Below are 57,671 nucleotides of genomic sequence, written 5' to 3'. Positions count from 1 at the left end.
GTAAACGCGTCAATCGAGCTGGTGCTTTATCCGCTGCAAACAATTCCAGTGGTTGCGGTTCAAATATCATGACCATAACGGGCAGCCCCAAACGCTGACCTTCGCGCTTTAACTGCTCCAATAAGGCTTGATGTCCGCGATGGACACCATCAAAGTTACCGATAGTTAGCACGCAACCATGGTGGCGTGCCCGGATATTATGTATACCGCGAATTAGCTCCATAGCTGGCTCAAAACAGTGGAAATCGCCGGATTATACCTTGTACAGCGGTTAAGGTTAACCCGCGATTGGTACCTTTAACCGAAAGTCATACCATTTTGCGAAAATTACGCAGGTAAAATCCCTTTTACTGACTTTATCCTGTAGAATACGCACGCCGTTGAATACAGAAGCAGGCTGAGATCTTTACAAGAACCACCGTCGAATCCCTTCAAGGCAGTGAACTGTGGAATTTTCTTTCGAAAGACTGTATTCCACAGCGCGAAGCTGGTAAAATCCCGCTCCATCACAACGTAGCAAGTGCCGCCCGTACAAACGGCGCTTATTTGCACAAATCCATTGACAAACGAAGGCTAAAAGGGCATATTCCTTGGCCTTTGAATTGTCCTCAATAGAATATATTTGGGAGTTGGACCTTGGCTAATATCAAATCAGCTAAGAAACGCGCCGTACAGTCTGAGAAACGCCGCAAGCATAACGCTAGCCGTCGCTCAATGGTGCGTACCTTCATTAAGAAGGTGTATGCGGCAATCGCAGCTGGCGATAAAGACACAGCGCAAAAAGCATTTAATGAGATGCAACCAATCGTGGATCGTCAGTCCAGTAAAGGTCTGATCCACAAAAACAAAGCAGCGCGCCATAAGTCAAACTTGGCAGCGCAAATCAACGCAATGCAGTAATGCATTACGTTGGCTGCTTCGTAAAAAGACCGGCCTAGGCCGGTTTTTTTATATCTAAAATTTGTCTGACTCATCAAATCGCAAAACTTATCTTGGCTACGAGTAACCGGTAGCGGTGCAATTTGCGACTTGAACCAATCTGCCTAACCGCTAAAAAGTGCGGAAAAATCTTTGTTACATACCCGCTGCACTGCTGGATGTTGAATCATTCGCTCGGCGAAAATAACGTAATACTCTTCCTGTACATTGTCTAAACGACCAATCTCGACAATTTCATCATCTTTGCCATAGGTATCTGCTGCGTACAGTGTCGGAGCAACAAAAATAGCGTTGTTATAGATAGCAAACGCTTTCATTAACGCCGCATCATCAAATTCCCCCAAGATTTCCACCTGTAGCCCTTTGCTGTTAATCCAATTTAATAATTTACGCCCCAACATCGAGCGACGACCAGGGATTAATAACTTCTTTTGCTGCAAACAAGCGGGGAAAGGCAAATCAGGAATTGGCTGGCGACAGTAAAAACTGACACTGCATTCGCCAAGTTTTACTGAAAACAACCCTTCTTGCTGACTGGAATCAACTGGGCAGTCCGATAAAATCATATCCAGCTTATGCTGACTCAATTGTTCCAGTAACATTTCATGAGTAGATTCAAAACAGCGTAAATGAATTTTTTCATGATCCACCACGGCAGTTTCCAATACCTGGCTCACTAAGCGCTTGGATAATGCATCAGCTACGCCGACATCAAATAACAAGTTGGATTCTTTGCGATAGTTAACGATATCCAGCATTTCATGGCTGAGCATGAACATCTTATCAGCATAGCGAAAGACCAATTGCCCCAATTCTGATGGCACCAACCCACGTCCCTGGCGTTTAAATAATTTCCCGCCCAGACGCTCCTCTAATGCTTTAATTTGCCCAGTAATAGTTTGTGGCGTTAGAAATAAAGCCTCAGCCGCCCCGACGACAGAGCCTTCCTTACAAACTTGCCAAAAATAATAAAGATGATTGAAATTGATGTGCGACATTCGCATGTTGTTATCCCCTTAACATATCGGTGAGCCAGCTAGCCCCATGCACGACTAAACGTTCCCTGTTCTGAGACTTCACAAACGGTAAGCCTGGAAATCCATCAGGTAGAATGCCAGTGCCATTCGTAGAGGCACTGGTCATTCAAATATTGATCAATGCGTTATTTTTCTCTTCGCCGGCAAAACCAAGCGCAACAAGCTATAACCTACAACTGCTGCAGTAGTAGACCCCAGTAATATGCCCAATTTGGAATAGGTCGTCAGAGCAATATCAGCGCCATCAAATGCCAGTGAAGCAATAAATATCGACATAGTAAAACCGATACCGCATAACACTGATACAGCAAAAATCTGCTTAAAATTGATTGCATCAGGCAGCTTAGCAACGCCTAACTTAACCGCGAGCCAACTAAAGAGGAAAATCCCCAGTGGCTTACCAATAAATAGCCCACTCGCAATCCCCAGAGGCAGTAACGATGTTAATCCTGAGATTGAAACGCCTTGTAACGAAACGCCCGCATTGGCAAATGCAAATAACGGCAGAATCAAATAGGCCACCCACGGGTGCAGGCCATGTTCCAGTGACTCAGATGGCGAACGCTTATCTTGAGTGTGCAGCGGTATCATAAAACCAACAATTACACCAGCTAAGGTCGCGTGTACTCCGGATTTAAGAATGCAGACCCACAGCACCAACCCAACCAGCAGATAGGCAGATGTCTTCCCCACTCCACGCCAGTTCATATAACCCAACAGCGCAATAGCCGCCGCCGCAATCCCCAAAGCTTGTAGTGAGACTTCGTGGGTATAGAACAACGCAATAATAATGATGACACCCAAGTCATCAATGATGGCCAGTGCCAGTAAAAAGACTTTCAGGCTGGTTGGAACCCGGTTCCCCAGTAATGCCATGACACCCAGTGCAAAAGCAATGTCAGTTGCAGCCGGAATTGCCCACCCTTGGCGGGTAACTTCATCAGCCCCATTAAACAGTAAATAAATCAGGGCCGGAGCCAACATACCGCCTAAGGCAGCAATTGCTGGGAAAATAGCTTTATCACGCCCAGCCAGTGAGCCTTCCATCAATTCACGCTTAACTTCTAAGCCGACGACCAGGAAGAATATCGCCATTAGGCCATCATTGATCCATAGCAACAGCGGCTTACTGATATCCAGTGAGGCTATTTTTACTGATACCGGTACATCAAGAAATGACTGATAAAAACCTTGCAGTGGGCTGTTGGCCATAAATAAAGCCACAACAGCAGCAAAAATCAAAATCAGACCACCCGCGGCCTCTTGGCGTAAAAATTGACGAATCATGTTTGTCACAATGAATGGCTCCCTTACATCGGACAGTGAGCTTGTGCTCAACAAATTAATTCATAGATTTTAGGATAATCATCAATTCGAAAAAAGTCGTTTTTATTGCAGTTAATGCTCGAATAAACCGAGCAATTAGTGATTTAAATCACATCACTTGATAGGACTCAGATGAAAAAAATCCCCGAACTTCATCGAGGATTTTTATTTTTCTTTTTTATTAGCCAGTTAGCTAATAATTAACGGGTCAAGTCATCAAAGAATTTCTTAACGCCGTCTAAGAAGCTTTTAGAACGAGGACTATTTTTCTCGCCCGCTGCGCCCACAAAACTTTCTTCCAGTTCACGCAGCAATTGCTTCTGTTTTTCACTCAGATGCACTGGTGTTTCAACCACAACGCGGCAGAGCAAGTCACCTTGACTACCACCACGTACTGATTTAACCCCTTTACCGCGCATCCGGAACAGTTTGCCGGTTTGTGTTTCCGCAGGTACTTTCAGCTTAACGCGGCCATCCAACGTCGGGACTTCAATCTCGCCGCCCAAGGCTGCCATAGCGAAGTTAATCGGCACTTCACAATACAGGTTATTGCCTTCACGTTCGAAGATTGGGTGTGCTTTGACTTGCACCTGAACGTACAGATCACCTGCTGGTGCGCCATGCTCGCCGGCTTCACCTTCACCGCTTAAACGAATACGATCACCGGTATCAACGCCTGCTGGGATTTTAACCGACAGCGTTTTTGACTTCTCAACCCGGCCATGTCCATGACATTTGTTGCATGGATCTTTAATGATTTGACCGCTGCCATGACAAGTAGGACACGCCTGCTGCACAGTGAAGAACCCCTGGCGCATATGTACCTGACCTGCACCACGGCAAGTCGAACACGTCACCGGAGAACTGCCCGGTTTAGCACCGCTACCATGGCAAACATCACATTCATTTAGCGTTGGGATGCGGATTTCTTTAGTCACACCGCGTACCGCTTCTTCCAGTGTCAGATCCATGTTATAGCGCAGATCTGAACCACGGGAAGCTCGCTGACGACGGCCACCACCAAAGATATCACCGAAAACATCACCAAAAATGTCAGTAAAATCAGCACCGCCACCGCCAAAACCGCCGCCGCCCATACCACCTTGTTCAAAGGCAGCATGACCATACTGATCGTAGGCTGCACGCTTTTGTGGATCGGTCAGAATTTCGTAGGCTTCTTTAACTTCTTTGAAATTTTCGCCGGTATCGTTCTCGTCCTGATTACGGTCCGGGTGATACTTTACCGCCAGGCGTTTATAGGCCTTTTTGATCTCACGTTCATCGGCGTCCTTTTTAACGCCTAAAACCTCGTAATAATCTCTCTTCGCCATTCTCTTTTTTCCTACCCTTAACATGCGTGCACGGGCGTAGAGTTTCCTCGACGCCCGTGCTGGTTTCCAGCAACAGTAAGGCCTACCACTGCTGTGCCCGCTTAAGGGCAATTATTTTTTATCTTTCACTTCTTCGAATTCGGCGTCTACCACGTCGTCTTCTTTCTTAGCACTGGTATCACCAGCATCACCACCTGCGGCTGCTTGCTGCTGCTGAGCCATTTCCAGCAATTTGCCAGAAACTTGTACCAGAGCCTGAGTTTTGGCTTCGATTTCAGCTTTATCTTCGCTTTTCAGCGCCGCTTCGAGTGCTTTCACTGCATCTTCGATAGCAGTTTTATCTTCTGCTGGCAGCTTGTCACCGGCTTCTTCCAACTGTTTACGAGTACCGTGAATCAGGTGGTCAGCTTGGTTACGGGTCTGAACCAGCTCTTCAAATTTACGGTCTGCTTCAGCGTTAGCTTCAGCATCGCGAACCATTTTCTGGATCTCTTCCTCGTTCAAACCAGAAGATGCCTTGATGGTAATCTTCTGCTCACGACCGGTATTTTTGTCTTTAGCAGACACATGCAAAATACCGTCGGCGTCAATATCGAAGGTGACTTCGATTTGCGCCATGCCGCGAGGTGCCGGCTGGATACCGTCCAGATTGAACTGACCCAGAGACTTGTTATCCTGAGCACGTTTACGCTCACCCTGAAGCACATGGATGGTTACCGCAGACTGGTTATCTTCCGCAGTAGAGAACACCTGGCTGTGCTTGGTTGGGATAGTGGTATTTTTAGTGATAAGCGGAGTCATCACACCACCCATGGTTTCAATACCCAGTGACAGTGGGGTAACGTCCAACAACAGAACGTCTTTCACTTCACCAGACAGAACACCACCCTGTACTGCCGCACCAATCGCTACAGCTTCATCTGGGTTAACGTCTTTACGTGGTTCTTTACCGAAGAAATCAGCAACTTTCTTCTGAACCATTGGCATACGAGTCTGACCACCTACCAGGATAACGTCCTGGATGTCGGAAACAGACAAGCCAGCATCCTGCAGAGCCACTTTCAGTGGTTCAATAGAACGGTTGACCAAATCTTCTACCAGTGACTCCAACTTAGCGCGGGTCACTTTGATGTTCATGTGTTTTGGACCGCTGCCATCCGCCGTGATGTACGGCAGGTTAACGTCGGTCTGCTGAGCAGAAGACAACTCAATTTTCGCTTTTTCAGCTGCTTCTTTCAGACGTTGCATTGCCAGTGGATCGGTACGCAGATCCATACCCTGGTCTTTCTTGAATTCTTCAACCAGATAGTTGATCAAGCGGCTATCGAAGTCTTCACCACCCAGGTGGGTATCACCATTGGTTGCCAGAACTTCAAAGGTTTTTTCGCCATCAACTTCGTCGATTTCGATAATAGAGATATCGAAAGTACCACCACCGAGGTCATAAACCGCGATAGTACGGTTACCGACTTCTTTATCCAGACCGTAAGCCAATGCAGCAGCGGTTGGTTCGTTGATGATACGTTTTACTTCCAGACCTGCGATACGGCCAGCATCTTTAGTTGCCTGACGCTGAGCATCGTTGAAGTATGCAGGTACAGTGATAACCGCTTCAGTTACTGGTTCGCCCAGATAATCTTCAGCCGTTTTCTTCATTTTCTTCAGCACTTCAGCAGAGATCTGCGGTGGTGCAATTTTCTGGCCTTTAACTTCTAACCAAGCGTCACCATTATCTGCTGCGATAATTTTGTACGGCATGATGTCTTTATCACGCTGCGCTTCTTCGTCCTGGAAACGACGACCAATCAAACGCTTGATGGCAAATAGTGTATTTTGTGGGTTAGTGACAGCCTGACGTTTAGCCGGTTGACCAACCAGAGTTTCACCATCTTGGGTATAAGCGATGATAGAAGGCGTGGTGCGATCGCCTTCGCTGTTTTCCAGCACGCGTGCTTTAGTACCATCCATAATTGCTACACAAGAGTTGGTAGTACCCAAGTCGATACCAATAATTTTACCCATCTAAAACGCCTCCACTAAAAAGTCATATTCGGTCAAGTTACTAATCTATATGTGGGCGAATTGTTTCTTTTCAACTGCCCGTATTTTCATAATCAATGTTTTCATACCCAGCATTCTACTGATGTATGCCTCCGCTGATTCGTGATTAGTCCCTGCGGTTGGGAATAAGATGGGGCCATGAAACGCAGCATCAAGGGGGGAGATGAAAAAAAATTACTTTTTATCACCCTCGAGATCATTGTTTCCAACCGCGCAGATCATTATGATGCCGCGCGCACTGAGGGAATAGACGACTTTTTAGTCATTCAGGCGCTTTATACTTATTCGGATATTTATCCATTATTTTTAGCAATCTGTTATTGCAGAGGACTTATGAACACCACCAAGTTGGCGAATCCTGGCCCATTAGGCCTGATGGGTTTTGGGATGACCACCGTCTTGCTTAACCTGCACAACGCAGGCTTCTTCCCCCTGACCTCTGTTATTTTGAGTATGGGGATTTTTTATGGCGGTCTGGCACAAATTCTGGCAGGTATGCTGGAATATAAGAAGGGTAATACCTTTGCTGCCACTGCATTTACCTCTTATGGCGCATTTTGGCTGAGTTTGGTTGGTTTGTTGATGCTGCCTAAAATGGGTATGGCAGAAGCAACTGATGCACAATTCCTCGGCGTTTATTTAGGTTTATGGGGCATCTTCACACTGTTTATGTTCTTCGGTACTTTGCCAGCTAACCGTGCTTTGCAGTTTGTTTTCGGTAGCCTGACGCTACTGTTTGCTCTGCTGGCCGTCGGTAACTTCACCGGTAACCATTCACTGCTGGTTTTCGCCGGCTTCGAAGGTATCATTTGTGGCGCTAGCGCAATTTATCTGGCCATGGCGGAAGTATTGAACGAACAATACGGTCGCACCGTATTACCTATCGGTGAACCAAGCCCGACTTTACGCGTACAACCTGTAGTTTAATTACAGTTCACTCCTAAATTTACATTTAAGGGCCCGCTGAATATTCGTATTCAGGGGCTTTTTATGTTTATTTCTCACTCTCAAAATAAAATTAATTATCTATTTAAATTAGCATTACAAAATAATTAAATAGAATAATGAAAATAGATAAAGTAAATAAAAAACGCATCATATAACATCAAGATTCCGTAGGTAATATGAAATATTAAAATTAAATATATTGAAGGACTAGCTTATGAAAATAGCCAGAGAACTATTAATAATCGCTACATTAATAATATCGCCCCCCACCTATTCGGAAAAGGGGGAGGTTTGTTTTTATGAGTTAGATGACTTTAGAGGGGAATCATTTTGCTCTAATGAGGGTGAAATAAAATCCACTTACCATGATGGTTTTAATAATAAAATAGAATCAATTTCTGTACCGCCAGGTATGGTTGTTACCCTTTATGATGATATTGATCTTTCTGGCAATAAATTAAAGCTAAAGAATGATATCAATCTACCGGGGTTAAAAAAATCAGGGTTTTATAATAAAGTCAATTCATACAAAATAGCACCTGCAATCTGTTTTTACACCGAAGATGAGTTTCAAGGGAGCAGTACTTGTTTAGCATCGAATCAACAAATAGATTTTTATCATGATACAGAAGCCATCATTGAGTCTGACAGACAAGCACTACCTATTTATAATGATAGTATTCAATCCATCACAATACCCCCAGGCATGATTGCGACAATCTACAAGAATGACAATTTCACCCCCCCTTTTTTCAAGTTAACAGAAAGCATCACTGATAATAATTTAAAAGCACTGGAAATGAGCGATGCAATCACTGGTATCAAGGTATCAAAAATTAAAGGGCTGAACTGCGATCAACAATGTGTCATTGTAAACAGCCATAAAATAAAACTTGCAGATGTATTTGGTGAATATTGGAATGATGAACGACTGAAAAACAAACAAGTTTTATTGGTATTTAATAGCCAAGATATCGGCGAAAATGATATTTACGATATCAAGTTCTTTAGTAGCCCGGCCATTAGTATAAATAAGAGATTCATAACATTCTCCGATCATCGTATGGTCGATAAATTTTATTTTGAACGTTATCGTAAAAATGACAATTTATCATTTATTATTCAAATACAAGAAGATTCCGTGGAAGTGCAATATATCCAGACATTGAATCATGATTTGGTGGATGTTTCACCTATTATCTCTTTTGAGAGAGACACTGAGATTACCACCCCTCAAGAAATAACAATAACCAACTACAATAAAAATAATCCTTTAGTGCTTGCGAAATCTATACTTACCGCTGATACCGGAGAACAAGATTGGGAAAAAAGAGATTTAACACAGACAAGTAAAATAATATGTGCTTTTACGCCTTTTTTAAATATCTATAATTATCTGATACAAGGTAAATGCCAACAATTAGATGGCCTCGTATTTAGTGCAGATTCTTTTTTCAACAGTAATACCAAAGGAAAAACATTACATATTGCCGGAAACAGCAGCCCACTTAAACCAAAGTCAGCCCCCAAAGCAGAGCCACAAATTCCTGAACGTATTGATAATCATATGACATTGACTTATATCGACAATAATAAACATCGTCATTCTCTGAGCCTCCCTGCTGTCGCTAAAACCTGCATGGTTCCCCTCCACTCTTTGCTTAACTCTCGGCCAATACGTCAAATAAGGCCTCAATGTATTGATTGGACACTGGAAATCATGACTGATTTTACCTTTTTATTCGGTCATAGCTTAGAAACCTGGAATACAGCATTTTTTGGTCGAGTAATAGACTCTATCGTTCGTACCGGAAGCACCGGCACAGTGGTAGAAGATCAAGAGGTGGAAAACAGGTTAATCCAAGCTGTAAAAGAAAAAGTAACCGATAGAACAACCAATAATGCTCTTGCCGATATTAAGACTGCTTTTGATTATGCCCAGCTTGGTTATCTATCCTATAGTTTCTATTCCTCATCTGATGAACCTCCAGCACGGGTGGAACGCTTACCGTTAGGTATCTATGAGTTGTTATTAGAGAATTTCATCTATACACATACCACGCCAATAATCATTTCGCAGGGTCTGCCCGTTGAACAACCTGATTTAGAATTCGAAATAGAAATACTCCCAACACTGACATATATGGAAGAAGCAAAGCTTTCAGATGCCGAGGTTAGGGATGCCAAAGCTATGCGAAGAAAGCTGAATGAAACCATGACGCACTGGGAGCATCAGTATGAACAAGGCTACCCCGCTCAAGGTACAAGTGCCAGTGCCGGTACGAGTGCGGATGCCATGACAGATGAAAATAGTGACGCCTTAACCAGACTACTTAATGCCGGAAATATTGTGACGGGTATTATCAAGCGAAGACTCAGGCTTCATCGCGCCGGAGAGGTCTATGTGGTCGTCAAACTGCAAGGAAGAATTATTGCGATTATTCTTGCCGACCGATTTAACCGAGAAGATGAAGTTGAGCTGGTTGCATCAGCGACACAACCTGACTTTGTATTACATCCTGATCGTGAAGGTACAGTCAGAGGCGCGGGCACAGCCGCCGTCCGAGCACTAGGGCGATATTTGCAACAACAAGGTGCCAAAACATTATACTCTGAAGTCATTTCTCAGCCCTCAGCTCGCGTCAAGCAGAAGGTCGGCTTTAATTTTAAAGGTGAGTTTTAAATTATAATAGACGAAAATAGCCCAAGTTTTATGGGCTATTTTGTGATGATATTTATTTTATACTGCTTTTATTCAGCCAACACTTTCTTTGGCAAATGCACTTTCACTTCACTATTAATATCATTGCGTAGATAAATTCCTAACAGGAATCCCACCAGCGATAACAACAGCATGTAGTACGCAGGAGCCATAGGCGTCACTTTCATCAATAGCGTCACCAGAATAGGTGTCAACCCACCAAAAATGGCATATGCCACATTGTAAGAGAAAGAAATGCCAGTAAAGCGAACCTCTGCCGGGAATGCACGCACCATGACATAAGGCACCGCGCCAACAATCCCGACACAGAATCCTGCCAACATATAATGGGTAAATAACTGACTCGGATCCGTCAAATTGGTGTGATAAAACGACCATGTCGACACCGCCAACATCAGGCTGCCAACAATAAAGGTTTTACTGGCACCAAAACGATCAATGGCCAAGCCCGCGATCACACAGCCAAATACTAATGCTACAATCGCCAGACTATTGGCCTGTAATGCCAGAGCAGGCAAGACACCGAACTGTTTCTGTAAATAAGTCGGGGTCATGAGAATCACCACCACAATACCGGCAGACAGCAGCCAGGTCAGTAGCATCGAGACGAACACTTCTTTCTTATGATTCACCACGACAGATTTAAGTGGTAATTCATCAGCCAGAGTTTTGCGAGCCTGCATCTCTTTAAAGATAGGAGTTTCTTGCAACCAACGGCGTAAGTACATGGCGAACAAGCCAAAAATCCCGCCAAGGAAGAATGGTACACGCCAGCCACCATCTAAAATGGCCTGAGGGCTTAAGGTAGTATTCATCGCGGTAGCCACCAGTGACCCCAGTAAGATCCCCGCCGTCAAACCAGCAGTAAGTGTTCCGCAAGCAATACCGATGCGCCGACGTGGTACATGTTCTGCGACAAAGACCCATGCGCCGGGCACTTCGCCACCAATTGCCGCACCTTGTAATACACGCATTAACAGTAATAGTAATGGCGCTGCAATACCAATCGAGGCATAAGTCGGCAGCATACCAATCGCCAATGTTGGTAATGCCATTAACAAAATACTTAGAGTAAACATCTTCTTACGCCCAACCAGATCACCAAAATGCGCCATGATAATGCCGCCAAGTGGACGCGCCAGATAACCCGCGGCAAAAATACCGAATGTCTGCACCTGACGCAGCCACTCTGGCATATCAACTGGGAAGAAAAGATCACCAATAACCGCAGCAAAGAAAACGAAAATAATGAAATCATAAAACTCAAGTGCTCCGCCTAAAGCGGCCAGAGTGAGTGTTTTATAATCTTGCTTATTCAGCCGACGGTTATGATTATGTTGTTGGGCAACATGAGGTTGCGATAAGTCGACTTGAGATGAATTGTGTTCTTGGGGCATATGACACCGTAATAAACCAGAGTAGGGGAAGAAAAATATTTTCAGCTTTTTGTAAAGTAAATATGACTATACCGTACAAAATTCCCCACACTGTCACAATGGTGTCTTATGTTGCAAAAAGTTTTAATTTAGTTTTTTATATCGATAACTGCACTCTTAGGACGAAAAGCCGCTACCACTTCAGCATTGGTCTCTATATAAGGCCCATCCAGCAGTTGAATGCAATAAGGCACACTGGCAAAAATCCCCGCAACCACCACCTTCGATTCAGCATCTTTCACCCCTTCCAGGGTTTCTTTGATCGATTTAGGTTGCCCCGGTAAGTTGATGATCAATGCCTGCTTACGGATAACGCCAACCTGACGGGATAATATCGCGGTAGGAACGAAATGGAGGCTGATTTGACGCATTTGCTCGCCAAAACCAGGCATTTGCCGATCTGCTATTGCCAACGTGGCGTCAGGGGTGACATCGCGTCTTGCCGGGCCGGTTCCACCGGTGGTCAACACTAAATGGCAGCCCATCTCGTCGACTAACTCACACAGGGTTTGTTCAATCAGAGTTTGTTCATCGGGGATAAGGCGGGTTTCTATTGTAAAAGGAGTTGTTAGCGCGCTTGCCAACCACTCTTCCAGGGCTGGAATACCTTTATCCTGATATACCCCGCTCGATGCGCGATCAGAAACGGAAACTAAACCTATACGTAATGTATTCATATGACTACCTCGACGAAAAGCCCTTTATCTGTGGCGAATAATAGCATACCCCGTGTTATTGGAACTGCCCTCAGCCCCAGATAACAGGCAATAAAAAAGGCAGCTTGCGCCACCTTTTCGTCAAATAACCGCGGAGAATCAATTACCGCCAGTCAAATTACAGCAGGTCTGAGATCATTTTCTCAAGTTTGCCCTGGTCGATAGCAAACTTGCGAATGCCATCAGCCAGTTTATCAATCGCCATTGGGTCCTGATTGTGCTGCCAGTAGAATTCAGCTTCAGTCAGTGGCGTTGGTTTAGCTTGAACTTCACCGGTATAAGCCAGTTTACGCTCAACTGGGCCTTCACTTTCTGCCAACTCTTTTAACAGAGATGGAGCAATAGTCAGGCGGTCACAGCCAGCCAGTTCGATGATCTCACCCAGATTACGGAAGCTTGCGCCCATAACCACAGTTTTATAACCGTGTTTTTTGTAATACTGGTAAATCTCAGTCACGGAAACCACACCTGGATCTTCGTGTGGTGCGAACTCTTTCTTATCACCATTGGCTTTGTACCAGTCAAGAATACGGCCAACAAACGGTGAAATCAGGAACACACCCGCTTCAGCACAAGCACGTGCCTGAGCGAAGGAGAACAGCAGAGTCAGGTTACAGTTGATACCTTCTTTTTCCAGCTGTTCCGCAGCACGGATACCCTGCCAGGTAGAAGCCAGTTTGATCAGAATACGGTCATTGCTGATACCGGCTTCGTTGTACAGTTTGATCAAACGTTTCGCTTTTGCCACGCTAGCAACGGTGTCGTAGGACAGGCGAGCATCAACTTCGGTAGAAATACGGCCAGGAATCAGTTTCAGAATTTCCAAACCGATATTGACGGCCAGTTTGTCAGTTGCATCAACGATTTGCTGAGCATGATCACTGCTTTGTTCGCGAGCCCAGGCAATGGCTTCATCGATCAGCTTGCGGTATTCAGGAATTTGGGCAGCATTCAGAATCAGTGATGGGTTCGTGGTTGCATCTTGCGGCTGATACAGCTTCATTGCCGCGATATCCCCAGTATCTGCTACTACAGTGGTGATTTGACGTAGGGAAGTAAGTTTATCGGTCATGTTGTCGTTTCTCATCGTTTGTGCATGAACTTTTGGCATGTCGCAACTTTTATCTCGGTAGAAATGGCGCTTCATCTCATGCGGAATGTTAGCGGTTTCGCAATATTAGCTATTTCGACGTCTGCCTTGTCTTGATAATAACATGCGTAAGCCTTGGTGCAAGGCAGTTAAACTGATTAAAAAAAGCGCAAACAGGCAGTATTTGGTTCGCAACCGTTTTCGCCTTTTAAAACAGCCAGAAACCGGCAGGTTAATAGCAATTTCATCCATTCTTATCGTGCTGAGACGATTTAGCTAAACTATATCATCTCTGACAACTCAATCTATCTATCCTAGCAATCGTCCAATCTTCTTTTTGCTACACTACGCTTTTTGCTACAGTGTCTTATTTAAATATACCCTAAATAATTCGAGTGACAGGAAGGCGGCAAGTGAGTGAATCCTCAGGAGCTTACATAAGTAAGTGACTGAGGTGAACGAAAGTAGCCAACGCACATGCCGCTTGAAGTATGCTGGGTATTAATAGGATGTCATCATGCTTATTGTTATCTCCCCGGCTAAAACCCTTGATTATCAAAGTCCGCTTGCGACCAAAAAGTTTACTCAGCCAGAGATGTTGGATAAATCACAACAGCTTATCGAGATCTGCCGTGAGCTGACACCAGCCCAAATCAGCAGTCTGATGGGAATTAGCGACAAACTGGCCGGTTTAAATGCCGCCCGTTTCAGCGAATGGCAGCCTGATTTCACACCAGACAATGCGCGTCAGGCGATTCTGGCTTTTAAAGGCGATGTTTATACCGGCATGCAGGCGCAGGATTTCAGCGCTGCTGACTTTGACTTTGCCCAACAGCATTTACGCATGCTTTCCGGACTCTACGGCGTATTGCGCCCGCTAGATTTGATGCAACCGTATCGTCTGGAGATGGGGATCAAACTGGCTAACCCAGGTGGCAAAGATCTCTATTCCTTCTGGGGCGACCAGATAACAGAGAAACTGAATCAGGCGCTGGAGCAGCAAGGTGATAACGTGCTGATAAATCTCGCCTCAGATGAATACTTTAAGGCCGTGAAACCCACCAAATTAGCCGGTTCACTGATTAAGCCGGTCTTTTTGGATGAAAAGAACGGCAAATATAAAATTATCAGTTTCTATGCCAAAAAGGCCCGCGGCTTGATGAGCCGATTTATTATTCAGAATAAACTCACCAAACCAGAACAACTGGTTGATTTTAATCTGGAAGGTTATGAATTTGATGCCGGGCTGTCGGCGAAAAATGAATTAGTCTTTAAGCGGGCTGAACAGCACTAGAAAGGCAAAAGGGCCGTTTCTGGGCCCTTTTATCTTTTTTGTCAAATAACAATTTATTTTGGCAAAGCCATCAAGAAAGTACGTAATTGCGCAAAGTCTGCTGGCAAATCATGAGATAGCAGCGGTAATTGTGCTCGCACTGCCAGTGGTTTTGGCAGCGGCAATTCTTGCCCCAGAATCTCTTCCACACTTTCTTTGAATTTTGCCGGATGAGCGGTACCGATAAACAACCCAAACTCACCGTCTTGCAATTGATCACGTAGCACGCGGTAGGCAATGGCAGCATGAGGTTCTGAGATATAACCCAAACCCGCAAGCTCGCGCATCGTCTCTTTGGTGACATCATCACTAACTGCGCCGTGGCCCAATTCTTTCAACTGCCAGATTTTACGACGATAAAGCTCCTCAACACGCGGCCAGTTATTCGGCTGGCTGACATCCATAGCATTCGATAACGTCGCCACCGTCGGCTTCGGCTGCCATTGGCCGTTAACCAGGAAGCGCGGTACGGTGTCGTTGGCATTGGTGGCAGCGATAAATCGTTTTACCGGCAAACCTAACGATTTTGCCAGCAAACCGGCGGTCAAATCACCGAAGTTGCCGCTTGGTACGGAGATAACCAATTGGTTACGCGCTTCTTGCGGTAACTGGGCTACAGCTTCAAAGTAATAGCAAATCTGAGCCAGCAAGCGGCTGATATTAATAGAGTTAGCAGAGTTAAGGCTCAGCGCCTGCTTCAACTCTTCATCATCAAAGGCTTGTTTGACCAGCGCCTGACAAGCATCAAAATCGCCCTCAATAGCCACCGTGTGGATATTGCCACCTAACGTACAGAACAGCTTCTCTTGCAGCGGGCTGATTTTGCCGCGTGGATAGAGGATAACCACGCGAACATTTTTCAAGCCATAGAAAGCATGGGCGACCGCCGCCCCAGTATCACCAGAGGTTGCGGTTAAGATAGTCACTGGCTGGTCGCCAGCCACTTCGGCCAGCATTTGTGCCATAAAACGTGCGCCGAAGTCCTTAAAGGCCAATGTCGGGCCGTGGAACAACTCCAGTGCGGCGATATCATTCTCAACCTGAGCGACTGGAGCCGGAAACTCAAACGCCGCCTGAACGCGTTTGGTTAACACCTCTGGTGCGATTTCATTACCAATAAAAGCAGAAAGAATACGGCTGCTGCGAGTGACAAAATCCAGATCCAGCAGTTTATCAATTTCTGTCAGTTCAAACTCTGGCAACTCCAGCGGGAAGAACAACCCTTGCTGCTTGCCCAGGCCCTGTTTGATCGCTTGCGCGAAGCTGACCTGCTCGTTGTGATCTTTAAGGTTATACAGTTTCATGCGTTATCCCAGTAGTCGTGCGCCTGCGGTATCCAGACGGCAAATATGAACAAAACCTTCGTCGTTTTGCAGGTAATGATTTTGTAGCCAGCTCGCCATACGCTGTGCGGTCTCGCTATTATCGCAGACGGCAAACAACGTGGGGCCAGAACCGGAAATACCACAGGCCAGCGCGCCAATATCCTGCGCGGCTTGTCTGGCCGCAGCAAAGCCCGGCAGTAATTGGGTGCGATAAGGTTCGGCAATAACGTCTTTCATCATTTTAGCCGCCAAATCTGGCTGCTGAGTGTGGCAGGCGTGAATGAACCCGGCGACATTGCGCCCATGGGTGATGCAGTCCTGACGGCGATACTGCGCCGGTAAAATCGCCCGCGCTTCAGCGGTTGAGACTTTAATACCCGGATATGCCATCACCCACAGCCAGTCATCGAAGCCGGGCACGTCTTGGCTAATATAGCCATCTTGTTCAAGAATCAGCTGCATCCCGCCCAAATAGCACGGCGCAACATTATCAAAATGCACACTGCCGGATACCCGCCCTTCCAGTTCACCCATCAGGCCAAGCAAGGTAACTTTGTCCAGCGGCTTGCCGCAGAATTCGTTCATTGCCATCAAGCCAGCAACAACAGAACAAGCACTGGAGCCCAGCCCTGAGCCAATCGGCATGTTCTTTTCCAGCACCATGGCTACCGGGATCTCTTTGCCCATTTCCTGACAAAAACGCTCCCAGCATTGATAAACGATATTTTCTTTTGGATCATCAGGTAATTTGCTGACAAAGCGGCCTTCGTTTCGCAGACTAAAACTGTTTGCTGCGGTCACACTGACACAATCGCCCAGCAAAGTGCCGTCTACTGGTGAAACCGCAGCACCCAGCACATCGAAGCCAACGCTGACATTGCCAATCGATGCCGGAGCATAGATCTTAACCATATTTAAACTCCCAACTTCCATGATAATGTGCGTAAAAGATCAGCGAACACCCCAGCAGCAGTCACGTCATTACCCGCACCATACCCGCGAAGCACCAACGGGATCGGCTGATAATAGTGGGTATAGAAGGCCAACGCATTCTCACCATTTTTTACTTTATACAGCGGATCGTTACTATCAACCGCATCCATCCGAACGATACAACGCCCCTCTTCAATCACCCCGACATAACGCAGCACTTTGCCCTGTTCTGCGGCATTTGCCACCAGGCGGGTAAACTCGGCATCCAGTGATGGCAGGCGAGCGAGGAAGCTGTCTACATCACCGCTTGCATCGAAACTTGCTGGTAGAACAGACTCAACTTCGATATCAGCCAATTCAAGTTTGTACCCTGCTTCACGGGCCAGGATCAACAATTTCCGAGCGACATCCATGCCGGAAAGATCATCGCGTGGGTCTGGCTCGGTATAACCCAGCGCCTTCGCCTGCAATGTGGCCTCTGACAAGGTCATCCCTTCGTCAAGCTTACCGAAGATGAAAGAGAGTGAGCCTGACAGAATGCCAGAAAAACGCATCAACTCGTCACCCGCATTAAGTAAATTCTGTAAATTTTCGATAACCGGCAGGCCCGCACCGACGTTGGTGTCATACAAGAATTTGCGGCATGACTTCGCTGCCGCCGCGCGCATCTGACGGTAGTAATTCATCGATGAGGTATTGGCTTTCTTGTTTGGTGTCACAACATGGAAGCCATCTGCCAGAAAATCTGCATATTGATCCGCAACAGCCTGACTGGATGTACAGTCAACAATCACCGGATTGAGCAAGTGATACTCTTTCACCAGACGAATTAAGCGACTTAAGTTAAAAGGCTCTTGCACTTCGGCCAGTTCATGACGCCAGTTATCCAGCGAAATACCGTGCACATTGGTTAGCATGGCTTTGGAATTAGCGATACCACAGACGCGCAAATCAATGTGGCGCTGCTTCAACCAAGGTTGTTGACGATAGATTTGCTCGATTAATGCCCCACCGACGCCACCAACACCAATGACAAACACTTCAATGACCTGATCGGTATTGAACAGCATCTGATGGCAAACACGTACCCCGGTGGTGACGGCATCATTGCTAACCACCACGGAGATGGAACGCTCGGACGAACCTTGCGCAATCGCAATAATATTGATATTGGCACGGGCCAGTGCTGAGAAGAAACGAGCCGAGATGCCACGTAAAGTGCGCATGCCATCGCCAACCACTGAGATAATCGCCAGATGTTCCATCACATCCAATGGTTCTAACAGACCATCTTTCAACTCCAGATAAAACTCTTCTTCCAATGCTTTGCGAGCGCGGATTAACTCACCTTGCGGCACACAGAAGCTGATGCTGTACTCAGAAGAAGATTGAGTAATAAGGACTACTGAAATACCGCTGCGCGACATCACCGCAAAGACGCGGGCAGCCATACCGACCATGCCTTTCATACCTGGGCCAGATACGTTAATCATCGCCATGTTATTCAGATTGGTGATGCCTTTCACTGGGAAGCCATCATCACTGCTTTCACCACCAATCAAGGTACCGGGGGCTTGTGGGTTAGAAGTGTTTTTAATCAGGCAAGGAATTTGGAACTGGGCGATAGGAGCGATAGTGCGGGGGTGGAGAACCGAAGCGCCAAAATAAGACAGCTCCATCGCTTCCTGATATGACATCGATTTCAATAATCGCGCATCAGGCACAACGCGGGGGTCACAGGTATAAACCCCGTCCACGTCAGTCCAGATCTCACAACAATCAGCGCGTAAACACGCGGCCAACACTGCAGCTGAATAGTCTGACCCATTGCGCCCCAGTACCACCAACTCCCCTTTGTCATTACCGGCAGTGAAACCAGCCATCAGGATGATATGGTCAGCAGGAATACTGCTGGAGCCGATGCGGCGGGTAGATTCAGTGATATCGACGGTGGATTCGAGATAATGGCCTTGCGCCAACAATTTCTCGACCGGATTAATCACGCTAACTTTATAACCTTTCGCCTGGAACAATGCTTCCATAATAGCAATGGACAATTTCTCGCCGCGACAGATGATGGCGGCATTAATACTATCCGGGCATTGACCGAGCAACGAAATACCGTGCAGGACGTGTTTGAGTTGCGCAAACTCATGGGCCACCAGCGCTTTTAAACGTTCATATTCAAAGCCCGGTTGCGCATCAGCCAAGCCACGCAATAGCTCGGAAAAAATCCGTTCCGCATCACTGATGTTCGGCGAGATATCTTGCCCAGCCACCATTTTGTCGATCATCGCCACCAGATGGTTGGTAATCTTAGCGGGTGCAGACAATACCGTCGCCACTTGCCCCTGACGCGCATTACTTTCAATGATATCGGCAACACGCATAAAGCGTTCTGCATTTGCTACTGATGTCCCGCCAAATTTCAGCACTCGCATTTCTGATTCTCTCCCGCTTTCGCGCTTTTTTTATCGCAAACTTTTTTGCAAAGATTTGATTGAAAAAAAAAGCCCGCACTGTTTAGGTGCGGGCTTTTTTCTGTTGTTTCCTGTACGCGTCAGCCCGCCCCGTAACCTGTGGTTTCGGTGGTGGTAATAATTGTTGTGTTCAGGCTGATGTATCGCATGTCGTCTGTCTGTCTCATAAATAATGTGGCTCTACCTCTATTGGTTAAAGCAATCGTCCCCTCAAGTCAAATTTTTTCAGTCGCCACCCTGAGGAAATGACCACTTCACTGCTGAGCTATTGTCTTATTTGGCGAGCTTTTTTAGGCGAAATAAATAAAACAACCTTCTTGAATCCAGATAATAAAACTGGAATGAAAGCTTTTGTCACTACGATATACTTTGTGTTTTTTTTCTCTTAATAAGAAGAAATAGGGTCATAAGCGATAGATACGATCTTTAAATGATAAGAGCATACCTGGTGGCAGAGACGCACTTGATTAAAGAATAAAGCGGTCTTTTAGACGTGGGTTTTTCGCTCAAATGATTTAAAAGGCAACAAAAATGAAAACTTTGTCACTTCACTTTACATTTAACTAACATTGATGATAATTCTTCTAATGCTTTTAGGCGAAACAGAGCACTAATAAGAAAAGTGGGTCAATTGCCATAATGACAAAATAATATTGATTTTAAACAATAAAAATCAACAGATTAGATAAATCATTTTTGGGTTACCTCGAATGTTCAATTTTTAATATTAATAACACTGAATCGGTAACATAATTTAACCAACTATCGCTTAAGCTGGTATTCTTGTAAGTCTTTTTCACAAAAGTGTTAACGTGCTACAATTGAATTTGATATATGTCAACAAAGCGTAGTTTTGTTGGGTGGTAAATTCGGCTCACACTGTTATATTGCTGTTAATAGGGTTAGGATATGCGCCGCTTTTGTCACCTTTGGGGCTGTAGGGAGTAACACCCCGACCAAGCTAGTGATGTTGTTGACGTTGATGGAAAGTGCATCAAGAACGCGTTTACGTACTTTAGTCATGTGATGAACGGGATGACGAGTAACTAGTCAATAAAAATCCTAATATAACAAAGACTTCTGTACTTCCTATTTCTATTTTGTTGGCAATTTTAGGTAGCAAACATGCAGACCCCGCACATTCTGATCGTAGAAGACGAGATAGTTACTCGTAACACCCTGAAGAGCATTTTCGAGGCGGAAGGCTATGTTGTTCATGAGGCTAATGATGGCGCAGAAATGCACCACATTCTGTCTGAGAATGATATCAACTTAGTTATCATGGACATCAATCTGCCGGGCAAAAATGGCCTGTTGCTGGCACGGGAACTTCGTGAACAAGCAAGTGTTGCCCTAATGTTCCTGACCGGCCGTGACAACGAAGTTGATAAGATCCTCGGCCTGGAAATTGGCGCTGATGATTACATCACCAAACCTTTCAATCCGCGCGAATTAACCATTCGGGCACGCAATTTGCTGTCACGTACCATGAATTTGGGTAGCGTAGGCGAAGAGCGCCGCTTAGTAGAAAGCTATAAATTTAATGGCTGGGAACTGGATATCAATAGCCGCTCATTGATAAGCCCTGCTGGGGAGCATTATAAGCTGCCACGTAGTGAGTTCCGCGCCATGCTGCACTTCTGTGAAAACCCGGGTAAAATCCAATCTCGCGGCGAATTACTGAAGAAAATGACCGGTCGCGAGCTGAAACCGCATGACCGTACTGTTGACGTGACCATCCGCCGTATTCGTAAGCATTTCGAATCGACGCCGGACACTCCAGAAATCATCGCCACTATCCACGGTGAAGGTTATCGTTTCTGTGGTGACCTGGAAGAGTAACCCTCTGACTTGCCTACGAAAAAGCCAGCATTCAAATGCTGGCTTTTTTACCCGTCATACTTCAAGCTGCATGTGTGTTGGCTGCCTTCGCTCACCCGAATCATTGACTGGCGTCAACTCATCGGGATTTACTCAGTTGCCGCCTTCCTGCAACTCGAATTATTTAGGGTATATATTCCCTATTTCTTATCTTACCACGGCATAATTGGCACTGCGCTTATCGCGTTTTTCGGCGAACCGTCGACAACTCTATCTGAGTAAGTCAGGTAGATTAAGGCATTACGTTTCGGATCGTAGAAACGCACCACCTGCAGTTTTTTAAATACCAATGAAGTTCGCTTCTGGAAAACCACGGCCCCATCAGATTTTCTATTCTTAATTTTGTCACTTAACTCAATCGGCCCCACTTGCTGGCAGGAAATGGCCGCATCGGAAGTATCCTCCGCCAACCCTAATCCACCTTTGATACCACCGGTTTTTGCCCGACTGATATAACAAGTTACATTTTTAACATCAGGGTCATCGAAGGCTTCAACCACAATTTTATGGTCAGGCCCTAAGAGTTTAAATACCGTGTCAACAGAGCCAATTTCTTCCGCATGGGCCGTTATTGCCCCGAAAGAAAGTATACAACCAAGGAATATCCAACTTTTTTTCATACACTTACTCCATACCGTTGAATAACGTTATCCAACGTTAAATATTTTCACTAATAATAAAATACTGGTTAAAAAGTTATTTTATCAATCTTAGATACTTTTTTAGCACACAACGCCAGTAAATTCTTAAGCAGTCGGGAGCATAAAAAGTTGCTACTATGCGCCAGAGCTATTCTTTCATATCACTAATACCCTAAATTTAGGCCGCTTTACGAGGAAGATCTATGGATCAAGCCAGTATCATTCGTGATTTGCTTAGCTGGCTAGAAAGTCATTTAGACCAGCCTTTAGCATTGGACAATGTCGCTGCCAAAGCAGGCTATTCAAAATGGCATTTGCAGCGAATGTTCAAGGATGTCACCGGGAATGCCATCGGTGCGTATATCCGCGCCAGAAGGTTATCAAAAGCCGCTGTCGCATTACGATTAACCAGCCGCCCTATTCTGGATATTGCATTGCAATATCGCTTTGATTCGCAACAAACTTTTACCCGCGCGTTTAAGAAACAATTTGCGCAAACACCAGCCTTATACCGTCGCGCAGAAGATTGGCATTCAGCAGGTATATGTCCGCCGATTCGGTTAGGTGACTATACACTGCCTCAGCCTGAATTTATTACCTTACCAGAGCAGCATTTGGTGGGGCTGACACAGAGCTATTCTTGTACGCTTGAGCAAATAATGACTCATCGTTCTGAATTGCGAGTGCACTTCTGGCAGCAGTATCTGGGTGACGCGGACCATTTGCCGCCGGTGCTTTATGGCTTACATCACTCCCGCCCCAATCAGGAGAAAGATGATGAGCAAGAGATTTTCTACACCACAGCCATCGAACCACAGCATGTGCCGGGTAATGTGCAGGAAGGACAACCGGTTATTTTACAAGGTGGTGAGTATGTGCAGTTTAGCTATGACGGGCCACCAGATGGGTTGCAGGACTTCATTCTGACTCTGTATGGCACCTGTTTGCCACAGTTAGCGCTAACCCGCCGATGTGGATACGATATCGAACGATTCTTCCCTCAGGGAAGGCCGAAAGATGGGCCTCCGGCCTCGCTGAAGTGCGAATATCTCATTCCTATCCGGCGTTAACGCTGTAGTTCATCCAGTGCTGGCATATCCAGGTGAGCGGTATCGCCAGCACTTTCAATCACCCAACCAGAAGCCAGCCACGGGCTTTCCTGATAATCAACTCGTGATAGCGAACAGTTACGCAAACGCAGGCGCCGCTCCGCGTGGGGAGGCAAGCCCAGCAGCGTGCTCAACAAACACCCCAGCGCCATACCGTGACTCACTAACAACGGCTTGCTGCCCGCGGGCAGTTCCAAACAGCTATCCAGTGCCGCACGCATTCTCCGCCCTAGCTCTGCCATCGACTCCCCTTCAGGAATTCGACCACCTTCAGTGCCATTGATCATCTGTTTACGCCACTGTTCTTCTTCTGGCGTTAAGCTCTCAATCGGACGGGTTTCCAGTACCCCCATATTCAGTTCACGCAGGCGCGGATCTGTCACCACTTTTAGCCCACAAGCATCGGCGATAATTTTTGCCGTCTGCTGCGTACGCCCAAGGTCACTGGTAATAATATGCGTGATACCTTGACTGCGAACTCGTTGCGCAACCAAGTGTGCCTGACGTTCACCAACCGCGGTCAGCGGGCTGTCCGATTGGCCCTGAATCTGGCGCGATGCGTTCCATACGGTTTCGCCGTGGCGCACGAGAAATACCTGTAGCATGTCATTTTTCCGTTATACTGCGTGAAATAAACATTTAAGAATTATTGAGATTTACTATGTACCATGTTGTTGCCGCAACTACCAACCCCGCAAAGATTAAGGCTATTAGCCTCGCTTTCGATGATGTTTATGGCCCCGGTCAGTATCGCATTGAAGGTATCAATGTCGACAGTGGCGTTCCCTTGCAACCGATAGGCAGCGCTGAGACACGCACAGGTGCCAGACAACGAGTGAGCAATGCACGTCAGATGCGCCCTGAGGCAGATTTTTGGGTCGGGGTTGAAGCTGGTATTGAAGATAATATGACCTTTGCATGGATGGTAATTGAACACTTGCAGTGGCGAGGAGAATCCCGCTCTGCCAGTTTGATGCTACCCGATATTATATTGCAAGGGATTCGCCAAGGCCGTGAGCTAGGCGACGAAATGGCAGATTTAACCGGTATATCGAATGTGAAACACAAAGGCGGAGCCATCGGGATTTTCACCGACGGCAAACTGACCCGAACCAGCGTCTACCATCAGGCACTGCTGCTGGCACTGGTTCCCTTTAATAATGAGATTTACCAACGGCCAGCACAGTAAAACTCAATTCAAGACGATTTATTTGCCAATAACTGCGCTTCGAGCCAGCTTTTCAACTCAGGGGGAGCGGCTTTCAGGCTATTGGAACCGCGCGTGATAGTCGCAATACCGGCACCCAATTGATTTTTGAGTTCGCGCTGGCTTAATTCCCCTCGCATTAATTCCTCAATGATACGTACCCTTGTCCCCAGAGCCGTGCGCTCATCCGGTGTCAGCATCAATTGTAGTAGCGGTAAATGAAGGTCTTGCGCAATGGCGTCTTGTAACAATGCAACAAAAGTCAGCCAGTGCTGATTGTCGTCATTCGACAGATTCGGATCAGTTAATCGTAGTTTTGTCATAATAGAGAAAGCCGCCATACTATTTAACTAGTACAGCAGCTTACCATAACCTCAGATATAGCCAAAGGACTTGGCGTGACACCCCTACAGTTTCAAGGTCGAAGGGGAACCCCAACGTCATTGGAGTCACAGGTAGGCAGCAAGCAAACGCATCCCGATGAGCTTACTCTGGTAAGTGATTCGGGTAAGTGCGCGTAGCTAACACCCCTGTGGTTTCAAGGACGAAGGGGATTAATAGCGTCGCTGCCACTCGGCATCACTCAGCACCTTAGCTGGGCGATTCATAAAGTGACGATAGAACGCATCATAAGCCAATACGTTTTTCACATAACCTCGCGTTTCAGAGAACGGGATACTTTCGATAAATGCTACGGCATCCACCTGCCCGCCGCTATTTCCTAGCCAGGTATTGACCCGCGATGGGCCTGCGTTATAGGCCGCGCTGGAAAGGATCCGGTTGCGCCCAAATTGCTGATAGACCTCTTCCAGATAGCTGGTACCAATCTCAATGTTGGTGACAGGATCAAGCAACTGGCTGCTGTTCACATAACCGGGAATGTTATTCAGTTTAACTGTGTGCTCCGCAGTCCGTGGCATCACCTGCATCAGGCCTGTGGCTCCCACCGGAGATTGCGCTTTCGGGTTCCAGGCACTTTCCTGACGAGCTATCGCCATGGCATAACTTGGCGTTATCCCCTTGCCTTCCGTCGCCTGACGGAATTCTTTGGGCCAGGCCAGAGGGAAGCGCTCTTCCAAATGGTCCCATAGCTTGGCAACAATGGTTGCCTGAACACTCAAATCGGCCCACTTCTGATTAAATGCATAGCGCGCCAATGCTTCCTGCTCAGGTTTGCTGCGGCTGGCAACCAAATAGCTCCACTCGTTGCGTGCCAGATTATCCATATTCCAATACATCAATTCGCGCACCCGAGCAATTTCGGGCCGTTGCGCTAGTGAGGCATCAGGTTTGGTTGCAACCTCAACATTAATCGGGTAAGGAACACCCAGTTTTTGGGCGGCGACCATCGGATAGAAGCCTCGCTCCTGCATCAGACTGCGCAGGATGGCTTCGCCCTCGGCCTTCTTACCTTGCTCTAACAACAATGAAGCACGCCAGTAGCGCCACTCATCTTTACTTTGTGCATCGGCCGGCAAACGGGCCATCCATGCAGCTAAACCTTGGCGATCGCCCGTACCCAACGACATGCGGATACGGCGTTCCAGCAACGGGGTGGAATGGCTGCGCAAAGTGACTTGATCGCGCCATTTAGCTTGGTCATAAGTCGCATCATTACCCATCAAACGCCAGGCGACCGCTTCTTCCAGCTCCAACTTCTCGCTGTCACTCATTTTTTGCAGCCGCGCCAATGTTGGGATCATAGCGCGTGCATTTTCTACGTCCTGGCGCGCCAGTCGAGTAAACGCAATGGTGGTGGCAGAACGGGTGAAGTCAGTCGGCCCGACGGTACGAGCAAAGCTTTCAACACTGGCAGGATCACTTTGCAGTTTCGCCAGTGCCGTCCCCATTGTTTGGTAATCCGCTGGCAACTGTTTGAGTAAATAACTCACCAAACTGGCATTGCCCTCTTTAAGAGCAAGCTTCATGCGGGCCAGTGTTGCCAGTGGAGTTTGATGCCCGGCTTGTTGCCAGACACTAAATAATTTATCGCAACTACCCGGAAGCGTCTGGCCGTTGAGCCAAATTTCACTGGCACCATCCCAGGCAACTTGCTGTTCACCCGTTGCCCATTTGGCGTAGTAATAATTACAGCGGGCTGCCGCTGGTTTAGGCGCTTGCGGACTGAACGACAATAACCCACGCCAATCTTCACGACGCGCCAGTTCGTTGACAAAACGGGATGATAGCGAACGAGCAGGCGGCAACGTGGGGTTCCGACTCAAGAAATCGGTTACTTGCGCCGCACTCACTTGGCTTAAATCTTGAGTTAACTGGCGGTATTCCAGATACGGATACAGCGGATAATCGCGTAACGTCGGCATTAATTGCGCCACGGTATCCATCTGATTACTGTCCCAGGCCAGCTTAACTTGCTGATAGCGTTGCCGTTGGGCATCAATGGAGTCAGCGAATGCCACCCCTGAAGTCGTCACCAGACACACGCCAATCGCCAGATATCGCCACTTGTCCATACTTACTGTTTCCTCACTGGTTGTTGGCTACTGCATTTTACTTACCGCAACTTCTGATTAGCATAGTCATAATTAGTTCCGGCAGCAGGATATACTAACCAAGAGTTTCATCTGATAGCCAGCGATTACACCTACAAATATCCCCGTCATACTTCAAGCTGCATATGCGTTGGCTGCTCTCATTACTCGACCCATCCATGGGTCTCGCCTCTACGAGGCCGCTGCGAACAGCGTTCAAATCTGCTCCCGGCAGATTTGTCACCCGCATCATTGACTGGCGTCAACTCATCGGGATTTACTCAATTGCCGCCTTCCTGCAACTCGAATTATTTGGGTATAGACACGGATAATTAATTTGTTCGGATGATGGTGAAATAAGTTTAATATTCAATAGATTAGCTAATAATTACGACTAAATATTTCGACTTTATTATCTCAGATCAAGGCACTATTTTGATAAAAATCTACTATCCTTGCTTAATATAACTATGTTGTTGTAAACATAATTGTTGTAAACATATCATTCAGAATAATTTTTTTGTCTTTTAATAAAAATCAAATAATTAAGGAGCAGGATCTTTTCATGGAAGAGTATTCACTGCCCTGCGCCGTTAGCCTCAACGGTAATGAGATGAAAAACGGATAGATTTCAGATTTTCAATTTTTAATTTTTAAGAAGGTTCTTTCAATGCAAAACTCATCAAATCCCAAACCCGCCTCGCCGCCAGAAGGCCAGGCCTGGTATCAACTTACCGTGGAAGAATCTTTGCAGCAGCTCAATAGCCGCGAAGAAGGGTTAAGCCAACAAGAAGCTGAAGAACGCCTTAAACAATACGGCCCTAACGCGCTACCTGCCAAAAAAAGTAAGCACCCCCTGCTACAATTTCTCGCTCATTTTAATGACGTCCTGATTTACATTTTATTAGCGGCTGCGTTAGTCAAAGGCCTTATGGGCCACTCTGTCGATACCATTATCATTCTTTGTGTCGCCGTCATTAACGCATTAATTGGTTATGTTCAGGAAAATAAAGCTGAGAAGTCACTGAAAAGCATACAAAACATGCTCTCCAGTAAAGCTGTGGTCATTCGTGATGGCAATGCAAAAACCATTGATGCACAAGATTTGGTACCGGGTGATATCGTCACATTGAAACCGGGGGATAAGATCCCGGCTGACTTGCGCTTATTCGAAGCTCACAATCTCCAAATTGAAGAAGCTATCCTGACGGGCGAATCAACCGTTGTTGAAAAACAAATTGAAGTCATTGAAAACGAATCAGTGATTGGTGATCGTAAAAACCTACTGTTCTCGGGCACCACTATCAGTGCCGGTACCGCGAAAGGGGTGGTGATTGCCAGTGGCGGTGATACTGAGCTGGGCCATATCAACCAGATGATGTCAGCGGTTGAAGCCACTCGCACCCCCCTGTTGCAACAGATGGACCGTCTGGGCAAAGCGATTTTCATCCTGATTCTGGTGATGATGGCATTCTTGTTCGTCTTCGCCTTTATTCTGCGCGACCTGCCGGTCAATGAGCTGTTGTTAGCCCTGATAAGCCTGGCGGTAGCTTCGGTGCCTGAAGGGTTACCGGCGATTATTTCTATTATTCTGTCCTTGGGTGTGCAAGCAATGGCGCGCAACCGCGCGATTATTCGCAAGCTGCCAACGGTAGAAACTCTGGGTGCCATGACCGTTGTCTGTTCTGATAAAACCGGCACTTTGACGATGAACGAAATGACCGTCAAAGCGGTGATTCTGGCCGACAATTGCTACCGGGTTACCGGTGAAAGCTATGAGCCGGTAGGTAACATTTACCCAGAAGGTAGCGAACAGCAAGCTGTGCTGGAAGGGCCGTTAAAAACATTTATCACTGCGGTGAATTTATGTAATGACAGCCAGATTCAAAAGAATGACCAAGGCCATTGGACTATCGTCGGCGGCCCAACCGAAGGCGCATTGAAAGTCTTAGCAGCCAAATCAGGTATTGAGTTGGGTCAGGTGAGCCAACACGGAAAAATTCCTTTCGATTCTGCCTATAAATATATGGCCACCAGCCATCAGGTTGAGTCCGAAAGCTGTATCTTCCTGACCGGCGCGCCAGATGTGCTGTTTACCTTCTGCCAGCAAGAACTGACGGATAAGGGCGTCATTCCCTTCCGCCGTGATTACTGGGATGCCGAGATGACGCGCTACACCAAGCAGGGCCTGCGCATGTTAGCTGCGGCCTATCGTCCAACGGAACAGACGGTCAGCGAGTTAGGGCACAGCGATATCCAGCAAGGTATGATCTTCGTCGGCATCGCCGGCATGATGGACCCACCACGCCCTGAAGCTATTGACGCCATTGCGACCTGCCAACAGGCTGGCATTCGCGTGAAGATGATAACCGGCGACCATCAGGAAACCGCGATGGCGATTGGTGCCATGCTGGGCATAGGTAATGGTAAAGACTCCATTACCGGCGGCCAGTTAGAGCATATGGACGATAAAGAACTGGCTGAAGCCGCTGTTCGTTATGATATTTTTGCCCGTACCAGCCCTGAGCACAAACTGCGTCTGGTAAAAGCGCTGCAAGAGAAAGGCGAAATCGTGGGGATGACCGGCGATGGGGTCAACGATGCACCGGCACTGAAACAGGCCGATGTGGGGATCGCCATGGGCATCAAAGGCACCGAGGTGACAAAAGAAGCCGCCGATATGGTGCTGTCAGATGATAACTTCGCCACTATTGCTCACGCGGTTGAAGAAGGCCGCCGTGTCTACGATAACCTGAAGAAAACCATTCTGTTTGTCTTGCCGACCAACCTGGCACAAGGGTTGTTAATCATCTTTGCTATCCTGGTGGGTGCAGTTATTCCACTGACGCCATTGCAAATCCTGTGGATCAACATGGCAACCTCCACCACGCTTTCATTCGGTTTAGCATTTGAGCCGGCAGAAAGGGGCATCATGCGCCGCAACCCGCGCGATCCATCAAAACACGTGTTAGATGGTCATGCTATTTGGCGTATCGCATTTGTCGGTACCTTGATAGCGTGCAGCGCCTTTGCCCTGGAAGCCTACATGGAACCACGCGGCTACAGTACTGAATTCATCCGTACCGTGTTGATGCAAACCCTGGTAACCGCACAATGGATTTACATGTTTAACTGCCGTGTGATGGACAGATTCCCGCTGAACAAAGAAGTCTTTGTTAATAAGGGGCTGTGGTTGGTTTCTGGTGTGCTGATTCTGTTGCAGCTAGCCATTATCTATCTGCCATTTATGAATACCGCTTTCGGTACCGAGCCATTACCGGCTTATTACTGGGGTATCACGCTGTTGGTCTCTATCGCCATCTTCTTGATTGTCGAAGTCGAGAAATGGGTCATCGGGCGCTTCAAACGCGCATCGAATTGAGTCTGATATTAATCAGCCTTCCCCCTTCAAGCCCGGCGACTCTGCCGGGTTTTTTTATCCATCATAAAGATAATTTAAGATAAATCTCACATTGCCGATACCATGACTGTTAATACGCCAATTAATTCTTATAATAGATTAGCGGCGATTTATTATTCGATACCGCCATTAATATGTGAGCCATGTCGCCAACGGGAAGCGCAAAAATGAATACTGCACCTTGCGCAATTAACGGCGTCAATGATGAGAAATATCATTATCGGCCTAAGCTATTTACGCCACCGCGTATCTGGCGGCGGACCTGCGCCTTCACATTATTACTTCTCTTCATTTTATTCGCCTCACTGCCCTCAATGGCAGCAAATAACTTAAGTGAAGAGCTTATTCATGAACGTAGCGACGCTGCGACAAAAATGGTGCTGGGCATTATCAGTTATTCGCGCTGGCCAACCCCGCCGCCAGTCATTCGTTTGTGTGTTATTGCCCCGACAAACTATGCAGAAGAGCTATTTAATCCAGCATTAATGCAAACTGCACATCCAATAAAAACCCAGCGTTATTCCCTACCCGACGCTTCGCTGGCAAACAACTGTGATGTGGTTTATCTCGGCCGTTTGGGGGAACAACAACGTCAGGAACTGGCGACTCAACTCACTGGACAGCCAGTTCTGACCATCAGCGAAGATTATGACGAATGCACTGTGGGCAGTGCATTTTGTCTGTTACTGGAAGATAAGCAAGCCTCTTTCAAAGTCAATATGGATGCATTAGCACGCGCCGGGATACGAGTTCATCCCAATGTGTTGCAACTTGCCCGTAAAAAGGCTGACGCATTATGAGTTCTATAAAAAATAAATCTGCTGAGCAGGTAAAGAATCAAACTAATCCGCCAAAACTGCCGACGCTTGGCCGAGTTCTGGGCAGAATACATTTAATTGTGGCGCTGGTATCAGTGGCGACAGCCGGTATTTTCCTGACAGTAGTCGCCCTGTTTGCCTTGCGAGTTTACGCTGACCACAACCTGCATTTGATTGCCCGTTCAATCAGTTATACCACTGAAGCTGCTGTTGTTTTCGGCGATACGGTGGTGGCGAATGAAGCGCTGTCGATGATTGCCACTAATGAAGAAGTCGCCGAAGCGAAGATTATGGATGTCAATGGCCGGGTGGTCGCCCAATGGACATTGCCTGACGACGGACCCATGCATCAAATGGAGCAAAGTGTCGCCCGCTGGGCGCTACCTGAACCGGTGGTACTCCCCATTATTCACTCTGGTAATGAAATCGGCAGAATAGTGATTGTTGGTCATGGTGGCAGCCTGTTGCGTTTTCTGTTGCAGGGGCTAGCAGGCCTCTTTGTCTGCCTTATTCTTAGCACCTTAGTGGCGATATTTTTGTCCCGCCGGATGCTATTTGGCATCATCGGCTCACTGAATCGCATTACCGAAGTCGCGCATAATGTCAGCCGTAATCGCAGCTTTGGTCAACGAGTTCCATCAGCACAAATTGCCGAGCTGAATGAGTTAAGTCATGACTTCAATGGCTTGCTGGAGGAACTTGAAGTGTGGCAGAAGCACCTCACTCAGGAAAATGATTCTCTGGCACATCGCGCGGCCCACGACAGCCTGACGGGTTTGGCAAACCGCGCTTATTTTGAAGGCCGTTTAAGTCGAACACTCAGTGATTGCAAAACCAACGAACACGTTGCGGTTTTATTCCTTGATGGCGATCGCTTTAAAGAAATCAATGATAGCTATGGTCATGCCGCGGGCGATGTGGTGCTGACCACCATTGCCGACCGCCTGTGCGCCTTATTACGTGAAAGTGATTTAGTGGCTCGTTTGGGCGGTGATGAATTCGCCATCTTATTGGCACCCATTTATAACACTGATGATGTACTCATCATTGCCGACAATATTATAAAAAGTATGACACAACCCATAACGCTGCCTGATGGGAGTGAAATTATCACTTCACTCAGTATTGGGATTGCTATTTATCCTGACCATGCACAAACGCCGGATGAATTATTGCAACGGGCAGATGAAGCGATGTATCAGGCAAAGAAAGGTTTCCGGTTATGTGAACAAGGTACCGCTTATCAGTCGGACTTTATTTATTCAGAAAATAAGCATCCAGAAAATACACACACAGAAAATTTAGGGTAGGTGACATGCTGGGTTTAAACAATAATCGTCAGAAAAATCCTCTGTGGATTAGCTTTTTTGCTCTTTGTTTATTGGTATTAGTCGGCTGTCAGGCCAAGCCACACCAAGGGCTGACTCCTGAACAAATTGCGGCGTTACAAGAGCAAGGCTTTAAATTGACCGATAATGGCTGGGAGTTTGGGCTAGCGAATAAAGTATTATTCGATAGTGAAGTCAGAACATTAAACGCATCGGGCGTGCAGACTGTTCAAAACATTGGTCGTGCTTTACACAATGTCGGGATTAACCATATGCGGATTGATGGACATACCGACGGCATGGGTGAAGATGGCTACAATCAGCAATTATCTTTCCAACGCGCTTCCGCAGTTGCTGATGCTCTGGCTGCAATCGGCATTCCGCGTACCAATATTGAGGTTCGTGGCCGCGGTAAGCTAGAACCGGTGGCGGATAACCGCACAGCCAAAGGTCGGGCGGAAAACCGCCGTGTGGCAATAATCGTCACCGCACCTTAAATCACTGCTTGCAGCGGCTTCGAACAAGTAAAGCCCACGGATGGGCCGAATGACGAGAGCTGCTAACACGTCTGTGACTTGAAAGATGTCATCAGCCTATACCCTATAGATTTCAAGCTACAGGAAGGCGGCAAGCGAGAGAATCCCGATGAACTTACATCAGTAAGTGATTCGGGTGATTGAGAGCAGCTAACACACCTGTGACTTGAAAGATGACGGGTATAGTAAAACGGGCTACACTCCGCACCAGATATCCTAATAAAAACTGATCTAGAGAGGCTGAGGCAACGTGGCTCAATACGTCTATTCTATGCATCGTGTCGGTAAAGTAGTTCCGCCGAAACGACATATTCTGAAAAACATCTCCCTGAGTTTCTTCCCTGGGGCAAAAATTGGTGTGCTGGGTCTTAACGGCTCCGGTAAATCCACCCTGCTGCGCATTATGGCGGGCATTGATACCGATATTGAAGGCGAAGCTCGCCCACAACCTGGCATCAAAATCGGTTACCTGCCACAGGAACCCAAACTGAATCTTGAACAAACAGTGCGTGAGTCGGTTGAAGAAGCCGTTGGCGAAGTTAAACGCGCTCTGACCCGTTTGGATGAAGTTTATGCACTCTATGCCGATCCTGATGCTGATTTCGATAAATTGGCGAAAGAACAAGGTGAACTGGAAGCCATTATCCAATCCCATGACGGACATAATCTGGATAACCAGTTAGAACGTGCTGCTGATGCTCTGCGTCTGCCGCCTTGGGATGCAAAAATTGCCAACCTGTCCGGTGGTGAACGCCGCCGCGTTGCTATCTGCCGCCTGCTGTTGGAAAAACCAGACATGCTGCTGCTGGATGAACCGACCAACCACCTGGATGCCGAATCCGTGGCTTGGCTGGAGCGCTTCCTGCATGATTACGAAGGCACAGTGGTCGCCATCACCCATGACCGTTACTTCCTTGATAACGTTGCGGGTTGGATTCTGGAACTTGACCGTGGTGAGGGTATTCCATGGGAAGGTAACTATTCCTCATGGCTGGAGCAAAAAGATGCCCGTCTGGCACTGGAAGCCTCTTCTGAAGCCGCACGTCGTAAATCTATTGAGAAAGAGCTGGAGTGGGTTCGTCAGAATCCGAAAGGCCGTCAGGCGAAAGGTAAAGCACGTCTGGCTCGCTTTGAAGAGCTTAACAGCGTTGAATATCAAAAACGTAATGAAACCAGTGAGTTGTTCATCCCACCTGGCCCACGCTTAGGTGACAAAGTGCTGGAAGTTGAGCATCTGAGCAAATCTTACGGCGATCGTGTGCTGATTGATGACTTGACCTTTGCGCTACCAAAAGGCGCGATAGTCGGGATCATCGGGCCGAACGGCGCGGGTAAATCGACCCTGTTCCGCATGTTATCTGGTCAGGAACAACCCGATTCCGGCACCATTTCACTCGGTGATACCGTACTGTTGGCCTCGGTTGATCAGTTCCGTGACAACATGGATGACAGTAAAACCGTGTGGGAAGAAGTCTCCGGCGGCCAGGACATCATGAAGATCGGTAACTTTGAAATTCCAAGCCGTGCCTATGTTGGCCGCTTTAACTTTAAAGGGATTGATCAGGGCAAACGAGTGGGTGAACTGTCCGGTGGTGAGCGCGGCCGTATCCATCTGGCCAAATTGCTACAGGTTGGCGGCAACATGTTGCTGCTCGATGAACCGACCAACGATCTGGACATCGAAACCCTGCGCGCACTGGAAAACGCCTTACTGGAATTCCCAGGTTGTGCCATGGTAATTTCCCATGACCGTTGGTTCCTTGACCGAATTGCTACCCACATCATCGATTATCAAGATGAAGGTAAAGTGGCATTCTTCGAAGGTAACTTTACTGAATACGAAGAGTGGAAAAAACGCACTCTGGGTGCCGAAGCACTGGAACCACACCGTATCAAGTATAAGAAAATGACTAAGTAGTTAATAAAAAGTCGTTTTTAAACTTTATCTCGACTAAGGGCCTGCGATTGCAGGCCTTTTTAATGCCTAATCGGCTCAAATTATGAGCCGAATAAACAGTATATTCGGCTCACCTTGGTATTTCCAGCCCCAGCATATAATCCTCAAATACCGGATGCCCCATCACCACGTCAATAAAGCAACTGAGTGCTGGAGAATTCAGCTTGCGGCTCGGATAGACCAAATACAGTTCATTACCCTCGGCCCGCCACTGCGGCAAAACTTCAATCAACTGCCGGTTTGCTACCACTTCGCGACTTAAAAACGCAGGCAATAACGTAATCCCCCCACCATTGAGAGCACATTCACGGGCATACAACAGATTATCGGTAACATGCAGCGCAGGAACCTGCCAGCGAAAAAATTCGTCTTCATGACGTAAAATCAGGGCTTGCCAGGCACGATGAGCAATACAGCGGTGGGTATCGAGCTGACGTGGGTGAAGCAATGGCGGATGCTGTGCCAAATACGCGGGCGATGCCAGTAGATAGCGCGGCGCATATCCTAATCGTCGGCCAATCAGCGAGGAATCTTGCGGCTTGCCAGTGCGCAGCGCCACATCAAAGCCATCCTCGACCAAATCCACCATGCTATCCGACACCAAAACCTCCAGCAGGACATCGGGATATTGCCGCTGAAAATCTGTCGCCAGCCGCGCCAACAAAGTGGCCCCCAGACCTGCGGGTGTCGAAATACGCAAGCGGCCACTGGGGTTATCCTTTAGGCGTTGCAGTGCCAGGTCCGCACGCTCAGCAGCTTGCAGCATCTCCTGGCAATGCACCAAATAGCGCTCGCCAGCGAAAGTCAGGTTCAGTTGGCGAGTGGTTCTGGTGAGTAAGCGGATCCCCAAACTTTGCTCTAACTGACTGATCCGCTGGCTAACGCTCGATTTAGGCAAACCCACCATTGCAGCAGCGCGGGTAAAGCTACCGCATTCTGCCACTCGGGCGAACAGCGCCATATCCTGTAGTTGTTTAAACATTATTGAGAGGCTTAAACATAATTGAAAGGTTTGAACATGATTGTTTATCTCAGGCGAACACTGCGTTAGTGATTGTCCATCTTATCACTCTCATCAGATAGGTCTAGACTCAGTGAATAAGCTAAACAGGAGCAGGAACATCACCATGTCAATTAAAGCTATAGCTGTAAATCCGCAACAACCCGCTGATTTTATTGAAATCGCTCTGGATTCTCTCGCACCCGGCCCATTTGATTTGCTGGTCGAGGTCAAAGCTGCATCTATCAATCCGGTGGATACCAAGGTACATGGCGGTCTGAAAAAGAATGGCTTGCAACAACCGCGCATTCTGGGTTGGGATGCCGCCGGTGTGGTTGTCAGTGTTGGTGAGAAAGTGACTGGTTTCCGTGCCGGTGATGAAGTGTGGTATGCCGGCGATATCACTCGTCCTGGCAGCAACGCGACTCAGCAATTGATCGATGCCCGCATTGCCGCCCATAAGCCGCGCTCATTTAACTGGGCGCAAGCCGCAGCGTTGCCATTAACCGCCATCACCGCATGGGAGGCGCTATTCGAACACTTGAAAATTCAGCAGGCTAGCGCGGATCAAACGTTGCTCATTATTGGCGGTGCCGGTGGTGTGGGTTCTTTGGCTATCCCATTAGCCGCCTTGCGCAGTCCAGTTAAAGTGATTGCGACAGCATCACGCCCGGAATCAGCCGCCTGGTGTATTGAACGCGGTGCCGACCTGACTGTGGATTACCGTGACCTAAAAGTGCAGTTAGCAAAAGAAGGTATCGATAAAGTTGATTATATTCTTTGCTTGAATGATACCGATGGTCACTGGTCTGCGATTAGCGAACTGATCGCCCCGCTGGGGCAAATCTGTACCATTGTAGAGAACGAAAAGCCGCTGGATCAAAATCAGTTAAAACTGAAAAGTGCCGCCCTGCATTGGGAGTTTATGTTCACTCGCAGCATGTTCTCTACACCGGACATCGCCCAACAAGGGGAGATTTTAAAACAGGTGAGCCAATTGGTTGATGAGGGCAAACTGCAAGGTACTCTAAGCGAAACGCTGCATGGCTTGACAGTAGAAAACCTGAAAGCTGCCCACGCGCAAGTCGCAGGCGGGCATATGCAGGGCAAGATAGTAATTGCTTACTAAAATTATCCTTCCCGCGCTTCAGCCAATACTGAAGGGCGGGCCAATCTTTGCAGATCGGCGGCTAATAACTGTTGCACCAGTTCGACACAGCGCAAGAAGCGCTCGTCGTAGTCTGCCGACTCAACGTGGATGTATTCAATATTGTTGCTGCGCAACATCTGTTCCAGTAAATTCTGGAACGATTTGCGCTCACGATCACTGCCCAGACTGCGCAAACCATCAGCCACCCACGGCGTGTTGTTTTCCAGCAAAATAACCAGATCAAAGCGATATTCATCAATCAGTGCCTGGACAAACGGGTGCTCTCGCCCTTCATATTTTTTACAAAAGGCCTGCGTGGTGACAAAGTCGGTATCGATAAAGGCGACTTTATTGGCATATTTAACCGCAAAATCAACGTATTGCGCTTGCCCCAATGCAATCTTGTCATAATCGGAATATTGCAGCGCCATCTCATCGCCGCCCAAATGGGAGAAAACATAGTCGCGGCCATATTCCCACGCGCTGGTGGTGTTGAAAATATTGGCTAACTTATTGACCAAAGTTGATTTCCCACTAGATTCACCACCCAGTATCGCCACGGTGCGAACAAAAAACGGTTTCACTTCGGTGGGAATATAATCCCAGTAGCGGAAAGGATCGCGGCGGATCTGGCGGCCACTGATATTCATAAAGGAGCGTTCAGGGTCGATCAAGATGGTTTCGATACCAAATTGTTCGCGATAATGTGGCGCATCCTGGCTTTCACTGGAGTAGATGAAATTCGGCACTATCCCCTTCTCATTCATGAACTTTTTGACCCCACGGCTCCAGACATCCCAGCCATGTGGATAGGGTTCAATACCATTTTCATCAAATGAATGAATATGAATGTTTTTCTGATACTTAAAGGTTTGTAGTAACCAGCGCAAGCGGTCGCTGACGGTCGGTTGCTGTGACATTGAACTGTTCTCAAACAGCTCCAAATCGCGTGGCTCATCGTAACAAAGGATAATGTGCAGTTCGTCGACCTGACTACAAGCACGCTGAATGAGATAGATATGGCCGGTATGCAGTGGGTAAAATTTACCAAACACCACGCCGACTTTTTTCTCACGGCGCGGAAACTCCAGCTCGAGGTAGCGGTGCAAGGCTTCTAGCTTTTGTGCACTGGGACTTTTGATTTTATCATTGAGTAACTGGCTTAAATAACCTTTGGTCATGCCGCTGGCATCTGCCACTTGCTGTAAGGTACAGCCTTTTTGCTTAATCGCTGTTTTGAGATAGTCGAACTGCAGCATACCGCCTCCTTGTTTAGCGCACTAAACAAAAATAACACAGTATGCTGCGCGATGAACACGACTAAATGAGGTGCTACAAATCTTCCAACACCGCCAGTGCATCGGCCAGTTTTTTGACCCCGAAAACCTGCATATTAGGCAAGGGTTTCTTCGGCATATTGGCATAAGGCACGATAGCGCGTTTAAACCCGTGCTTGGCCGCCTCGGAGATACGTTCCTGACCACTTGGCACCGGACGAATTTCACCCGCTAGCCCGACCTCACCAAACACCACTAAATCCTGTGGCAGTGGGCGGTCACGCAAACTGGAAACCAGCGACATCAGCAAGGCCAGGTCAGCACTGGTTTCCGTCACTTTCACCCCACCGACCACATTGACGAACACATCCTGATCTGACATCTGCAAACCACCGTGGCGGTGCAACACGGCCAGCAAAATTGCCAACCGATTTTGCTCCAGCCCGACCGCCACCCGACGCGGATTCGACATCATCGAGTGATCCACCAGCGCCTGAATCTCAACCAGTAATGGACGCGTCCCTTCCCATACCACCATCACTGAACTGCCCGCCGTCACTTCATCACCGCGGCTCAGGAAAATCGCCGACGGATTACTGACCTCGCGCAGACCCTGTTCGGTCATGGCAAATACGCCCAACTCATTGACGGCCCCAAAGCGGTTTTTGTGGCTACGCAAAGTACGAAAACGTGAGTCGCCGTCGCCATCGAGCATCACCGAGCAGTCGATGCAGTGTTCCAATACTTTCGGCCCCGCCAGCGAACCATCTTTGGTCACATGCCCCACCATCACGATAGCAACGCCACGGGTTTTGGCAAAACGGGTGAGATAAGCGGCAGTTTCACGCACTTGCGCCACACTGCCCGGCGACGATTGGATATCCGCCATGTGCATCACCTGAATTGAGTCAATCACCATCAGCCGAGGCTGTTCTTGTTCGGCAATTAGGCAAATCTGCTCAATACTGGTTTCAGACAGCATGTTCAGGCCCGCAGTGGGTAATCCCAAACGATGCGCGCGCATCGCGACCTGTTGCAGTGACTCTTCGCCAGTGACATACAGGGTTTTCATATTTTCGGACAATTTACACAGCGTTTGCAACAGCAGGGTACTTTTCCCCGCACCGGGGTTGCCGCCGATAAGAATGGCACTGCCCGGCACCACACCGCCGCCCAGCACCCGATCAAATTCAAGGAAGCCGGTTGAAAAGCGTGGTAATTCTTCCAAACTGATGTCGGATAATTTCTGAACCCGACTGACACCAGCATCACCGGCATAGCCGCCAAAACGTTCATTACGGGTCGATGATGTCGCGGCAGCTAGCCGAATCTCGGTAATGGTATTCCAGGCATTACAGGCACTGCATTGCCCCTGCCAGCGCGGGTAATCAGCCCCACATTCATTACAGACGAACGCCCGTTTTGGTGCTTTAGCCACCTTTCACCTCTCTTCGTGTTTCAGACTGCCGGTCAAAATACAAAGTACACTCAGCAAATCGCCGTGGCGGATAGCCACTTTTGCTTTGGCATAAACTTTAGGTTTGGCGTGGAAAGCCAGACCCAGTCCGGCTGCCTGCATCATTTTCAGGTCATTGGCACCATCGCCGATTGCCACGGTTTGTGCCACAGGGATATTCAGTTTTTCAGCCAGTTTGAGCAGCGTATCAGCCTTGTATTGTGCATCGACAATCGGCCCCAGTACTTTGCCGGTCAGTTTGCCGTCTTTGATTTCCAGCTCATTGGCTGCCACTTCAACCAGCCGCAATTTGTCGCGCAGATATTCGGCGTAATAGGTAAAACCGCCGGAAGCAATCGCCACATGCCAGTCCAGCGCTTGAAGTTTGCGCACTAAACTGGTCAGCCCTGGCATCAATGGCAATCCATCACGCACTTGTTTGAGGATATTGGCATCGGCCCCTTTTAGAGTTGCCACGCGCTGGCGCAAACTGGCGGAGAAATCCAACTCGCCTTGCATGGCGCGCTCAGTGACTGCCGCCACCTCTTCACCGACCCCCGCCAACTTGGCAATCTCATCAATACATTCAATTTGGATAGCCGTGGAATCCATGTCCATCACTAACAAGCCCGGCGTACGCAGATGTGGGATAGCCCCTAACGGAGCCACGTCCAGCCCGCTTTCATCGGCCAGCGTTTTAATTCGCGGAGTCAAGCTGCCCGCCAGACGGATAACTTGATAATCTTCCACACACCAGGCGGAGACAATTACCATTGCCGCGCCCAGCTGGCGTTGAAAATCAGTAATACGCTTTTTATCCAGTTTTCTGCCGTACAACAGCCAACCTGTATGACCAGCCCGATAATCCAGCGGCATAACTTCATCGCCACTGAGTGAAAGTGGTAGACCCGGCCATTGATAGATCTCCGCGGGAAGATCGCAATAGGTCAGACTATTAGACATGAATGACTCCTGTAGAAAACGGGGTAAAGGCAGACAAAAGGACGCATCAAGCTATCCTATCGCCCTGGCTTCTGGCAACATAAAGTCACTGATTAGTGCAAGGAACCTGCATGGCCAAGGCTAAATTAAAATTCCGCTTACATCGCACCGCTATTGTATTGATTTGCCTTGCATTATTGGTATTGCTTATGCAAGGGGCATCCTATTTTAGCCTCAGTCATCAACTTGCCCGCTCGGAACAGGTTGAAGAGCTGGCGAAAACCTTGGCGAAACAAGTCACCTTCAGCCTGTCACCCATTATGGATACCGGTGATGATGATATTGATAGCCAGAAAGTCGATGCGATTATTCAGCAATTGACGCAATCCAGCCGCATATTGGATGCCAGTGTATATCAGATTGACGGTACGTTGGTTGCCAATGCCGGAGAGAACGTTAAAGTGCGAGATAGACTGGCTTTGGATGGTAAACGCCCTGGCAGTTATTTCAATCACCAGATTGTTGAATTGATCCCCGGTAAGAGCGGGCCAACCGGGTTTCTGCGCATGACACTCGATACCCACGTACTCGCCACAGAATCCAAGCAAGTGGATAATACCACTAATTTACTACGGCTAATGATTCTGGTAGCACTGGCCGTCGGTATTATTCTGGCTCGAACCTTGCTGCAAGGTCGCCGGAGCCGCTGGCAGCAATCACCTTATCTACTGACCGCCAATAAGCCAGTCAAAGAAGATGAGAGTGAAGAGGAAACACCTGAGACAGATAAGAAACCGGATGATAAATAGATTCAGCTTCAGCGGCAGAGAATTCTGCCGCTGAATTGGAAACGCAGTACGAAATTACTCTTTATCACCCAGCAACACAGATTCCAACGCAATCTCAATCATATCGTTGAAAGTGGTTTGACGCTCAGCGGCGGTGGTTTGTTCACCGGTAACGATATGGTCAGATACAGTACAGATAGTCAGGGCTTTCGCACCAAATTCAGCAGCAACACCATAGATACCTGCCGCTTCCATTTCCACTCCCAGGATGCCGTATTTTTTCATGACATCAAACATTTGCGGATCTGGCGTATAGAATAGATCTGCAGAGAATATATTGCCCACACGAACATTCAGACCTTTCGCTTTTGCCGCATCAACGGCATTGCGAGTCATATCGAAATCAGCAATCGCCGCATAGTCGTGGTCTTTAAAGCGCAGGCGGTTCACTTTAGAATCAGTACAAGCGCCCATACCGATAACCACATCGCGCAGTTTAACGTCTTCACGCACCGCACCGCAGGAACCCACGCGGATGATTTTCTTCACGCCAAAATCAGTGATCAGTTCTTTCGCGTAAATGGAGCAAGAAGGAATCCCCATACCATGACCCATCACTGAAATTTTGCGCCCTTTATAGGTGCCAGTGAAACCCAACATGCCACGCACATCATTCACTTGCTTCACATCTTTCAGGAAGGTTTCTGCGATATGCTTCGCACGCAGCGGATCCCCTGGCATCAGTACAACGTCAGCGAAATCACCCATTTCTGCATTAATATGTGGCGTTGCCATAATCACTTTCCTTAAAAATCAGAGAATTAAAATTTATATAACTGAACTGCCCATCGGCAATCAAAGCATTGATTTGCCATAATCCATTGGGGAAAGGTCGAAATACTTGGCGACCGTCTGCCCAATATCAGCAAACGTCTCACGGTGGCCCAGTGAACCCGGTTTCACTTTCGGCCCATAAACCAAGACCGGAATATGCTCGCGGGTATGATCGGTGCCCGGCCAGGTTGGGTCACAACCGTGGTCAGCAGTCAGGATCAGAATGTCATCTTCTTTCACTAGCGCCATCAGTTCTGGCAAGCGGCGGTCAAACAATTCCAGCGCGGCGGCATAACCCGCAACATCGCGACGATGACCATAAGAAGAGTCAAAATCTACAAAGTTAGTGAAAACTATGGTGTTGTCACCGGCTTTTTTCATCTCTTCGATAGTGGCATCAAACAGAGCATCCAGACCGGTCGCCTTCACTTTCTGCGTGATGCCAACGTGGGCGTAGATATCGGCAATTTTACCAATAGAAACCACTTCGCCGCCCTTCTCATCCACCAGTTTTTTCAACATGGTAGGTGCTGGCGGTTCAACTGCCAAATCGTGGCGGTTACCGGTGCGCTGGAAGTTACCTGGCTTATCACCAATGAATGGGCGCGCAATCACACGGCCAATATTGTAGCCGCCTTCAGTCAGCTCTTCGCGAGCGATTTCGCACAGTTCATACAGGCGATCCAGCCCAAAAGTCTCTTCATGACAGGCAATCTGGAACACGGAGTCCGCAGAGGTGTAGAAAATCGGTTTCCCGGTTTTCATGTGCTCTTCGCCGAGTTGATCAAGAATCACGGTGCCTGAAGAGTGGCAATTACCCAAATAGCCCGGCAAATTAGCGCGTTTGACCAGTTTATCCAGCAATTCCTGTGGGAAACTATTCTCCACATCACTGAAATAGCCCCAGTCGAACAACACCGGTACACCGGCAATTTCCCAGTGACCCGATGGGGTATCTTTACCGGAAGATAACTCACTGGCATACCCATAAGCACCAATGATGTCTGCATTCTTATCCAGCCCTGGCGGGAATTTACCGGTAGATTCTTCGGCGGCTTTACCTAACCCTAAGCGGCTCAGGTTAGGCAGTGTCAATGGGCCGCTGCGGCCAATATCGGCTTCACCACGGGCGCAGGCCTCGGCGATGTGGCCCAGAGTGTCGGCCCCTTCGTCGCCAAACTTGTTAGCATCAGCGCTAGCGCCGATACCAAATGAGTCTAATACCATAATAAATGTACGTTTCATCATTTTCTCCTGCCTAGGTTCACACACTGTGCGGCACCTTTAAAGTATGGTGTTTATTCAGTAATACGGCGATAAACCACCGGGGTTTCTTCCGGTGCTTTTTGGCCTAATGTGATTGCCGCACGTACTGCATCTGCTGCCTGCTGCCAGTCATCTTCATTGTTGGCATGAATCACCGCTAATGGCTGTTGACCATCAACACTGGCACCCAAGCGGGCCATATCAGTCAGGCCCACACTGTAGTCAATAGGATCAGTTGCTCGACGGCGACCACCACCAAGGGAAACTACGGCCATACCTAATGCTCGGGTATCCATAGCAGTGATAATTCCTGACCGTTCAGCAAACACCGGCTTGCTTAACATGGCGGCTGGCAAGTAACTGTCATAGCGTTCGACAAAATCGCTCGGGCCTTTTTGCGCAGCGACCATACGACCGAAGATTTCCGCCGCTTTGCCGTTATCCAATACTGCTTGCAGCTTAGCACGAGCATCGGCATCATTTTGCGCCAAGCCGCCGGATAGCAGCATCTCGACACACAGCGCCATCGTCACTTCCAACAGACGTGGGTTACGATATTCGCCAGTCAGGAAACGCACCGCTTCGCGCACTTCAACCGCATTACCGGCACTGGACGCCAATACCTGATTCATGTCAGTCAATAGCGCTGTGGTTTTACAACCCGCGCCATTAGCAACACCGACAATGGCCTTGGCCAAGTCCTCAGATAGCTGATAAGTCGGCATAAAAGCACCCGACCCCACTTTGACATCCATCACCAGCGCATCCAACCCTTCAGCCAGCTTTTTAGCCAGAATAGAAGCGGTAATCAGCGGGATGGAATCTACCGTAGCGGTGATATCGCGGGTGGCATAAAAGCGCTTATCCGCCGGTGCCAGCGAGCTGGTTTGGCCGATAATAGCAACGCCGACATCCTGAATGATTTTGCGAAAGGCACTGTCGTCGGGGAAAATATCAAAACCAGGAATCGCTTCCAGTTTGTCCAATGTTCCGCCGGTATGACCCAAGCCACGCCCCGAGATCATCGGTACATAGCCGCCGCAGGCCGCTACCATTGGGCCGAGCATCAAGGAAGTCACATCCCCCACACCGCCGGTGGAGTGCTTGTCCACAATCGGGCCATTAAGGTTTAGGCTCTTCCAGTTCAGCACGGTGCCAGAATCACGCATTGCCATAGTGAGCGCCACACGTTCTGGCATGCTCATATCATGGAAATAAATGGTCATCGCCAGAGCGGCAATTTGCCCTTCGGAAACCACGTTATCGCGAATACCATTAATAAAGAAACGAATCTCTTCTTCACTCAGTGCCTGGCCGTCGCGTTTTTTACGGATAATTTCTTGTGCGAGAAACAAGGTATCCCCCTGCTTATGAAATAAAAGCAGCACAGCGGACAAAATAGCCCGCAGTGCATCTGCTCAGTTCAATGACTGAGATAATGATTAGTAGCCGGTAGTTTTGCTGTTGCTCTGATGACCCAATGTCGTCAACAAGCTGCCTAACAGACTGGAGGCACCGAAACGGAAGTGGCGAGCATCAGCCCAGCCTTCACCCATCAATTGATCCGCCAACTGTAGGAATTGTGCCGCGTCTTCCGCAGTGCGCACACCACCCGCCGGTTTAAAACCAACAGTTTTCGCCACACCCAGGTCACGAATGGTACGCATCATGATGCCAGCACTTTCCAACGTGGCATTAACTGGCACTTTACCGGTGGAGGTTTTGATAAAATCAGCCCCAGCGTTGATAGCAATCTCGGAGGCCTGACGAATCAAATGTTCCTGCTTCAACTCACCGGTTTCAATGATAACTTTCAGCAATACATTGGCGTCAGCACAGGCTTCTTTGCACTGTTTCACCAATTCAAAACCGACTTTATCGTTACCGGCCATTAAGGCGCGATAGGGGAAAACCACATCCACTTCATCAGCACCATAGGCAATCGCAGCACGGGTTTCAGCTAGCGCAATGGCAATATCATCATTGCCGTGAGGGAAATTGGTGACCGTTGCAATGCGGATTTCAGGCGTTCCCTGCTCACGTAATGTTTTACGCGCAATAGGAATAAAGCGAGGATAAATACAGATTGCCGCGGTATTACCGGCAGGACTTTTAGCCTGATGACACAGAGAAATAACCTTATCGTCGGTATCGTCGTCATTCAGGGTGGTTAAATCCATTAAACTCAGCGCGCGTTTGGCATAATCATTAAGATTCGCGCAGGCGGTTAAATCGGTCATAAAACTCTCCAACACTATTTCAGCCCCGGCACCTTGCCAAAGCTGAGCATTTATTTATGAGCCGAATGGTTCTAGCTCAATACGTTGGCGAGCGGACTTGGTTCCTTGAAGATAGCCCCATCTGGGTGGCAATTGAGATCCATCTCACCGCACTAACTTATAGCTCTATTTGAACACGTTATCAGCATATGAGATGTGTTCAAATTCACATTAATCAATAGTAACTTGTAACGCGCCGATATTATATGTGATTAGAGTCACAAAATAACCTGATTTATAGCTTTCAGCCAGTAAACGCCCACTCGCATCAAGGATAGCTTATGGGCAGAAATACGCAGGATTATGGGCTAAACCCTAAAATAATTAGGCGTCAGCGGCGCAGACAGTTTGGATGCGGACAGCGCGCAGGGACTGGAGCGTACACGAAGTACGTGACAAGTCCCGAGCACTACCCAATCCCAAAATGGCAAGTCAAGCTAGCCTAATTATAATGCCAGGAAAAAGCCGGCGATGGTGGCACTCATCAAGTTCGATAAGGTACCTGCCGCCACCGCTTTTAAACCAAAGCGCGCGATATCGTGGCGGCGGTTAGGGGCCATGCTACCTAATCCACCCAACAAGATGGCGACAGAGGATAAGTTGGCAAAACCACACAGCGCGAAGGAGATAATGGCTTTAGAATGTTCAGAAAGCACCTGCAAACCGGCAGCACGCACCAGCTCTTCAGCCTGTAGGTACTGACCGAAATTCATAAATGCCACGAATTCATTCACAATGATCTTCTGGCCGATAAAGGAACCTGCCACCATCGCCTCGCTCCACGGAATACCGATCAGATAGGCAATTGGTGAGAATACCCAGCCCAGAATCAATTCCATCGAAAGTTGCGGATAGTCGAACCAGCCGCCGATGCCGCCCAGAATACCATTTAGCAATGCAATCAATGCAATAAAGGCCAGTAGCATCGCCCCGACATTCAGTGCCAGTTGTAGGCCCGACGCCGCGCCAGACGCCGCAGCATCAATGATGTTAGCCGGTCGGTCATCTTCAGCAATCAGTGTGGCCGCATCAACATTATCACGGGTTTTTTCGGTCTCTGGCACCATCAGTTTGGCAAACAGTAACCCACCAGGTGCGGCCATAAAGGAGGCGGCAATCAGGTATTCCAACGGTACGCCCATTTGCGCATAACCGGCTAATACAGAACCGGCGACCGAAGCCAAACCACCGCACATTACCGCAAATAATTCGGATTGGGTCATGGTGGCAATATAGGGGCGCACCACTAATGGAGCTTCAGTCTGGCCGACAAAAATATTGGCTGTGGCAGAAAGGGATTCAGTACGCGAAGTCCCCAACAGTTTTTGTAATCCACCGCCCAAGACTTTAATCACCAATTGCATAACACCGATATAATATAAAACGGCGATTAATGAGGAGAAGAACACAATGACGGGCAAGACTCGCAGGGCAAATACAAAACCGCCGCCACCAAAAACTTCAAACATTTTGTCGGAAACCAAACCGCCAAACATAAATGAAATCCCGTCATTGCCGTAAGCAATAACATTCGCAACGCCTTCAGACATGCCACCCAGAATACGACGCCCTACCGGTACATATAAAACCAGCGCGCCAATACCAACCTGAATAATAAATGCCCCAACTACAGTGCGGATATTAATCGCCCTAAAATTACTTGAAAGAAGTACGGCTATTAATATCAGTACTGCCATTCCGACTAAACTCATGAGCATGCCGATAATCCTGTTAATAATTTGTATTAAAATAATGTGGGGGGGATTATACCGGCATGATCTGATGATCAAACAATCTCTGTCACAAATAAACACAACTAAAAGTAACCGCAAAGCCATTAACGTGACAGGCGTCACATCAAAATGACAAAAAAGCGTATCTGGCTAACTATTAGTGTGGTTTGTATGGCAGCGTCAAAACCTAAAGTGTGGATTGATCGGCTGGAGGTAAATGAAATAAGCGTTGGCTATTGAGCAGAAGCTGAATAGCAATATCTTGTGGTGCTTCTTGACGTAACTCACACAATGCAGCGAATACATTAGCCGCTCGCTCTGGTCGATTGGGTTGACCTTGAAAACCAGCCAGTGGCATATCCGGCGCGTCTGTCTCCAGTAATAATGCAGATAACGGTAATGCCGCCATGACATTACGGGTTTTCTGCGCCCGTTCATAAGTGATGGTTCCACCCACGCCAATATAATAACCCAAGCGAATGAATGCCTGTGCCTGCGCTAAACTACCTGCAAAGCCGTGAACCACTCCCGTACGTGGCAAGGCAGCTTTACGCAATGCGGAAGCCAGCTGATCGTGCGAACGACGTGAATGCAAAATCACTGGAAGATCATACTGTTTGGCCAATTTTAGCTGGGCATTCAAGAGTGCCAATTGCCGGGGTAACTGCGGCTCATCCATATAGAGATCCAGACCAATCTCCCCCACCGCGACCAGTTTTTCTGTTTTAGTCGCCAGCGCTGAGGCCAGGGTGACTAAATCGACCTCTTGATGCTGCGCAATATAAAGCGGATGCATGCCCAGTGCGGCAAATAATGGCGGATAGATCGCTGCCAAATCGAGAATACGCGGGAAATAATCTGCACTGACGGCAGGCACAATAATTTGCCTGACATTCGCTTGCCCGGCACTCAATAAGCTGGCCGCTTCCGCGCCACGGAAAGGGGGAAAATCAAAGTGACAATGTGTATCGATAAAATAGGGCATTTGCCCGCTAATCACTGCCATTACGCGGTATCACCCTTGGTTTTCGCCACATCTGGCGGCAAAATAATCTCCGCTTGTAATGGCTTTTTCTTGCTCCGAGTCACTGTCGGAATAATCAACCCGCTGTCTGCTACCGTCATCTGAGGTGGAAGATGATGATCCGAAGCTTTTACAACATTTGCAGGCGCGGTAATCTCCGGTGATTGAGTGATAGCAAATGAAGAATCATCATTGTCAATCAAGTCAGCCATATCATCTGGCTGGTTAATATCTTGCGGCTGGATCATTCGGCGGGAAAGGGAGATCGACGTTTTGCCACTGTTAATCTCAGACTGTTCTAACTGATCTCGCGGTAACAGCCAGTGCCCTACGGTTGCCAGAAAATAGCGGCCACAGCGACGCCCTAAATGATAGTCCCGATTCAACGCAGGGATTCGGCTCCCCAAAGCATTACTGGCCAGCGGCTTAGGCGGGAAAATCTCGAAAATGCGCAAGTCGCCCGGTGGTTTTTCAATAAATTGCTGAATACGATGATAACTCTGCTCATGCTGCTGCATAATTCGCACCAGTTGCTGCAAGCTACTCTCACTCAACCAATGCTCCATTCGCTTCATCCATTGCGGCGTGTAATAAGCCTGCGAAGGTACAGTGCGGATAACGACAATCGTATCGGCCCCACGGCGATAAGCTTCTTCAACCGGAATAGCATCACTAATACCGCCATCAAGATAACTTACCCCATCTAAATCAACCCCTTGCCGATATAAGCCCGGAATGGCGCTAGAAGCCTTAATCGCCGGTAACCAGCTTTCTTTCGTCGGAGAGATATAGGTAGGTTCGAAATCATCACTCCGGCAAGCACACATGAGAAATTCACGGCCCTCGCGTAGATGCTTTTCGGCTTGATCCATTGCCAGTGGCAATTGTTGTGAGGTGATATCCACCAGCCAATCAAGATCAATAAGATGCCCGCCACGCACAAAGCGCAGTGGATTAAAGAAGTTAGCTGTAGTGGTATAACGGGTAATCACGCGCCGCGCGTAGCCGGGTTGACCGCAGATAAAAGCAGAGAGATTTTGCGCGCCCGCAGAGGTGCCGATCATCAGATCAAAAGGGTTAAAGCGGGCGCGCTGGAATTCATCCAGCACACCGGCTGTAAAAATTCCCCGCTGCCCGCCGCCCTCGCAAACCAACGCCATTTTACCGGGTTGGTATGGTTTATAGGCGAGTGGCTCAATATTACCGAGCGTGATAGGTATTCTGTATCCCACCATCCATCCTTAATTCCGTTACAGCAGGTGATGAGAATACCCCTTCTTACCTTTGCTGTAACCCTTACACCTAACTAAAGGCGCTTACGTCCTGTAAACAAACTGATGAGGAATAGAATAATACCGACAACGAAAACAACTTTAGCAGCCCAGGCTGCCGTACCGGCTAGCCCACCAAAACCTAATGCCGCTGCGATTAACGCAATAACCAGAAATATAATGCCCCAGCGAAACATAAGCTTCTCCTTCCCGTTTGAAAAAATGATTTCATAACTCACGCTTGAAAATCACTCTTAAACCACCTCTGTCTATTTAACAGTAGCGTATCTGACAGAAGTCGTATTACTTTGGATATATTGGATGAATTATTTGGCTGACAGACTTATTAAAGGGTATTTCGCAGGTTATATTGTGGCCCCACGAAATACCCATCAGCCGTATAATAATTAAGGCTTGATACTGAGGTCGTTTTTAACGCTTTTTACGCCATTAACGGCTTTAGCAATATTTTCGGCACGTTCGGCCTGAGCTTTATTTTCAACATTACCGGATAACTGCACCACGCCATCAGTGGTTTCTACGGTAATTTTACGTGATGGTACGATGTCATCAGCCAGTAATTTGGCTTTGATTGAACTGGTGGTTGCTGCATCACCGGCATATTCGCTAACTGATTGTGATTTTTGATCTTTCACATGTAGCTTATCGCTGACAGATTTGACGCCTTCAACGTTTTTGGCGATATCAACTGCGGTTTCGGCTTCGGCCTGAGAAGTCACAAAACCCGTCAGTGTGACAACACCATGGTTGGTTTCGACTGAGATATCAGTGCTTTTAAGGGTTTTCTCTTCCAGCAATGCGCTTTTTACTTTAGCCGTTGCCGCACTGTCACCCATGTAGTTGTCGACTTTCTTCATGGAGCTGTCGAGTTTCGCACCAGTACTGTCTACAACATTATCAGCTTTATTAAGCATGGTTTCTTCTGCCAACACGCTACCACTCATCAGTGCGGTACCTAAAACAACAGCCATCATTGAACGGGCAAATTTTGTGTTTGTCATCGATTTCTTCCTTCGTTGTTATGAACCCAAACCAGAGTAACGCCTCAATTTTTGGATTCTTACTCCACCTTATATGGGTGGAAATTTGATGAATACTTTACGATTATTGCAGATTAACTGATTCAAATTTGATACCAGTCAATCCTGCTGGTCCCTATAAAGATAGAGCATCTCAGAAGATTTACAGTCGGAATAGGACTAAAACGGGAATATTACAACTAAGTGAGAGTTATCTTAGAGAGAAAATAATGAAGGAAATTAATGAATCGGGGCACTGAGCACCCCGATAGAATGCGGCTTACGGCTTGATTAATGTTCGCGAGTTTTACGGAAACGCACTTCCGGATAACGCTCTTGCGTAATATTGAGATTGACCATCGTTGGGGCGATATAGCTCAAATTATCACCACCATCTAATGCCAGGTTAACCTCATTCTTACGTTTAAACTCTTCGAATTTCTTCACATCGTCACATTCAACCCAACGTGCGGTTGATACGTTAACGGATTCATATACCGCCTCGACGTTGTATTCGCTTTTCAGCCGTGAAGACACCACTTCAAACTGTAGAACACCGACAGCCCCAACAATGAGATCGTTGTTGGTCAGCGGGCGGAACACTTGTACTGCGCCCTCTTCTGACAACTGAACCAAGCCTTTGAGCAACTGTTTCTGTTTCAATGGGTCACGCAGGCGAATACGGCGGAACAATTCAGGTGCAAAGTTCGGAATACCGGTGAACTTCATATCTTCACCTTGAGTGAAGGTATCACCAATCTGAATAGTCCCGTGGTTGTGCAGGCCGATAATATCCCCGGCATAGGCTTCTTCGAGGTGGGAACGGTCACCAGCCATAAAGGTCAGTGCATCTGAAATCACCACATCTTTTTTGGTACGCACCTGACGCAGTTTCATGCCTTTTTCAAAGCGGCCAGAAACCACCCGTAAGAAAGCGACACGGTCACGGTGTTTCGGGTCCATATTGGCCTGAATTTTAAAGACAAAACCGGTGAATTTCTCTTCAGCTGCTACCACTTCGCGAGTGTCGGTTTTACGTGGCATTGGCGCAGGCGCCCACTCAACCAAACCATCTAGCATATGGTCGACACCAAAGTTCCCCAGCGCAGTACCGAAGAATACCGGTGTTAAATCACCAGACAAGAAAGCGTCATGATCGAACTCATGCGATGCTCCCTGAACCAGTTCCAGCTCTTGGCGGAACTGTTTAGCCAGATCTTCCCCCACAGCAACATCCAGATCCGGGTTGTTCAGCCCTTTAACAATGCGCACCTCCTGAATGGTGTGACCTTTACCGGTCTGATACAGGTAAGTTTCATCTTTATAAAGGTGATAAACCCCTTTAAACAACTTACCGCAACCAATCGGCCAGGTAATGGGTGAACAAGCAATTTTCAGCTCACGTTCCACTTCATCCAGCACTTCCATCGGATCACGAATATCGCGGTCCAATTTATTCATAAAGGTCAGGATTGGCGTATCACGCAGACGGGTAACTTCCATCAGCTTGCGCGTGCGATCTTCGACCCCTTTAGCCGCGTCAATCACCATCAAACAGCAGTCAACGGCGGTCAATGTACGGTAAGTATCTTCGGAGAAGTCTTCATGCCCTGGGGTATCGAGCAAGTTGACCAGGCAACCACCATAGGGAAACTGCATCACGGAAGTAGTGATGGAGATACCACGTTGCTTTTCCATTTCCATCCAGTCAGATTTGGCATGGTGGCTTGAGCCACGGCCTTTTACTGTACCAGCGGTCTGAATGGCGTTCCCGAACAGCAACACTTTTTCGGTAATGGTGGTTTTACCGGCATCGGGGTGGGAAATTATCGCGAAAGTACGTCTTTTCGCGACTTCCAGTGCGTATTCACTTGGAGACATAATTTGAAATTTCTACTTTTAGGCCGCCCTGCTCTGGGCCTCACATCCGATTGATGCATGGCCCAAGCAAAGCAAGGCATTGATTATGGCGCTATACCCTTTTACTTGAAAAACCGCGTTATCAGCAGCGATTCCTATCACTTTTGGGTATAAGTGGTTATAGCGCGGTATTTTCCCTGATTTATGCGGGATAGACAATTTTTTCAAGACAAACTGTCGTTATTCGAGACAGATAATCGGCAAAAAGGCACTACCCCATCGGTAATGCCATCATAATGGCATCTTCACGCCCATCCGCATTCGGATAGTAATTGCGCCGCACCGAAACTTCGTTGAACCCCAGGCTTTCGTACAAGGCGATCGCACGCGCATTTGAGGCGCGAACTTCGAGCCAAAGCGTGACAATCTGGCGTTTTTCCAATTCTGTAATGACATGCTCAAGCAGTAAACGGCCACATCCTTGGCGCTGATACTGTGGATCAATAGCAATATTAAATAACGTTGCTTCATCCAATACAATTTGGGTAATGGCAAAACCGGCCATTTGCTCCCCAATATTCAGCTTGAAATTGAGGTAGCGCTCGCCTTGATTGCTGGCTAAGGTTTTTTCCGTCCACGGGAAAGCATGGCTGGCTTGTTCAATTTTGTACGCTGTGGCCAGATCGGCTGGCGTCAGGATAGAAATCTGCTTCATGATGACAAATCTGCTGCCAAAGTGCGCGCTTAGCGCTCGCGTCTTGATAAAGTCCGGTCAGGGCCGGGCTGTATAACTGCGCACCCGCAACCGCAAGCGGTTCACTGATGCCCAATCGCCAACTGTTGCACTGTGTCTCCTCAGGTAACATTGCCACCTGATCCGGCGTCAGCGCATAGGCCTGGCGGGGAGTGAGTCCAAGGCTGTGCAACACATCGCACAACAGCGGGTCATCCTGCTCAGGAATCGGGTCTGCGACAATTAACAGGCGGGTATCGTCGGGTAAACGTATGGCAATTTCACCTTGCAAAACGGCTGGGCGGCGCAATGTCCACTGTGTAATACCAAGCTGTTGTAACAGTAAGTCTCGTCTTGATGCCATGCCCTTTCCTGTCAAAGCGACCCGTATTTCGACGCTATGCTAGCAAACCCATCGAACATGCGCCAACAAACCTCTATAATCCCCGATCATATTCTTAAGGAGCCAAAGACTGATGTCTGCATTAACCCCAGCCAGTGAAGTGATACTGCGCCATAGTGATGAATTTATAGCCCGCCACGTGTTGTTTGCCGGTGATTTACAAGATGCGCTGCCAGCGCAATTTGATGCAGCCGGGATACGGGTTCACACCAATCAATATCACCACTGGCAATTACTGAGCAATACGCTGGACGAGAATGTTCAATTCGGTCTTGTGGCAACACCTGAAACAGTCGCCGCCTGCGATACGCTGGTTTATTACTGGCCAAAAAGCAAACAAGAAGCCCAGTTCCAACTGGCCAATCTGTTATCTTTGCTGCCCGTCGGTTGTGATGTTTTTGTGGTGGGTGAAAATCGCAGTGGTGTGCGCAGTGCAGAAGAGATGCTGTCAGAGTTTGCGCAATTAACCAAAATTGATAGCGCCCGCCGTTGCGGCCTCTATCATGGTCGCCTGGATAAACAGCCGGAATTTGATGCCGATGCCTGGTGGGAAAGCTATCAGGTGGGTGATGTCATCGTAAAAACCCTGCCAGGTGTATTCAGCCGCGATTCGCTGGATTCTGGTAGCCATCTCCTGCTCTCCACTTTCAGCGAGCCGTTTAAAGGTAGTGTACTGGATGTCGGTTGTGGCGCTGGTGTACTGGCCTGTGTTTTGGCGCAACAATCGCCAAAGATCAAATGGACCTTGAGTGATGTGAGCGCCGCGGCAATTGAAGCCAGCCGGGCAACATTGGCGGCAAATAATATCGAGGCGCAAGTCATTGCCAGCAATGTCTACTCTGACATTAAAGGCCGCTTCGAGATGATTATTTCTAACCCACCGTTCCATGATGGAATTCAAACCAGCCTGACTGCGGCTGAGATGCTGATCCGAGGTGCTACCGCGCACCTGCATGTGGGTGGCAAATTGCGTATCGTGGCGAACTCCTTCTTGCCTTATCCTGCGCTGCTGGATGCCGCATTTGGCAGCCATGAAGTGCTGGCGCAGAATGGTCGCTTTAAGGTCTATCAGGCGACTGTCGGGCGTCCGCCACGGGATCCTAAGAAAAAACGTTAATATTATTAGTCAATAATATTAAGCGTTAAGATAAACCATCCCTTCCGCGCCGTAGCGTTCACCTGCTGCGGCATGGAATGGGAACACCGCATCCAGCTCAGCCAACTCTTGCGCGCTAAGCACCACATCTAATGCTCCCAGATTCTCTTCCAAATAAGTACGACGCTTGGTTCCTGGGATTGGCACAATATATTCCCCCTGCGCCAGCACCCAAGCTAAGGCTAATTGGGAAGGTTTAACCCCTTTATCCTGCGCCATTTTTGTTACTGTATCGGCCAGCACCAGATTCAGAGCAAAGTTATCCCCCTGAAAACGTGGGTTATTACGGCGAAAATCATCAGCAGCCAGGTCATTCGGGCTGCGTATCGCCCCCGTCAGGAAACCGCGCCCTAATGGGCTATAGGCCACAAACCCGACACCCAATCGTTGGCAGGTTGCCAGAATGGAAGTTTCCACATCTCGCGTCCACAGTGAGTATTCACTCTGCACCGCAGTAATCGGGTGCACCTGATGGGCTTTCTCCAATGTTGTTGCCGATACTTCACTCAAGCCGATATAGCGAATTTTACCGGCGGTGACCAAATCAGCCAAAGTCCCGATGACATCTTCCACCGGCACACGCGGATCACCTCGATGCTGGTAATAAAGGTCAATGACATCAACCCCCAAGCGCTTGAGGCTGCCATCAACCGACTGGCGGATATAATCAGGACGGCTGCTCACACCACGTACCGTCGGATCGGTTGGGTCACGCACAATACCGAACTTCGTCGCTAAAAAGACCTGATCACGTTTGCCCTTAATCGCCCGCCCTACTAACTCTTCATTGGTAAATGGGCCATACATATCAGCGGTATCCAGCAGCGTGACGCCCAACTCCAACGCCCGATGTAGAGTCGCAATGGACTCGTTAGCATCCTGATTAGTGGAGTAGAAATCACTCATTCCCATGCAGCCAAGGCCTAATGCTGAAACCTGCGGGCCATTCGAACCTAATTGACGTTGTTGCATTGCGATACTCCCGATTAGTGATGTCGGAAGAAAGTGTGGTTGTTTCACGAGGAAAGATAAATAATGCAGATCACTCATCACTGTTCAAAAAACACCAACAATGGGCGAAGGCAATTATGGACCAGATACAAGCCATGCGGATATTCGTCCGTATTGTTGAGTTGGGCAGTTTCAGCCGCGCGGCCGAAAAACTGCAATTACCTCGGGCCACGGTCAGCCACACCTTAAAGCGATTAGAACAACGCTTAGGTGTGCGCTTATTGGTGCGCACCACCCGACAAGTGAATATCACCGCCGAAGGCACACTGTATTATCACCGCTGTCTGCAATTATTGTCGGCATTTGAAGAGGCCGATTCGCTGTTCAGCCACCAGCGGTTGCAACCGGAAGGAAAGGTACGCATTGATATGCCACATTCACTGGCACGAAATGTGGTCATCCCCGCCTTGAGTGATTTCTATCAGCGCTACCCTCATATCACATTGATTCTCGGCGCGAATGACAGCACCATCGACCTGCTGCGTGAAGGTGTAGATTGTGTATTACGCGCCTGGCTACCGCACGATGAACAATTAGCTGCACGAAATATTGGTCAACAACCACAAATTACCTGCGCATCGCCGGCTTATTTAGAAAAATACGGTATTCCGGTGTCGCTGGATGATTTATCTGGTCATCAAGCTGTAGGCTATTTCTCCCAGTTAAACCATCGCGATTACCCGTTGGAATTTGTTTGTCAGGGGAAAATTGAAAATCGGATTTTACCCAGTATTTTGAGTGTCAGTGGTGCAGATGCTTATATTGCTGCTGGTGTGGCGGGTTTAGGATTGATTCAGGCGCCTACCGCCGGAATTCAGGGCCAATTAGCGCAAGGCGAATTGATTGAGGTGCTCTCTCACATACCGCCGCCAGTGATGCCGCTATTTATTATGTACCCTCCGGGCCGTTTTTTAGCACCCAGAGTGAGAGTGCTCATTGATTGGCTAATTAAACTATTTGCCCATTACCCACCCGAATCAGATGAGCTCGGGAACAGAACATACAATAAAGAAAACTTCAGTAATTAAATCAATTGATCAACATATGATGCTTTTTACAGCAAACGTCCCGCTTAGGGGAAATAAGTATTGACCTGACCGCGAAAATCTCTAGAATTCGCCTCCGTAGTACAGATTTATATTGCACAGCACATGCGATGGTGGCGGAATTGGTAGACGCGCTAGCTTCAGGTGTTAGTGTTCTTACGGACGTGAGGGTTCAAGTCCCTCCCTTCGCACCAAGCTGGTGATATAAATCCGAAGTTTTACTCACTTCAAGATAGTAGATAGTAAGAAATCATTTGGGCGATGGTGGCGGAATTGGTAGACGCGCTAGCTTCAGGTGTTAGTGTTCTTACGGACGTGAGGGTTCAAGTCCCTCC

The 57,671-nt window shown here is 47.9% G+C and carries 50 protein-coding genes, 2 tRNA genes and 1 other annotated feature (1 of these 53 running past the window's edge); of the genes, 18 read left to right on the top strand and 34 right to left on the bottom strand.

Going from position 1 to position 57,671, the window contains the following annotated elements; translation table 11 throughout:
- Positions 1–223 carry the 5' portion of a bifunctional riboflavin kinase/FAD synthetase gene (gene ribF / locus QSV56_RS04425; protein ID WP_019080554.1) on the bottom strand. 716 nt of this gene lie to the left of the window's left edge, so 223 of the gene's 939 nt are visible here — the first part of the coding sequence; the start codon lies at positions 221–223; its stop codon lies beyond the left edge, outside the window.
- 413 nt (positions 224–636) lie between these two features.
- On the opposite strand from ribF, the gene rpsT reads away from it, so the two are divergent.
- On the top strand, positions 637–900 hold the full coding sequence (rpsT, locus tag QSV56_RS04420) for a 30S ribosomal protein S20 (protein WP_019080555.1): 264 nt from the start codon (positions 637–639) through the stop codon (positions 898–900).
- A 143-nt stretch (positions 901–1,043) separates the two neighbouring features.
- Here rpsT and nhaR read toward each other — a convergent pair whose 3' ends face one another.
- From nhaR to dnaK, 4 genes are all read right to left on the bottom strand, one after another.
- The gene (nhaR, locus tag QSV56_RS04415) at positions 1,044–1,943 is read right to left on the bottom strand and encodes a transcriptional activator NhaR (RefSeq protein ID WP_019080556.1); all 900 of its coding nucleotides are present in this window, start codon (positions 1,941–1,943) and stop codon (positions 1,044–1,046) included.
- A gap of 150 nt (positions 1,944–2,093) precedes the next feature.
- Entirely contained in the window at positions 2,094–3,272 is a 1,179-nt protein-coding gene (nhaA, locus tag QSV56_RS04410) for a Na+/H+ antiporter NhaA (protein ID WP_019080557.1), read from the bottom strand.
- A gap of 230 nt (positions 3,273–3,502) precedes the next feature.
- The gene (gene dnaJ / locus QSV56_RS04405; protein ID WP_005157034.1) at positions 3,503–4,633 is read right to left on the bottom strand and encodes a molecular chaperone DnaJ; all 1,131 of its coding nucleotides are present in this window, start codon (positions 4,631–4,633) and stop codon (positions 3,503–3,505) included.
- 111 nt (positions 4,634–4,744) lie between these two features.
- Positions 4,745–6,655, bottom strand: a complete 1,911-nt coding sequence (dnaK, locus tag QSV56_RS04400; RefSeq protein WP_019080558.1) for a molecular chaperone DnaK — start codon at positions 6,653–6,655, stop codon at positions 4,745–4,747.
- Between the two features lie 372 nt (positions 6,656–7,027).
- Between dnaK and satP the strand changes: the two genes are divergently transcribed.
- Together satP and QSV56_RS04390 are read left to right on the top strand one after the other, a co-directional pair.
- The gene (gene satP / locus QSV56_RS04395; RefSeq protein ID WP_026018315.1) at positions 7,028–7,621 is read left to right on the top strand and encodes an acetate uptake transporter; all 594 of its coding nucleotides are present in this window, start codon (positions 7,028–7,030) and stop codon (positions 7,619–7,621) included.
- A 235-nt stretch (positions 7,622–7,856) separates the two neighbouring features.
- Positions 7,857–10,325: a peptidase inhibitor family I36 protein gene (locus QSV56_RS04390; protein WP_301210924.1), complete on the top strand. Its 2,469-nt coding sequence runs from the start codon at positions 7,857–7,859 to the stop codon at positions 10,323–10,325.
- Positions 10,326–10,393: 68 nt separating this feature from the next.
- On the opposite strand, the gene QSV56_RS04385 is transcribed toward QSV56_RS04390, so the two are convergent.
- From QSV56_RS04385 to tal, 3 genes are all read right to left on the bottom strand, one after another.
- The gene (locus QSV56_RS04385; RefSeq protein WP_019080560.1) at positions 10,394–11,761 is read right to left on the bottom strand and encodes an MFS transporter; all 1,368 of its coding nucleotides are present in this window, start codon (positions 11,759–11,761) and stop codon (positions 10,394–10,396) included.
- 128 nt (positions 11,762–11,889) lie between these two features.
- A complete protein-coding gene (gene mog, locus QSV56_RS04380) occupies positions 11,890–12,477 on the bottom strand; it encodes a molybdopterin adenylyltransferase (RefSeq protein WP_019080561.1) in 588 nt (195 codons plus the stop codon).
- A 157-nt stretch (positions 12,478–12,634) separates the two neighbouring features.
- On the bottom strand, positions 12,635–13,588 hold the full coding sequence (gene tal, locus QSV56_RS04375) for a transaldolase (protein ID WP_005157047.1): 954 nt from the start codon (positions 13,586–13,588) through the stop codon (positions 12,635–12,637).
- A 535-nt stretch (positions 13,589–14,123) separates the two neighbouring features.
- Between tal and yaaA the strand changes: the two genes are divergently transcribed.
- The gene (gene yaaA, locus QSV56_RS04370; RefSeq protein ID WP_019080562.1) at positions 14,124–14,900 is read left to right on the top strand and encodes a peroxide stress protein YaaA; all 777 of its coding nucleotides are present in this window, start codon (positions 14,124–14,126) and stop codon (positions 14,898–14,900) included.
- Positions 14,901–14,953: 53 nt separating this feature from the next.
- On the opposite strand, the gene thrC is transcribed toward yaaA, so the two are convergent.
- The 5 genes from thrC to QSV56_RS04345 form a co-directional block, all read right to left on the bottom strand.
- On the bottom strand, positions 14,954–16,243 hold the full coding sequence (gene thrC / locus QSV56_RS04365) for a threonine synthase (RefSeq protein ID WP_019080563.1): 1,290 nt from the start codon (positions 16,241–16,243) through the stop codon (positions 14,954–14,956).
- Positions 16,244–16,246: 3 nt separating this feature from the next.
- Positions 16,247–17,176, bottom strand: coding sequence for a homoserine kinase (gene thrB, locus QSV56_RS04360; RefSeq protein ID WP_026018316.1), 930 nt, complete (start codon positions 17,174–17,176; stop codon positions 16,247–16,249).
- 2 nt (positions 17,177–17,178) lie between these two features.
- Complete coding sequence (thrA, locus tag QSV56_RS04355) at positions 17,179–19,638, bottom strand: bifunctional aspartate kinase/homoserine dehydrogenase I (RefSeq protein WP_046051616.1); 2,460 nt, start codon at positions 19,636–19,638, stop codon at positions 17,179–17,181.
- 62 nt (positions 19,639–19,700) lie between these two features.
- Positions 19,701–19,819, bottom strand: a sequence feature (Thr leader region).
- Positions 19,758–19,826 carry a thr operon leader peptide gene (gene thrL / locus QSV56_RS04350; RefSeq protein WP_002231504.1) on the bottom strand — a complete coding sequence of 23 codons (69 nt, stop codon included), beginning with the start codon at positions 19,824–19,826 and terminating at the stop codon, positions 19,758–19,760. It overlaps the preceding feature by 62 nt.
- 733 nt (positions 19,827–20,559) lie before the next feature.
- Positions 20,560–20,700 (bottom strand): hypothetical protein, encoded by a 141-nt coding sequence (locus QSV56_RS04345; protein ID WP_004706054.1) that lies wholly within the window; start codon positions 20,698–20,700, stop codon positions 20,560–20,562.
- 102 nt (positions 20,701–20,802) lie between these two features.
- Here QSV56_RS04345 and arcA point away from each other — a divergent pair, with 102 nt between their 5' ends.
- Positions 20,803–21,519, top strand: coding sequence for a two-component system response regulator ArcA (gene arcA / locus QSV56_RS04340; protein ID WP_004706052.1), 717 nt, complete (start codon positions 20,803–20,805; stop codon positions 21,517–21,519).
- A gap of 191 nt (positions 21,520–21,710) precedes the next feature.
- On the opposite strand, the gene creA is transcribed toward arcA, so the two are convergent.
- Positions 21,711–22,178: a protein CreA gene (gene creA, locus QSV56_RS04335; RefSeq protein ID WP_046051617.1), complete on the bottom strand. Its 468-nt coding sequence runs from the start codon at positions 22,176–22,178 to the stop codon at positions 21,711–21,713.
- A 224-nt stretch (positions 22,179–22,402) separates the two neighbouring features.
- Here creA and robA point away from each other — a divergent pair, with 224 nt between their 5' ends.
- Positions 22,403–23,269, top strand: a complete 867-nt coding sequence (gene robA / locus QSV56_RS04330; RefSeq protein ID WP_019080567.1) for an MDR efflux pump AcrAB transcriptional activator RobA — start codon at positions 22,403–22,405, stop codon at positions 23,267–23,269.
- Here the strand turns inward: robA and gpmB are convergent.
- Positions 23,266–23,913: a 2,3-diphosphoglycerate-dependent phosphoglycerate mutase GpmB gene (gene gpmB / locus QSV56_RS04325; RefSeq protein ID WP_005166949.1), complete on the bottom strand. Its 648-nt coding sequence runs from the start codon at positions 23,911–23,913 to the stop codon at positions 23,266–23,268. The two genes, robA and gpmB, sit on opposite strands and share 4 nt — an antisense overlap.
- A gap of 56 nt (positions 23,914–23,969) precedes the next feature.
- On the opposite strand from gpmB, the gene yjjX reads away from it, so the two are divergent.
- Positions 23,970–24,497, top strand: a complete 528-nt coding sequence (yjjX, locus tag QSV56_RS04320; RefSeq protein WP_019084006.1) for an inosine/xanthosine triphosphatase — start codon at positions 23,970–23,972, stop codon at positions 24,495–24,497.
- An 8-nt stretch (positions 24,498–24,505) separates the two neighbouring features.
- On the opposite strand, the gene trpR is transcribed toward yjjX, so the two are convergent.
- Together trpR and sltY are read right to left on the bottom strand one after the other, a co-directional pair.
- Positions 24,506–24,838 (bottom strand): trp operon repressor, encoded by a 333-nt coding sequence (gene trpR, locus QSV56_RS04315; protein ID WP_014609369.1) that lies wholly within the window; start codon positions 24,836–24,838, stop codon positions 24,506–24,508.
- A gap of 231 nt (positions 24,839–25,069) precedes the next feature.
- Positions 25,070–26,989 carry a murein transglycosylase gene (gene sltY, locus QSV56_RS04310; RefSeq protein ID WP_046695458.1) on the bottom strand — a complete coding sequence of 640 codons (1,920 nt, stop codon included), beginning with the start codon at positions 26,987–26,989 and terminating at the stop codon, positions 25,070–25,072.
- Positions 26,990–27,677: 688 nt separating this feature from the next.
- Here sltY and QSV56_RS04305 point away from each other — a divergent pair.
- The 5 genes from QSV56_RS04305 (at position 27,678) to ettA (ending at position 35,028) form a co-directional block, all read left to right on the top strand.
- Positions 27,678–30,389: a cation-transporting P-type ATPase gene (locus QSV56_RS04305; RefSeq protein WP_301210912.1), complete on the top strand. Its 2,712-nt coding sequence runs from the start codon at positions 27,678–27,680 to the stop codon at positions 30,387–30,389.
- 206 nt (positions 30,390–30,595) lie between these two features.
- The gene (locus QSV56_RS04300) at positions 30,596–31,228 is read left to right on the top strand and encodes a YfiR family protein (protein ID WP_019080572.1); all 633 of its coding nucleotides are present in this window, start codon (positions 30,596–30,598) and stop codon (positions 31,226–31,228) included.
- On the top strand, positions 31,225–32,556 hold the full coding sequence (locus QSV56_RS04295; RefSeq protein ID WP_019084010.1) for a diguanylate cyclase: 1,332 nt from the start codon (positions 31,225–31,227) through the stop codon (positions 32,554–32,556). The genes QSV56_RS04300 and QSV56_RS04295 overlap by 4 nt, the downstream gene beginning before the upstream one ends.
- A gap of 5 nt (positions 32,557–32,561) precedes the next feature.
- Positions 32,562–33,071 carry an OmpA family protein gene (locus QSV56_RS04290; protein WP_019080574.1) on the top strand — a complete coding sequence of 170 codons (510 nt, stop codon included), beginning with the start codon at positions 32,562–32,564 and terminating at the stop codon, positions 33,069–33,071.
- Positions 33,072–33,360: 289 nt separating this feature from the next.
- Positions 33,361–35,028 (top strand): energy-dependent translational throttle protein EttA, encoded by a 1,668-nt coding sequence (gene ettA / locus QSV56_RS04285; protein ID WP_032900922.1) that lies wholly within the window; start codon positions 33,361–33,363, stop codon positions 35,026–35,028.
- A gap of 109 nt (positions 35,029–35,137) precedes the next feature.
- Here the strand turns inward: ettA and QSV56_RS04280 are convergent, their stop codons facing one another.
- Positions 35,138–36,049 carry a LysR family transcriptional regulator gene (locus QSV56_RS04280; protein WP_046051620.1) on the bottom strand — a complete coding sequence of 304 codons (912 nt, stop codon included), beginning with the start codon at positions 36,047–36,049 and terminating at the stop codon, positions 35,138–35,140.
- A 145-nt stretch (positions 36,050–36,194) separates the two neighbouring features.
- Here QSV56_RS04280 and QSV56_RS04275 point away from each other — a divergent pair, with 145 nt between their 5' ends.
- Positions 36,195–37,196 (top strand): zinc-binding alcohol dehydrogenase family protein, encoded by a 1,002-nt coding sequence (locus QSV56_RS04275; protein ID WP_046051621.1) that lies wholly within the window; start codon positions 36,195–36,197, stop codon positions 37,194–37,196.
- A 2-nt stretch (positions 37,197–37,198) separates the two neighbouring features.
- Here the strand turns inward: QSV56_RS04275 and nadR are convergent, their stop codons facing one another.
- The 3 genes from nadR to serB form a co-directional block, all read right to left on the bottom strand.
- Positions 37,199–38,476, bottom strand: coding sequence for a multifunctional transcriptional regulator/nicotinamide-nucleotide adenylyltransferase/ribosylnicotinamide kinase NadR (gene nadR, locus QSV56_RS04270; protein ID WP_046051622.1), 1,278 nt, complete (start codon positions 38,474–38,476; stop codon positions 37,199–37,201).
- Positions 38,477–38,549: 73 nt separating this feature from the next.
- Positions 38,550–39,932 (bottom strand): DNA repair protein RadA, encoded by a 1,383-nt coding sequence (radA, locus tag QSV56_RS04265; protein WP_019080578.1) that lies wholly within the window; start codon positions 39,930–39,932, stop codon positions 38,550–38,552.
- Between the two features lie 3 nt (positions 39,933–39,935).
- On the bottom strand, positions 39,936–40,913 hold the full coding sequence (gene serB, locus QSV56_RS04260; protein WP_050121565.1) for a phosphoserine phosphatase: 978 nt from the start codon (positions 40,911–40,913) through the stop codon (positions 39,936–39,938).
- A gap of 110 nt (positions 40,914–41,023) precedes the next feature.
- Between serB and QSV56_RS04255 the strand changes: the two genes are divergently transcribed.
- Positions 41,024–41,701, top strand: coding sequence for a YtjB family periplasmic protein (locus tag QSV56_RS04255; protein ID WP_019080580.1), 678 nt, complete (start codon positions 41,024–41,026; stop codon positions 41,699–41,701).
- 54 nt (positions 41,702–41,755) lie between these two features.
- On the opposite strand, the gene deoD is transcribed toward QSV56_RS04255, so the two are convergent.
- From deoD to QSV56_RS04195, 12 genes are all read right to left on the bottom strand, one after another.
- On the bottom strand, positions 41,756–42,475 hold the full coding sequence (gene deoD, locus QSV56_RS04250) for a purine-nucleoside phosphorylase (RefSeq protein ID WP_019084014.1): 720 nt from the start codon (positions 42,473–42,475) through the stop codon (positions 41,756–41,758).
- 60 nt (positions 42,476–42,535) lie between these two features.
- On the bottom strand, positions 42,536–43,759 hold the full coding sequence (gene deoB, locus QSV56_RS04245; RefSeq protein WP_046695463.1) for a phosphopentomutase: 1,224 nt from the start codon (positions 43,757–43,759) through the stop codon (positions 42,536–42,538).
- A gap of 53 nt (positions 43,760–43,812) precedes the next feature.
- Positions 43,813–45,135 carry a thymidine phosphorylase gene (gene deoA / locus QSV56_RS04240; RefSeq protein WP_032900925.1) on the bottom strand — a complete coding sequence of 441 codons (1,323 nt, stop codon included), beginning with the start codon at positions 45,133–45,135 and terminating at the stop codon, positions 43,813–43,815.
- A gap of 87 nt (positions 45,136–45,222) precedes the next feature.
- On the bottom strand, positions 45,223–46,020 hold the full coding sequence (gene deoC, locus QSV56_RS04235; protein WP_019084017.1) for a deoxyribose-phosphate aldolase: 798 nt from the start codon (positions 46,018–46,020) through the stop codon (positions 45,223–45,225).
- A gap of 485 nt (positions 46,021–46,505) precedes the next feature.
- Entirely contained in the window at positions 46,506–47,777 is a 1,272-nt protein-coding gene (locus QSV56_RS04230) for a NupC/NupG family nucleoside CNT transporter (RefSeq protein WP_019084018.1), read from the bottom strand.
- Between the two features lie 202 nt (positions 47,778–47,979).
- Positions 47,980–48,777, bottom strand: coding sequence for a TatD family hydrolase (locus tag QSV56_RS04225; protein ID WP_301211309.1), 798 nt, complete (start codon positions 48,775–48,777; stop codon positions 47,980–47,982).
- A gap of 20 nt (positions 48,778–48,797) precedes the next feature.
- A complete protein-coding gene (locus tag QSV56_RS04220; protein WP_019084020.1) occupies positions 48,798–50,051 on the bottom strand; it encodes a patatin family protein in 1,254 nt (417 codons plus the stop codon).
- A 71-nt stretch (positions 50,052–50,122) separates the two neighbouring features.
- Positions 50,123–50,284, bottom strand: coding sequence for a DUF1328 domain-containing protein (locus QSV56_RS04215; protein WP_004389381.1), 162 nt, complete (start codon positions 50,282–50,284; stop codon positions 50,123–50,125).
- A 210-nt stretch (positions 50,285–50,494) separates the two neighbouring features.
- Entirely contained in the window at positions 50,495–51,109 is a 615-nt protein-coding gene (gene osmY / locus QSV56_RS04210; protein ID WP_046051624.1) for a molecular chaperone OsmY, read from the bottom strand.
- A 309-nt stretch (positions 51,110–51,418) separates the two neighbouring features.
- The gene (gene prfC, locus QSV56_RS04205) at positions 51,419–53,008 is read right to left on the bottom strand and encodes a peptide chain release factor 3 (protein ID WP_019080589.1); all 1,590 of its coding nucleotides are present in this window, start codon (positions 53,006–53,008) and stop codon (positions 51,419–51,421) included.
- A gap of 250 nt (positions 53,009–53,258) precedes the next feature.
- Entirely contained in the window at positions 53,259–53,702 is a 444-nt protein-coding gene (gene rimI / locus QSV56_RS04200; protein ID WP_046051625.1) for a ribosomal protein S18-alanine N-acetyltransferase, read from the bottom strand.
- On the bottom strand, positions 53,647–54,084 hold the full coding sequence (locus QSV56_RS04195) for a DNA polymerase III subunit psi (protein ID WP_019080591.1): 438 nt from the start codon (positions 54,082–54,084) through the stop codon (positions 53,647–53,649). The genes rimI and QSV56_RS04195 overlap by 56 nt, the downstream gene beginning before the upstream one ends.
- A gap of 112 nt (positions 54,085–54,196) precedes the next feature.
- On the opposite strand from QSV56_RS04195, the gene rsmC reads away from it, so the two are divergent.
- Entirely contained in the window at positions 54,197–55,240 is a 1,044-nt protein-coding gene (rsmC, locus tag QSV56_RS04190) for a 16S rRNA (guanine(1207)-N(2))-methyltransferase RsmC (RefSeq protein ID WP_019080592.1), read from the top strand.
- 18 nt (positions 55,241–55,258) lie between these two features.
- Here rsmC and QSV56_RS04185 read toward each other — a convergent pair whose 3' ends face one another.
- On the bottom strand, positions 55,259–56,251 hold the full coding sequence (locus QSV56_RS04185; protein ID WP_046051626.1) for an aldo/keto reductase: 993 nt from the start codon (positions 56,249–56,251) through the stop codon (positions 55,259–55,261).
- A gap of 116 nt (positions 56,252–56,367) precedes the next feature.
- Between QSV56_RS04185 and QSV56_RS04180 the strand changes: the two genes are divergently transcribed.
- From QSV56_RS04180 to QSV56_RS04170, 3 genes are all read left to right on the top strand, one after another.
- Positions 56,368–57,318 (top strand): LysR family transcriptional regulator, encoded by a 951-nt coding sequence (locus QSV56_RS04180; protein WP_019080594.1) that lies wholly within the window; start codon positions 56,368–56,370, stop codon positions 57,316–57,318.
- 125 nt (positions 57,319–57,443) lie between these two features.
- Positions 57,444–57,530, top strand: a tRNA-Leu gene (locus QSV56_RS04175).
- Between the two features lie 72 nt (positions 57,531–57,602).
- Positions 57,603–57,671 (top strand) — tRNA-Leu (locus QSV56_RS04170).

The organism is Yersinia sp. 22-579, assembly GCF_030433455.1.
Classification (GTDB): Bacteria; Pseudomonadota; Gammaproteobacteria; order Enterobacterales; family Enterobacteriaceae; genus Yersinia; species Yersinia enterocolitica.
Note: the sequence above shows the minus strand (reverse complement) of the source record. Positions and strands in the feature narration are given on the sequence as shown.

Bases quoted from the DNA above. Each gene is read 5' to 3' on its own strand.
- nhaR (WP_019080556.1), bottom strand. From the start codon at position 1,943: ATGCGAATGTCGCACATCAATTTCAATCATCTTTATTATTTTTGGCAA.
- dnaJ (WP_005157034.1), bottom strand. From the start codon at position 4,633: ATGGCGAAGAGAGATTATTACGAGGTTTTAGGCGTTAAAAAGGACGCC.
- dnaK (WP_019080558.1), bottom strand. From the start codon at position 6,655: ATGGGTAAAATTATTGGTATCGACTTGGGTACTACCAACTCTTGTGTA.
- satP (WP_026018315.1), top strand. From the start codon at position 7,028: ATGAACACCACCAAGTTGGCGAATCCTGGCCCATTAGGCCTGATGGGT.
- QSV56_RS04390 (WP_301210924.1), top strand. From the start codon at position 7,857: ATGAAAATAGCCAGAGAACTATTAATAATCGCTACATTAATAATATCG.
- QSV56_RS04385 (WP_019080560.1), bottom strand. From the start codon at position 11,761: ATGCCCCAAGAACACAATTCATCTCAAGTCGACTTATCGCAACCTCAT.
- mog (WP_019080561.1), bottom strand. From the start codon at position 12,477: ATGAATACATTACGTATAGGTTTAGTTTCCGTTTCTGATCGCGCATCG.
- tal (WP_005157047.1), bottom strand. From the start codon at position 13,588: ATGACCGATAAACTTACTTCCCTACGTCAAATCACCACTGTAGTAGCA.
- yaaA (WP_019080562.1), top strand. From the start codon at position 14,124: ATGCTTATTGTTATCTCCCCGGCTAAAACCCTTGATTATCAAAGTCCG.
- thrC (WP_019080563.1), bottom strand. From the start codon at position 16,243: ATGAAACTGTATAACCTTAAAGATCACAACGAGCAGGTCAGCTTCGCG.
- thrB (WP_026018316.1), bottom strand. From the start codon at position 17,176: ATGGTTAAGATCTATGCTCCGGCATCGATTGGCAATGTCAGCGTTGGC.
- thrA (WP_046051616.1), bottom strand. From the start codon at position 19,638: ATGCGAGTGCTGAAATTTGGCGGGACATCAGTAGCAAATGCAGAACGC.
- QSV56_RS04345 (WP_004706054.1), bottom strand. From the start codon at position 20,700: ATGACTAAAGTACGTAAACGCGTTCTTGATGCACTTTCCATCAACGTC.
- arcA (WP_004706052.1), top strand. From the start codon at position 20,803: ATGCAGACCCCGCACATTCTGATCGTAGAAGACGAGATAGTTACTCGT.
- creA (WP_046051617.1), bottom strand. From the start codon at position 22,178: ATGAAAAAAAGTTGGATATTCCTTGGTTGTATACTTTCTTTCGGGGCA.
- robA (WP_019080567.1), top strand. From the start codon at position 22,403: ATGGATCAAGCCAGTATCATTCGTGATTTGCTTAGCTGGCTAGAAAGT.
- gpmB (WP_005166949.1), bottom strand. From the start codon at position 23,913: ATGCTACAGGTATTTCTCGTGCGCCACGGCGAAACCGTATGGAACGCA.
- yjjX (WP_019084006.1), top strand. From the start codon at position 23,970: ATGTACCATGTTGTTGCCGCAACTACCAACCCCGCAAAGATTAAGGCT.
- trpR (WP_014609369.1), bottom strand. From the start codon at position 24,838: ATGACAAAACTACGATTAACTGATCCGAATCTGTCGAATGACGACAAT.
- sltY (WP_046695458.1), bottom strand. From the start codon at position 26,989: ATGGACAAGTGGCGATATCTGGCGATTGGCGTGTGTCTGGTGACGACT.
- QSV56_RS04305 (WP_301210912.1), top strand. From the start codon at position 27,678: ATGCAAAACTCATCAAATCCCAAACCCGCCTCGCCGCCAGAAGGCCAG.
- QSV56_RS04300 (WP_019080572.1), top strand. From the start codon at position 30,596: ATGAATACTGCACCTTGCGCAATTAACGGCGTCAATGATGAGAAATAT.
- QSV56_RS04295 (WP_019084010.1), top strand. From the start codon at position 31,225: ATGAGTTCTATAAAAAATAAATCTGCTGAGCAGGTAAAGAATCAAACT.
- QSV56_RS04290 (WP_019080574.1), top strand. From the start codon at position 32,562: ATGCTGGGTTTAAACAATAATCGTCAGAAAAATCCTCTGTGGATTAGC.
- QSV56_RS04280 (WP_046051620.1), bottom strand. From the start codon at position 36,049: ATGTTTAAACAACTACAGGATATGGCGCTGTTCGCCCGAGTGGCAGAA.
- QSV56_RS04275 (WP_046051621.1), top strand. From the start codon at position 36,195: ATGTCAATTAAAGCTATAGCTGTAAATCCGCAACAACCCGCTGATTTT.
- nadR (WP_046051622.1), bottom strand. From the start codon at position 38,476: ATGCTGCAGTTCGACTATCTCAAAACAGCGATTAAGCAAAAAGGCTGT.
- serB (WP_050121565.1), bottom strand. From the start codon at position 40,913: ATGTCTAATAGTCTGACCTATTGCGATCTTCCCGCGGAGATCTATCAA.
- QSV56_RS04255 (WP_019080580.1), top strand. From the start codon at position 41,024: ATGGCCAAGGCTAAATTAAAATTCCGCTTACATCGCACCGCTATTGTA.
- deoD (WP_019084014.1), bottom strand. From the start codon at position 42,475: ATGGCAACGCCACATATTAATGCAGAAATGGGTGATTTCGCTGACGTT.
- deoB (WP_046695463.1), bottom strand. From the start codon at position 43,759: ATGAAACGTACATTTATTATGGTATTAGACTCATTTGGTATCGGCGCT.
- deoC (WP_019084017.1), bottom strand. From the start codon at position 46,020: ATGACCGATTTAACCGCCTGCGCGAATCTTAATGATTATGCCAAACGC.
- QSV56_RS04230 (WP_019084018.1), bottom strand. From the start codon at position 47,777: ATGCTCATGAGTTTAGTCGGAATGGCAGTACTGATATTAATAGCCGTA.
- QSV56_RS04225 (WP_301211309.1), bottom strand. From the start codon at position 48,777: ATGCCCTATTTTATCGATACACATTGTCACTTTGATTTTCCCCCTTTC.
- QSV56_RS04220 (WP_019084020.1), bottom strand. From the start codon at position 50,051: ATGGTGGGATACAGAATACCTATCACGCTCGGTAATATTGAGCCACTC.
- QSV56_RS04215 (WP_004389381.1), bottom strand. From the start codon at position 50,284: ATGTTTCGCTGGGGCATTATATTTCTGGTTATTGCGTTAATCGCAGCG.
- osmY (WP_046051624.1), bottom strand. From the start codon at position 51,109: ATGACAAACACAAAATTTGCCCGTTCAATGATGGCTGTTGTTTTAGGT.
- prfC (WP_019080589.1), bottom strand. From the start codon at position 53,008: ATGTCTCCAAGTGAATACGCACTGGAAGTCGCGAAAAGACGTACTTTC.
- rimI (WP_046051625.1), bottom strand. From the start codon at position 53,702: ATGAAGCAGATTTCTATCCTGACGCCAGCCGATCTGGCCACAGCGTAC.
- QSV56_RS04195 (WP_019080591.1), bottom strand. From the start codon at position 54,084: ATGGCATCAAGACGAGACTTACTGTTACAACAGCTTGGTATTACACAG.
- rsmC (WP_019080592.1), top strand. From the start codon at position 54,197: ATGTCTGCATTAACCCCAGCCAGTGAAGTGATACTGCGCCATAGTGAT.
- QSV56_RS04185 (WP_046051626.1), bottom strand. From the start codon at position 56,251: ATGCAACAACGTCAATTAGGTTCGAATGGCCCGCAGGTTTCAGCATTA.
- QSV56_RS04180 (WP_019080594.1), top strand. From the start codon at position 56,368: ATGGACCAGATACAAGCCATGCGGATATTCGTCCGTATTGTTGAGTTG.